The sequence below is a fragment of the Bernardetia sp. genome (genome assembly GCF_020630935.1).
Taxonomy (GTDB): Bacteria; Bacteroidota; Bacteroidia; order Cytophagales; family Bernardetiaceae; genus Bernardetia.
Window position 1 is genome coordinate 1 of sequence record NZ_JAHDIG010000042.1, and the last position, 41,759, is coordinate 41,759.

Here is a 41,759-nt window from a genome sequence, read left to right on the forward strand (position 1 = left end):
CGGAAAAGATTGCTCTTGATTATGAGAAAGATCCATACATGATGTCTTTAAATAAAACCTTCAACAAACATCAAGAAGCAAGGATACAACATGATATCAGCAAGGCTACTAAATCTTATACTAGCGATGAGGAAGCTGCTGAAAGAGAAATGGATGCTATTCTCAAGCAGTTGGGAATTAAAAAGCAACCTATCTAAACAAAACTAACTACCCAAACCCAAAACCCCTATAAAAATGGAAAATCAAACCCCCCATCCGAGTCCAGCTATTCAAGAAACACCTTCAAGAACAGCCGAACTGTTGAAAGAATACTTTCAATCTGCCTCTAGCAGTAAGACAGCCTATAGCTTTCTCAAAGTTCTAGCTATTTTAGCTATTGCTTCATATCTCATTTCTAGTATGGCAGAAAGTGAAATGAGATTTACTTTCCCTATTGTTGCCTTGCTCTACATAGTGTTTGTATTTGGGCAGATTATCATCAAAGAAAATGATAGTAAGCTCAAAAAAGCAAACATTTTGGCAAAGACACTTACTGCTGTAACGGCTCAATATAAAATGCTAGAAGAGAGCTTGGAGTCTTATAAAGAAGCCAATACAAAAGGTATGGCTGTTCTCAAAGAAGTTGAAAAAGACCTTGCTTATTATAAAGCTGAAAATAAAAATCTAACAGAAAACTTCCACGGGTTAGAAAGTCATTACAATATGACTAAGGGACAATTAGAACAAGCTCAAAAGTCTATTGCTAAACATAAGTCTGAAAAAGAAAATTTTGATAAAATCATAAGTAAAAAACAGTATGAAGCATACGTAAAGGGGTGTAATGATGTAGAGGAATTGAATAAGTTGAATCGTTCTATTCCTCAAACAAAAGATGAAGACAAAAAGAGCTTTGACACTAAAGTAAGAGATGAATTAGATAAAAAAATAACTAAAGCCAAAGCTTGGGCTGCTGATAATCAAAAATAACCTTCACAAAAAAATATCAACTAAAGTATGGCAGACTTTTCAGAAGCATATAAAGCCTTTTTAGATGGAAAAAGAATACGCAGCAGGGTAAACCCTATAACTTTGCGCTTATCAGAGAATAGAAAGTCATTTTTTGTCAGAAACTCTGCCTCAAACAGAGAATATCAATTTAATGACTTAAAAGAAAAGTACATCTCATTTGAGATGATGCTTAATGACTGGGATATTTTAAACTAAAAAAATGAATAGCATACAGATGCTAGAATATTAAAAATAATTTTTACAAAAAAATATCAATTATGGTTTTTGAAATATTTAATGTACTTCTACCTTTTGTAAGTGGAGTGATATGTTTTTTCGTTATTCTGTTTGTTATTGAAGACTACCTTTCTACCAAGTATTCAAATAAAAAGCCTGTCGTAATAATGGACGATGAACTGAAAGATATTAATGGGATAGAATTCTTTGTGGATACATTATTACAAAGTATCTCCTCTGAATGGCTAAAAGACTACAGTAAAGGAAAAACCAACTCTGAAAAAGAGTGGGCTAAAAAATACTGGACGTTTGGCAAGATAGAAAGTGTATGTCTTCAGTATGCAAAAGAACATAATGCTTTTTCTATTTCTGTCACAGCTAAAAAGTTAGGCAGCTATACAGGCTACCAAATGATTTGCTTAGACACAATGAATTTTGGGGAGATTGAATTTAGAGTTCACTCATTCGATAAACATCTTTTTTAACCTTCATTTTCAGTTACTTATATGTCTGACCATTATATTTCGGTAGCAGAGTTGAGAAAATTTGCTGATTATAAAATGGCTGTATAAAAATATGAAAAAACTATCAACGCTTTACAAAAAAGACCCTAATGATTTAGGACGAGTTATAAATGAAATTAATCCTCAAAATAAATGGATTTTTATTTCTGGAGTTCCCACACGAAAATTTGATGGAACGTCTTGTGCTATCATTGATGGCGAACTTTATAAGAGGTTTGATTTAAAAAAGGGAAGAAAACTTCCTCCTAATGCCATTCCTTGTCAAGAAGCAGATGAGAAAAGTGGACATCACCCTCACTGGATAAAGTGCCTAAGAGAAGATAAAAGTAATAAGTGGCACTTTATAGCTTTTGATAATTTAGAAAATAAAGAAGATGGTACTTATGAACTGTGTGGAGAAAAAGTGCAAGGAAATCCTGAATGTATTGAAGGACATCATCTAATTAAACACGGCTCTGAAATATTAGACATTACAGATTTCAGTTTTGAGGGGTTAAAATCTTTCTTGGAAATAAATGACATTGAAGGTATTGTGTTTCACGATTCAGAAAGCGATAAAATGTGTAAGATTAGAAAATCCGACTTTGGAATTAAACGAGTTATAAAAAAGCAAAATGAGTAAATGGACGCACGTAAACGCAAGTATTAGATTTGATTCTATCTTGCACAAACACCCTCCTCTTCCTACTGAAAAAGAATTAGGTCTAATTTGTACGATAAACAATGGTTCAGAGTGGGAAAATTCATTTATACCTTGCGGGAGTGAAGGAAGTTTGCGATATAATGTTATCAAAAATCCAAACATTTCTGACTCAGCAGCAATGCTGGTTGTATTTTATGGAGACTTGAGGGATTATGATGATGAAAGAGAAATAATGCACTACTTCAAAGACTTAGTTGAAGGACAATCTATTCGTAGTGCTATCATTGAGATAGATATTGAAGAAGAAGGAAGGTATATCTACTCTTACAATCAAACAGATAAAGTTTTTGATTTAATAAAATGCCCATAGATGAACTTGTTATCAAAAATAAACAATCTCTTTTTTAAGAAAAAAGACAATTGGCATTGGAACAATCCTTTTGAGAAAGGAACAGAGAGTTATGAATTATACGAAAAGGGAGCAAATAATTATTCTAAATACACCTCAGGGTACGAAATGGTATTACCTACGACTTTTTATAAAGTTGAAGTTTGGATAGAAGGTTACAAACTAAAACAAAGTTATAGTAATCGTTTCTATCCAAGATTATATTACGCAGATAAAGAGGAGGCAATTATCATAGCAATACAAACAGCATTATTTAGGAAGTCAGATATTGAAAATTATAGAATCATACTGTCAATACATGGACAAGATAAAATGGAAATACCAATTTACTAATCAATCAATAATAATATGCCATTAATAGTCAAGTCAACAATGGGTTATTGGGTAGCTAAAGAAACTAGAAAAGGTTCTAGGTATATGCCATCGCATAGAGAGTTTTTCTTTAGAGTTTCAATGGAAGAATTAAAACCTATAACTAAAGAAGAACTGCTAGAAGCAGCCAGCAGATTCAAAATTTCCATACCAGAAAACCCTACTGAAAGTGATTTGTACAAAGTAGCTAGCGAAATTCACAATTCTATTTATGGAGCTGAATTTGCAAGTGCTGATGGCTTCCCATATAGAAAAGCTAAAATTTGTTTATCTGAAGAAAGAAAAAAAGAATTACCCTTAGATTTATTTTAAAAGCCTATGCAAATTATATACAAACCTAGAGGAAGTGGAAAAACAACAGATTTGATAAAGGAGGCTGCAAAAACTTTCAGTTATATCGTTTGTCAAAATTATAAGGAAGCTGATAGAATAAGGAATAGGGCAAGAACCTTAGGTTTAGACATCTCTTACCCAATCACATACAGAGAATTTTTAGATGGGAGTTATAACTTAATAGGTTCAAAGAGCCTACTAATAGATAATGTTGAATCATTACTACAAATTATTTCGTCTGTGCCTATCAAAGCCATTACTTTAACAGAAGAATAAAAATTATGAATCCAATCATCCATATTCTTGGCTACCTATTCCACTATGCCAACCGTGATATTCCATTGATAGCAAAACAAGAGTTTTATGAACTCAAACAAAAGCTACTCAAAAAATATGGAACAAAGGTAGGACAGGATATACAACACATCAAAAAAGATTGCTATTCCTGCGATGCAACAGGCTGGTTCAGCAATGAATGGAAAGAAGAACCTTGTTGGAATTGTATGGGAACTGGTGTGTATGAGGAGTTTTGGACAAAGTTAGATAAGTACAAACTAGGTAAGTTTACATTTCATAATCCTGTAGAAAGAATCTACAAACACTCTAAATCTTTTAGTGAAGAAATAAAGCCAAATATTGAAGGCTATATTTCTCACAAAAGACCAAAATACAGAGTAGGAACAGAATGTGCTTGGTGGCTCTTCTTATTTTTTGATAGAAAAACGTTCTTGAAAAGATTTGGCAAAACAGGTTATCCTTCACATAAACGAACACCTCTCGTCTTTTTGGGAAATTTGATTTTCCGTATTCGTTGTTTTAGGTGGAGGGATTTGTTTCCTAAAAAAGTTTCTCAGAATTCCTACTCTGACCTCTATTATACGGACGAGGAACTGCCGTTTTAGTTACGGCATAGGCGTAACCGTCCAATGTCCTGTGGTAATCTGATAATGATTTCTTATAACCCACTGCGTGTTAGCACTCCTTTTAAAAGTGTTTTCATCTTGCTGTGCATATCCTGTTACGCTGCCTATTCTTTCAGAAATAATATTATAATTTGGCTTGGTACTGATAATAAAGCTAAGATTATCCGTTGCATCAAATTCAAACACCTCATCAATTACATTGATTAGTATTTCGTGTCCGATAGGCTTTCCATCTTCAAACTTAAACATAGATACCTTTTCATAGATAGGGATATTGTTTTTTAGTATCTCTACTCTTAGAAGACCATTGTTCGGAATAGCCACATTTGTTTCTCCAAACCACTTTCCCTCGGCATCACCAACTAATACATCACTAGGAGGGAATGGGAAAGCATTTTCAGCGTTGATTGCTGCAAAATCTACAGCTTGTACACACGTCAATTTTAGAGTGTCTAGTAAAACTCTATAACTTCTTGTCTGAGGGGCAACCCAAATACGATTATTTACCCAAAATGTAGCAGGGTTGGGTAGATTGGTATCTGTATTGAACTCTAAAACATTGTGGTCTCTGTCTGTTGGACTTGCAGGGTCATAGACTTCTGCATTAGGTAGGTACTGCGCCTCTAAGATGCGTACCTCCATTTCGCCAGGACCCGAGAGGTTTACACCAATGCCTTGCATCAAATCTCTCCACGCTGTATCATCTTCTCCTGCCCACTTCCATTGGATATTTATGCCGTCAAAACGCATTACAGGCTGATAGAAGTCTCTCCAATCTATCATTTCTTGACTTAGCGTATTGAAGTTAGATTGAAGGGTATTGAAATTATTTTGCAAAATGGCATACTGACTAAGCAGTTCTAAGAAACGAGCAGCCAAATCATTATTGCCGAGTTCTGGAATGGTAGCTTGCTCGTATTCTACATTTGGATTATCTAACTGTGTTGTTCCTGCTGGCAGAGTAAGTTTTCCAATAACGACTTGAAAGTTAGGATTATTCAGCGTTGGTTCTACTGGATTCTCACTTGGCGTTCCCTCAATAATAAAATACTCGGCATCTATTCCACCAGCAATGGCTTGGTATTGATGCTCACAGACTACCAAATCTATGCGTGGATGAGATGAAGTATTAGCAGAAACTTGTAAACTCATCGGTTCATCTTCCATAATGCTAAGTCCCTGATGCGTTCGAATTACTCCAGAGAAAGGTGTAAGCTTTCCATCTGCTTTTGGATATTGAAATCCTGTGGTATCGTGAGTAAGCGAAAGAAATAAATTATCTGTGGGGACAAAGTCAAATCCACGATAACGTCCTTGTGGCAGAATGCCATTCAAAAACGCATTGATTGAAAAACTTAAATCATCCGATAAATACTCTAAAAATCTCTTCTGTGCCATCTTATACTATCTTTTTAAAACCTTATTTCTTACTCTTCTATGTAAATAAATGGTGTTTGTATCAGTCCAAATTCTCTCTGCATCGATTGTTGTATGAGCTGCATACATTGTTTGAGCGTATATTGTCCCATTAATTTGAGCCACATATCCATTTCGCCAATAAAGACTTTATTTCCATCTACATCGTGTTTGGGCGTCTGAGCAGAGGTATATACTTGAATCTTATTCTCATTTGAAATATCTATTGTTTTTACTTCTTTATGCCCTTCTGAATTGAAGGGTGTTTTAGTATCCAATAAAACATCTACTTTGATCGCATTGGACAGAATAGCCATGTAAATATCAACTACACACGCCTCTATCTTTACATCTTCTGTTTCTTTCAAGAGAACAGGAAGAAAAATATCTTTTAAATGATTCATAACTTATTTTTTTTATTAAACGACTCTTCTAAGTTCTCCTGTTGGAGTGCTGTACACTGTATTTACAGGAGCTCCTGCATTAACAGCTTCTGTATCATCGGCATAGATTTCTTTTATGTTCCATATCACACGAGCTTTGCCATCGGTACTGTTGGGATTGAGTTCTTGTATTGTCAAAACATCTACATCGACATTATTTCGCTGTGTATAACCTAGTTTTATCACACCACTCTTAAACGAATCTGTACCTCCTTTTCCTGCATAATAACCCATATCAAAGCCTTTAGAGTTTGCTCCTCCTTGTGAGCTTCGGAATAACATATTAGCTCCAGAAGTAATGCTAGTTACGTTTCTAATTTCAGAGACTAACAGAGGAACAGAAAGTGTTACAGAATCGTGTAGTACGTTCATTCTAACCACGCCATTCACAAAAACAGCAACACTTCCTGCTTGATAAAGAGTATAATTAGAAGCATTAAAACCTACTCTAGCAACCGTTGTACCTCCTAAAATATAGCCATCGTTTGTAATTCTCGCCAAAGTTGTGTTGGAGCTATTTTTAACCTCTAAAGCATTCCCTGTTGAACTTGCATTTGATTTTAGAAAAAAGCTACCATAAACAGAAAATACACCTGCAATAAAACTAAGCAAGTCGCTGCCGAAAAATCGTCCATTGGCATCTTTTAACTGAACACTTCCCTCTTCTCCAGACGGAGTTAGAGAGGGTAGAAACAGTTCAAAATCAGCACTCACATCTGGAGTATCTCCACTGCTTGTGGTATTGTTGAGCTTGATATAGAGTTGGTCACTAAATCTAACCACATCATTTTTTGTGTAATCTGTATTTACATCAAACTCTGATTTCCAGTAAAAACTTTGTCCTTGTATATTTATCCATTCAATGCCATTCCAAATCAATCCTTCTTTTTCGTTTGTCAGCTGATTGATGGTCTTTAGCCACAACATATTTTTGTGTGGTGGCTCGGCATCATTGAGCCATATCGCTCCTACTTGTCCTAAATTTGTTTCTGCCATTATTCTATCAATTTAAAACTATCTTATTCTATCCATCTCTTTATATCGTCCTCAAATAAATATTTCCATTTTCTATTCTAAATCTATGTGCATCGGGTCCTTGTGCGACTAACTCTTTGTTCTCATTCAATACAAAATCCACATCGTAGAGAGATAAATTTTCATAGAGTAAGTCTCCATTGTAAATTCTAAAGCGAATTAGACTAGCAAGTGCGTCTTCTCCATTGTATTTGAGAGCTGTCAATCGTGCATTTATCGGCTCGTTAAACTCTATCACTTCTCCTACAGCTCGCATAATTTCAGCTGTTAGTTCCAAACTTCCTGTCAAATACAATTCATACGGCGAGCAGCTCTGACATCTCCCTCCACTATCTAATCTACGCACAGCATCATCCAGGGTCAAAGGAGAATCAAAAGAAGAGACGACCCAACTCTCTACAATTTCCACACTTTCAAACCCAAGCATTCGAAGGGGAACTTCATAGCCTAATGTTGTTCCTCTAATTTGATACAGCCTAAAAGCAAACTTTAAAACCTTTCGTCTTAAATCTTCGCTATTGGTTAGGCGCATTGTTATTCCGATAGTCTTTTCTAAAAGAGGAACAAAACGACTATACATCGTATCAGCAAGCATCGTATTTTCAATCAGATTATCCAGCAAGGGTTCAATATTATCATCAATGTCTTCTCCTATAATCTCATTGTACCTTTCAAACTCTCCTTTTCCATCTGCATCGACCACGCCTTGCCTATCTATTTCTTTGATAGCATCGCCAAAGTAGTTTATTATATTATCTGCCCAATATCCCATCAAAGTCCTCCTTCCGAATCTATCAGAACATCATCTGTGTAAGCCAGTACAATAGACGGTTCTTGTAACAACAAATTTTTAGAGTACGGATAGGTATAAAATTCCCATTTTTTGCCTACAGCATACTCTGCACTAGGTAAAATCGTAAATTGAATTTCATTTTGTGTAATAGGTGTGCCTACACTTGCCGTACCCAAAGAAACTCTATCTTTTGAAACTCTAAAAGAAGTAGCTGACACGAAGGTAATTACCCATTTTATGGTTTCTGATGAAGCTGGTAAAAGACTTTTATTCCAAAGCAGTTCCGTAGTGTTTTCAAGAAGTGGACGTGCAAATGGTTCTACATAGAAATATATCGTATCCGAACTATCCACACCTTCTGTCGTTTCGACAACCTCTACCAAGTCATTGATTTTGACTTTCCCTCTAATTACTTGCACGTCTGATGAGAGAAAATTCAAAAGATTTGCTCTCACAGCAGCCACTACATCAGCACGAACAAAATTAGAGCGCACTTGAATGACAAACTTGACTTTAGCTTGCAGCACCCCTGCACTCCTAACCGTTAGTTTGGTAGTAATAAGTCTTCGTGGTTCAAGAAAATCAGCGACATTGTCTAAGAGTGTTTGCGTAGCAGTTCCTCCTCCAAGTGGAGAAATATAAATATCTACATATTTTCCACATTCAAAGAAATGTCCTGCACTTCCTACACCAGCAGCTAAAAGAGGAACATCGTTATGGTCTTGCCCTGTTACCATATTATCCTGTGTGCGAATAAAAATTGGAATCTTTCTTTGCAAATCTTCTAAGGTCTCAACATCAGCCCCACCACTCGCACGGTCTGGATTAGTCACTTTTAATATAAATCCACTTGGCATTGCCACAGAAGAAATAATATCGGTAATGGTATTTTCAGATACATTCCCTGCACTTCCTTGTGAAACAGCATAATTTACAGTAATATCTGCTCCCACAAGTGGAATTTCTCCTTTTACACCATCTCCAAAAACAATTTCCATTTTACGACTTTGCCCTACACCATCTACAAAGTCTCTATCTAATTGGAATGATTTTAAAAAAGAATCTTTAGAAGTCCAACCCAGTCCATCTACTAACACGGATACTGAGCCATCAACAATTTCCTCAATGAGTTCAAAGACTTGTGAAGCTGTGCCGTCAGAAGTTCCAACAGAGATATTGCTGAAAGAAATTTGCTGCACGGCATCGATAAAACCTTCTGTTTCTCCTGCTAGAATGATGAGGTTATCTGTAGTGGTATAAATAATTTCATCTGCTGTTTGAACTTCTGTTCCGATGGGAATAAGCACATCTGAAGGCAATGGACTTTCAACAAAAAAACGAAGCTCTACCGAAGCTGGAATCATTCCTTTGATTCGGTAGCCGACCATCTTGGCAAACTTGACAACATTTTTGTAACGAGTAGCTGTAACTAAAAACGCTTCCTCTCCTTGTTTGTCGATGTAGTAATTCAGCATTCCTGCAATAGCACTCCAAACAAAGAGCATTTGTACCAGTGGCTCTGTTGGAGAATGGTCGGTATGACGTGGTAGTTTTGTAGAAAGTTTAGGCAAGACAGAATCCATTATCTGTTCCTGACTTCTATCTGCATATCCTACCCATTCATTTTTGCTGTTCATATCTCTTTAAAATTATTTTTTCCTTCTTCTTTCTGTGCTTCTTCAATCAATCCTTTCAGTTCGTACTCGTTGTTATTGTGTAAAAGCTTTATTAGAACGGCATTCAGTTCTGTATAGCTGATTTTAAAATCTTTCTCCTTACAAAACTTTCCTATTTCATTTTGTAGTCTTTTTTGCAGTTCTAAGATATTCCCCTTCTTTTCAATTTCTTTTTCTAATATTTCCATAACTTTTTTCAGTAGTCTAATTCACGATAAAAAGGATAGGTGTAAGTCCCTTCTTCATTGCTTCCTACAATTTGGTAGCTAATAATGCATTTGATTGTAGTTTCTGTAGAAGTTTCAAATACTACATCTTTTACTCTGATTCTCTTCTCCCATCTTGTGATAGCATCAACGATAAACTCACGCAAAAGCGTTTGCAAAATCGTATCATTGGGTTCGTACCTAAACCGTTCTATCTGCGTTCCAAACTCTGGCATAAACGGTTTTTGATTCGTTGGTTGTGATAGAATAATTCCCAAAGATTGATTGATAAGCTCTTGTCCTGAAACATAGACAGAACGCCCTGCCGAATCTACTTCGAAGGGGAATGCCAGTCCAGTTCCTGTGATTTTTTGGCTCATCTTATTTTAGTAATTGATTTACTTTAAAGCTCCAACTGCTTAATGATGCGATGGTATCTGGTGTCAAGCTATTGCTGAGAGGAGTTCCATTCATTGCTACTTTCAAAGTCAAGAGTATTTCCTTCAATTCATTCAATAATCCTTTTAGATTTTGAGTAGAGTTTTTCAATTCGATTTTTCCTCCTGTTGTGAAAACAGAAATATCAGCTTTGCCTACAATATCAATTTTACCATCCTCAAAGAGTTCAATACTTGCTTCTTTAGATTGAATGAATATTCTATCATGCTTCAAACTAATCCCATCCAAATAACGGTCTTTGAACTCCTTCGGCATTGCTTTGTCTGAAAACCAACCCATTTCCCAAATCGGCATTGAAGCCTCTCCATTGACAAAACTAATCCAAACGCCACTTTTAGTAGAAGGAATAGCCCAAATACCAATAGTGTCTCCACTAAAAATAGACTTTCCATAGATCCATTCCTCTAAAACTTGGTCTCCAAAAATAGAAGGGACTTTTACCCTCAAGCGTCCTCGCTTTTCAGGGTCTTCATTCTCTACGACAATACCGTGATACAATCCATAAAATCTACCAGCTTCTTCTAAGCCTTTTTCTTGAACAACCTTTTTGAATTGTCTATCCATTTTTTACCTCCTTTCCATTGGCATCAAAAACAAGAACTTTGCTTTGGGCTTCATTAACAGCTGTACTTCCTTGTGTTGTGTTCACTTGTTGTCTTTTCGAACTAGCCTTATCTGGCTGTACATTCGTAACTGATTTACTCGTTGCATTTTTCTTGAGCTCACAAGTGGTTTTATAATACGAACCTGCACTTACATCGTGTTTAGCTGACATTACCTTCCAGTTTCCTTCGTGCTTTTTTGCTACACCAGCTATTGTCAGAATATCATTAGCTTTGAGTAATGGATTTCCCTCTACGACTAGCTTTGCCGTAACTCCTGCCAACGACTTATCTTCTTGTAATGTATTGACTAAGCCATCATTTTGACTTTTGTCTGTGCTTCCTTGCACTAGCTTTCCATCTTCTGACTTTTCGGATTCTGCTTTTTTCTTGGGGAACACTTTTTTAGCATTGCCATTAGCATCAACTTTTATATTATATTCTCCTAATTTTTCTTTCTCTTTATTCTCACTTTTAGCTTCGCTTTTCTGAATCTCATTTGTTTGAGGGTTGATAGAATAAGAAGTGATTTTTTGAGAAGAGGTATCTTGTTTAGTGTATTTGACTTTTGGTACAAAAGAAATAATATCTTTTCCCCAAGTATAAGTTTTGACAGCTTCTTTTAGAAGATTTCTCTTCTCTAAAATAAGCGTGTCACCACTTACACGAAAAACTAAATTTTCTCGTTTAGCTAGTTGCATCAAAAAATCAAAATCAGATTTTTGTGCTTGTGGTAAATACGGATACTTCTTTTTGGTTTGGATGACATCCGTTTTATACGAATATGTATCAGCCATTTCCTCTACTAATTCAGAAAGTGTTTTGTCTTTATGAATTTTGTTAGAAAATTCCTCCTTCATAAACTGTCCTACATCAACAGCATCAATTCTAACTTTGATAACTTCTCCGTACGAACTGGAAATATCCGAAATTTTGGCTACTCGTTCTTCCGTTTGAAGCCCACCGATATAACCAAACATAAATCGCAACTTCTCCCCAGCCACAAGCCAGTCTTCATCTAATTCAAATACATTTTTTAGACTTACTGAAATGCGTAGTAGGTCGTCTTTTTCTATCGTATCTTCATACGAAAAGCTGTCCACCAAAGGAGTTATATCCTCTCCAGTAGGAGCTATGATTATCTTATAAAAAGGAGAGCCTACTACACCACTCATTATCAAATCTCAATAAAATAGCTTTAAAATTATGATTTTATCAAAAATAATTGTTTTTATTGAAAATATATCAAAATTATAGAAATATTTTGCTAAGTTTGTATTGCTCGTAAACAATGATTTGTTTCAGTTCTGATTTTTCATTTGTTTGTAAAGGCTTGGTGTGCCTTTGTGGTTTACAAGTAGTTTTGGAAAGCTCTCATGTATTTGAGAGCTTTTTTTATTTCCTCAAAAGCCTTCTGAAATGATACAGCTTTGCTATAAGTTTCTTCTCATCAGTAGGGAGTTCTGGTGAGGGGTGTGTCGAGGCAAGACAAGTTGCGTCATCTATCATTTCCTCTATCTCATCTAATGTGAAAGAACTGAGAAGTTTTGTGCCTAATTCCAAGGCTTGTTTATTTTTTTGATTCACATCGATATTCGACTCTTGTTTTGATAAAAAAGAGAACATTTCTTTATTTGTTTGAATAAGTATCTTAGTAGTTGTAATGTAGGACAGATAGATTTGCTATTATTTTTAGTGATTAACGAATATAAAGATACTAATATTTTTATTTATTGCTAATATTATTAGGTTTATAAACAACTAGATTATCTGTGATAAATAGTAACCAATGCTGTTTCTTGTCGTGTAAATTAGTGTAAATAATTAATAATCAAACGTTTATAATTCACACTATAAAAACTACACAAGAAATTATTGCTAAATTCAAAGAAGATTTTAAAAATGAGCCTTATAACTAATATGGTATTAACTTTTAACTAAGTTTCCACTGATAAATATCTGGGATGATAATTTCTTCTCCAATCAACTCTTCCAAACGCCACGGTTTTTCAATATTATTGGCATCAGCAATGACATGCCAATAGTTCTTAGCCTCTGTAACCAAAGAGCCATAATACTTATATGCTAAAATGGTAAGGTCATCCCCAGCAACTACAATATGGGTTTGAAATGCTTGATTTTTAGCAGGAGTTCTTTCTTTAGCTTCTAAAATTCTCCTACCATCATCAAAAATGGTAAGCGTTCCTCCTGCGTAGAGATTAGATTCGTGTAATCGTATTGGTTTTTCAGTAGCCATAATCAAAATTGTCTAATGTCATTTATACTTCGGTTTGTTTCCATAGATAATTCAAAGGAAATACTTACTTCTGCTCTTCTCGCCTTCCAACCGTTTTGATTATCGAAATCTGTAAACTTGCTACTGACACTCTTTACAATATAGGTTTTATTAGAAAATAAATTACCGAAAATAACCTTCACTTTTCTTGTAGGGGCATTATAGGAATCGTTTGCTATCAGTCCTTCTAGCCAATTTATATCTCGTAGTACCGTATCTTCATTACTCCCATCATAAACGAACTGACACGACATAGAAAAAGTGTCACCACCTCCTGTATAATGGTGCAATGGATTATTACGTCCTGGAACATCAACTGTTGCATAGTTTCCAGTACGTTGTTTCGCAATTTCTTTGGGTACTTCTTGTAATTCTAGTCTTCCAAATGGCTCGGATAATTCTAAGATGTAGATAGAACCATCAATGGCTGATAGTTGGTGCTGCATAATATGTTATTAGATCTTTGAAAACCATTCTGGATTATTCTTAACCTCTTCCTTAGTGAATTTATACATTTTTAAACTTCCCTCAATAGCCTCTTTGTCTGTCATAGAGTGAAAATAATCTCCATTGATATTTTGTTTGAAAACTCTACCTTTAGGACAATTAGGTAAATCTTTATTCAAAATAATTTTTGAGTTCATGATACGTAGCCTTTTAGATTTAAGATGTTTTTTTTCTATTCAAAGATAAAACATTAAAAGGATTCATACTTCACTATATCTTTTTATGTTTTTTAAAAATAACAGCAAAGAGAACTACTAATAACATAGTTATTGGAACTATATAAAAAGTAGTCAATAAAGACTCTAAAAATCCTCTTATACAATATACAGATAGTATTGCGCCTATTAACATATCAAAAGCAAAATCGCTTAATACCCTTTTCTTTTTTATTTTAGAGTAAACTAAAGAACCTAAAACTAATACTGATAACAGTATCTGAATGCTCCAAAAAATATTTATAATCATCTCCATTCAAGCCAAATTTATAATCTCAAAAATCTTCGTATTCAGTGCTTTCTAACGTCTTTCTCTTCTAGTCTAGCGACCGTCTCCTCTGTACCTCCTAGTTCGATAATTTTCCAAATAACGTTTTTGAAATTCTCCCAACCACCTAAGTTTTCAATAAATACGATGAGCTGTACAAGTTTTTCAGCAGTATCTAATATTTTCTTTACTCTCTTACGAGCAAAGAATTTCAACACTTTTACTGTTTTACTCTTGAGTATCTTCTCTAAGTCTTCTTTCCAATTATAAACTTGCTTCTCTTCTACGACTTGTACCTTCCTCAACCTATCTCGCAATCCCTCCTTATATACTTCTGAAAAAGCCATACACAACAAATATTTTGATTAAAAGCGATTTATTTTATCAAATTTACAAAAATATAGCCTATTTATTAAAAATTTTATAAAATAGTGATTCATTATTTTTATATTTGACTTTAGATAATCAACAACCTTTTTAAACCAAATTTACCAACTATGAAAAATTTTAAATTTTTATTCGTTTTAATTGTTGCTTGTATCCCTTGTTTTACTTTGTTGAGTTTAGAGAGCGAGCCATCAGATGACTCGCAAGATAACGTTGTATACTTTGTAGAGAGGGATACTCAAGAAACAAATCAGCTTACTGAAGAACTTGTCAATAACCACAGACTGGTGTACTTCAATTTTGATGAAGAGATGCCACCAAACAATACAGATGCTGTGGATATTAGTAGTCAGCATCATTTAGTTACTCCCTTTAATAAAATATCCGTCAGAGATTTAGCTGCTCATCAAACTCTCTTTCGGTTATTACATTTTCAAAACAAGACGTTTATTGCCAATAACTTGTCATCAGATAGGCAAGGTAAAGCATAGAAACGCTACTACACTTTTAAAGCGAATAGATGGACTTTAAATCCAGCCTATCTTTTTTGAAGTTAGATAACAACAGAATAGGCATAGGGCTTTTAGTTTAATCCAAGATTGCTGAAGCCGAATAAAAAAGAAACAAAACGCATCAACTGGAGAAGGTGGATGCGTTTTTTTATGGTATAAACTTGATCGTATATGAAATGTAAATAAGTCAAAGCTTTCTTTAAAAAGATAAGGTAAGTTGCATACCTACTTTACTACTCATTTCTTGACTACTGAGGTTAGAAACCTGCAAACCCAATAATCGAACACCTTTTCTAAGAGGAAAAATACTTTTGAGCAAGGCAACATAAACCTTTGTAAAATCTTCTTTGGTCTGAATATCCTCAATACTAGTCTGACTGCGAGTAATCTGTTTAAAGTCTGAATATTTTACCTTTAAAGTAACTGTTCTACCTTTTATATTTTTTTCTATGAGTATAGAAGATAGTTTCTGTGTGATTTTTTCAAGAGCTTCTAGCATTTGCTGTTCTTCTAATAGATCTTCTGAAAAAGTACGCTCCGCACCAATAGACTTACGAGTGCGATTTGGATTGACAGGACGAGAATCTTCTCCACGAGCAATGTGATAGTAGAAGCCTCCTACTTTACCAAAATGCTTAAGCAAATCATTTTTTTTCCACTTTTTCAAATCCTCACCTGTATAAATACCCAACTTATGCATCTTCTTTGCTGTTACCTTACCGATACCATGGAATTTTTTGATGGGAAGTTCATCGATAAATTTAGAAGCATCAGCAGGTACAATAGTAAACAGTCCGTTGGGTTTATTGAAGTCAGAGGCTATTTTAGCCAAAAACTTATTGAAAGATATACCAGCAGAAGCAGTGAGGTTTGTTTTAGTTTTTATTTCTTCCTTGATTTGACGAGCAAGCAAAGTAGCAGAGGGGAACTGCTTTTTATTGTGTGTTACATCTAGGTAAGCCTCATCTAAGGAGAGAGGTTCTATTAAATCTGTATATTCTGAGAAAATTTCTCTAATCTGTAAAGAAACCTTTTTGTATTCTTCAAAACGAGGGCGAACAAAGATCAAATGAGGACATTTCTGCAACGCAATTTTGGAAGACATAGCTGAATATACACCGTATTTACGAGCTTCATAGCTGGCTGCTGCAACAACCCCTCGCTTACCATCTCCTCCAACAGCAAGAGGCTTCCCTTTCAGTTCTGGATGATCCCTTTGCTCTACTGAGGCATAAAAAGCATCCATATCGATGTGTATTATTTTGCGAAGTGAAGCTGCCAAATTCTTTTATTTTTTTTAAGACTTTGCAAATCTAAAACAAAAAAATATTAGAAAGGTTTAATTTTTGGAGACTTATAATGTATTAATTAAAATTACACTTCTGCCCCAATCTATCCAACAAATCCTCATACGCATACAAATTTTCTAACATCTGTTTTTTGCCTTCATCTTGTGGATGGTTATTAAGTGTCAGTTTGGAGTACGTTGTAGCTATTTCTCTACTTTTTTCGGCAGCGAGTTTCAACGCTAGTTTGATAAGCTCTTTTTCTTTGTCAGTTACTTGTATAGTTTGCATATTTTTTTTAGTAGATAAAAGTTTTGAGTAATCCGTACTGATTCTGTTGCAAAAAATCTTTACGGGTTGGACAGTCTGGTAGTTCATATTCCTTTATAGCCTCATCATATTTTTTACTCATTTCTTCTGTTTTCATCAGTAAAAAATGTGCTCTGCTAGGATTGGAGATAATAACTTCAAAAATTTCTTCTTTTGTCATTTTTGCAGGATCAAGTCGTTGTAACATAATTTTTACATGATTTTAATTAGTTCGTGTTTAATTTACACTACTCTACACGAGAACGTTTGGGAAGGGTTACGATGTTTTGAGGGAAAGAAAGAGTTATTTTTTATGGTCTAACTTAGGTCTAAAAATCGTCTAAGTTGGTCTAACTTCTAGCATCCTCTAGCTCTTTACGCTCTGTAATATTTCTATGTATTTTCTCTCCGTCCAAATCAACAGTAATGTGATTATGCACGACAGGAGCAGCTTGTGTGCTAGAATTTTGAGGAACAGGATTTTCTAAACTAAACTTAGCAGCTTCTCCAGCATAGTATTGAGCCTGTTTTTCTCTTGCGCTTGCATTATTTATGTTATCTACTTTTTGAGAAAAGGAACTACGGACTTGTTGAGGAGCAATACTTGTATCTGACTGTGCTTGCCCTGCAAATCCTGCTTGAGATAAAGCCATTTGTTTGGCTGCACTTTCTCCAGTATCTCCAATACCAAAAAATCCTGCAATAGCCTCTCCCCCTGGCAGGGCTTTGATAGAACTAACTACAAAAGCTTGGAAAGATTGCCATTGAGCTTTGAAGGCTGTGTACAGATTGGTTACGATAGACGTTCCTATTTTAGTAAACAGCTCTGGCAGCGTAAGCATTCCACCTTTAAACTGGTCGATGTAGCCATTTATTTCTGTAAAGGTATTTACAAAGAAGCTCCCAAAAATAGCTACGTTGTCTATTACGTAAACAATTCCATTTGCTAGTATCTCTAAAGTAGTGGCAACATATCTAATAGAAAGCGTTATAAAATCAAAGGCATAGCCACCTAACTGAGAAAATACACTTACGTCTCCTCCGAGTTTATCTATTGTAAAGCCAAATTTACCCAACAAATCAAAGATAGGATTCAGAGCTGTTCCTACTCTACCAAAAGCATCGAATACAGAACCAAATACATTTTTTAGGTTAGTGAACCGTTCGGCAGCTCCAACAAAAAAGGCTTTTATTCTGACTATCCATGTGCCAATATTTAGAGCAAATTCTCCCAATCCTACCGACTGTAAAGCCTCGTATAACTTTCCACTTAAGGTAAATCCTTCGTTGGTGGCAGATTTCCAAATTTCTATAACAGCGTGGATAGCTCCTCCTACTTTTTGCATAAAACCTAAAAAGCCAGTTGCAGGAGCAGCATTACCTTCTAAAACATTGGTAAAACTTTGATAAGCTTTCACTAAACCATAAATGACACCAGCTACGGCAGCTCCCACAGCAATGTAGGGCAATAGTGGAACGAGTGTAGAAATGAGAGTTCCCTTGAGCATAACCAAAACAGGCTGCACGGCAAGCATAGCAAACTTGACAGCGTGAAAAGCAGAGACAAAACCACCTAAGGCGACTAAGCCTGTACCCAAAGCAGCCACAATTCCAATAATATAATCTCCGATTGGAGAGTGCATTACATTGGTCATCACACCAACAAGCGAGGTAAACCTATCCACTACTTGTTTTATGATAGGTTCTAGCTTGTCCCCTATGCGAATAAGCAAACCATCGGTGGCTGATTGTAATTTTGTAAATGACCCTGCAAGGTTATTGAGCTGCATATCAGCCATACGCTTGGCAGCACCTTCAGAGTTTTCCAATACTTTAGTGTAGGCTTCCATTGCAGCAGCACCTTTGAGAACTGTTCCGTTAGCATCTTTATAGGTAGCATTCATTAGAGAAACACCATTTTTGACTGCCATAGCACCAAAAACAGTAGAGTTTATCATAGTTCGCATCTTTGGTGTCATATTTTCAGAAGCCTTTGTAAGTTGTAATATCATATTTGGCATTCCAACAAACTCACCTTTAGCATCGAACATAGATATACCTAGCTTACCAAATAGTTCTTTCATTTCGGCAGTAGGCTTTGCAAATTTAGCCATAGCCGTAGAGAGAGCCGTCGTAGCCACAGAACCTTGCAAGCCAGCATTACCCATAAGACCAATGGCAGCCGTAGCCTCTTCCATTGGTATTTTGTAGGTAGCAATAGCTCCAGAAAAATATTTGATAGATTCGCCTAACGATTGAACCGTAGTATTAGAGCTTGTAGCAGCAGCAGCCAAAACATCAGCAGCCTTCTGAGCTTCTGAGCCTTTCATTCCAAAAACTGCCATTGCATTAGAGGCAATATCGGCAGCACGAGCAAGGTCTAAATTCCCAGCCGAAGCAAGAGACAACATTCCTCTCATTCCAGCCATCGTATCGGTAACATCAAAGCCAGCCATAGCAAGGAATTTCTGACCTTCAGCAACTTGTTTGGCAGTAAATTCAGTTTCAGAACCTAATTTTATAGCCTGTTCTTTAAGCCTAGTCAAATCTTGAGCAGAGGCATTAGAGACTGCACCTACAGCCGAAATAGCTTTGTTAAACTCCATCGACTTGGAGACAGCCAAACCCAAAGGAGCAAGAAGTGCAGCCCCTGCTCCCATCATCTTAAAGCCAGTACCAATTCCCTTCAATGAAGATTCCATTCTAGCAGCCGTTTCCGACGACACATAGTCTAATTGTTTAAACTTCTGTGTCATCTGTTGGGCTGCATTTGAAACTTCGTCTTTGAGCGTGAAGACTAAACCTATCCCTAAAATATTTGCTGCGTTCATCTATTCTCTACTTATGCTATCCTTTTTATCCTATCAAATTATTCTATCGCTATCCTTATCCTTATGTTTCCGACATCAATGTCGGGAACATACTTTTCTATTCTATCAAAATCACATTACCATCACATAAAAAATGCTTATCTGAACATTGCAAACAAACATTTTATAAATATTTCATTGCCTCAATCACATAAGCATTACATAAAATTTATTTTTCTAACTCTGCCTGTTCCTTCGCTTTCTGATTATTGAGCCAGTCTATCATTCTTATTATTTTCTTGACTGTTTTTTTATAAAATTCTTCTTCTGTAATAGTTATTCCTCCATAATTCACAGAGAGCCAAGTTTCAAACAAATCTACGTCAGCGAAGGGAACAAAAAACCAAGACTATTTACAATATCAACTGTTTGTTTTGGTAGAAAAGCAAGTTCTTTAATGGGATGTGTAAACTCATACGAAGTATTTATCTTGCCTTCTTTTAGATTGACTTGTTTTTGCAGAAAAGATAAATCTCTAGCAATGAGTTTTTTGAGGTCGCATTTGTTTGGTCTTTCGACTTCTTTTCCATCTGTATTTGTATCTATTGTGATGATACGTGGTTTTCTCCATTCCAAAAGTGTATTCAAATGGACATCTTGCAGATTTATAGTTCCACCTAGTTTGTCTAAATCGCCTTGTGTAAGAACTTTCAAACGCACTTTTGCTTTAGAAACAGGAAGCTGAACATCGTATTCATATTCCAAATCATCGTAAGAAGTTATGAGCTTTTCAGGAGCTTGTTTTTCAAAGAAGTCTTCGGTAAGCTCAATTTTATGTTCATGCTTAAACTTGTTTTTTTCTTGGTTTTCCCATTCCAAAACAAAGGCTATTTCTGGGTCGTAACAATCTAAGCGAAGTTGAATCATCAAATCAGTAACATCATTGATAGGCATTTTCTCAATATCAGAAAGTTTGATATTCTTGTTATCGCCTATTCGTTTGACAAGGGCAAGTAACATTTTTGTTTTGTTGTTTTTTGTGCCTTGTTTACTGAAAATTTCTAAATGATTACCTGTGATAAACTCTGATTCTACTTCTACTCCTGATTGGAGGGTATATACTTTTGTTGCGTTCATTTTTTATCTATTCTATTCTTTTTATGAAATTTGATGCAAAGATTTTATAGTGATATTACCTTCATACGGCTTACAGAAAACTCTATGGTTTCATACATTAAGTCAGAAGACATTCGAACGTGGTTATCGACAGAGATTTTAGTTGGGAATATTTCTCCTAAGTCATACGATTTTACAGGTGTTTTTTCATCAGGAGCTAATTGCACCAAAACTGCAAAACGAGCATAAGCTTGGCGAGGTAATTTTAATACGTCTTCGTGCCATTTATCAAGGTAAGCATCTGGACTTCCAATGGGTACGAGCTTTTTTGCAGTCATTCTTCCTAACTTTGCTTTTGTAGGAATTTCTTTATCATATTCATCAGTAGGTCTTCTCATTGTGGCTACCTCAATTTCTCTTTCTGGTATTTGGACTTCTTGAAAAAGCACTTCATCAATACCACTTATTTCTAGCCTAAATTTGGCTGCTGTTAAATAATTTCCTGTATTTGCTGACATACTATTTTTTTTTTATGATTATCATTTTTTTATCAAAAACTTTCAAAAAGCTATTCTACGTTAGAACAGCAGAGGCAGAACTAACACCTTGTGTAAGAACTGTTTCAATTCCAATTTGCTCAAGAGAACCAGTAGGAACTACATAATTTTCAACTTTGTAATTTCCTAGTTGAAATTGAGTCTTATCGTTTAACACGAGTTCATCAAGTGTATTTGCTTCTTGGTCTCCGACCCAAGTATATTCAGTAATTGCTCTGCGTGCTACTAAATCATTTAAGTTTTCCAATGCCTCTCTATGTATTTCACGAATAGTTTGAATATCAGCAGGCTTATCTAAGTATTTATCACCTAATAGCTCTGTCCAACGAAGGTTATAGATTGTCAAATCGCCAATATTTCTTTTGCTAGACAGTTTAGATTTATCTAAGAAAAGCGAATTATTACCATTCAATTTTATTCCTAAACCAGACTTGCGAGAAATAAAGTTGATTCCTGCATCATAAATTTGGTCAAGCTCTGAGTCTGTGAATTTACGAGCATTTAATACATCTCCATCTAACAAACCATAGTCAGCAGCCGAGGCACTCAACCATTGACCGATTGCATCTTTTTTTGTAATGGCAGCCATAATATCAGCCATTGGGTGCAAGTCTATAATTTGAGTAGGGTCTTGAATACTTCTAACTTCAATCTGTCCAATCCAATATTCAGCAAACAATGAATTGATAGGTTGGTGGGTAAATGTCCCTGTTCCTTCTCGTTGTGCAATGGCATTAGCAACCGTAACATGTAAAGGTAAAGGCAAATGAACGGATAGTTTTTTTGCTTCTCCTAGCGCAACAAAGGCAGCATCTACTTCAAAATCTGTATAATAAAGATTGACTAAATGAAAAACTTCGCCAAAATCAAAGTCTTGGTACGCTGCACTTACTGCTGCAACAATATCAGCAGGAAGCAAAGCACTAGAATCTTTTACTCCTGATACAAGTGTTCCTGTGAGAGCATTTGTGAGTGTAAGTGTAGCAGAAATCGACAAGGAAACATTGATTAATTTCTTATTTATATTTATAACTTCTGCATCTGTAAGAGAAACTGGTACATCATAAATATTCTCATCAAACTCAGTTCCTTTTGAGATTTTCAAATCTACAACATTTGCTTTTCGACTTCTTGGAGAGGACGTTTTTACTACAATTCCGTTATAACCTTCACCGACTTCCTTTGCTGTAACTGTCAAGGTTTCTGCTCCAACCGTAATGGCTACACTTGCTTTTGTTCCGACAGTTTCTCCTGCTGTAAATTTATAAAGTGGATTGATGATAAGAATTGCTCCTTTTCGCAATGCACGAACGGCTTCTTCTGCTGTTGGATGTGTAACTTGTCCGAAATACCTAATAAACTCTCTTTCCGTTCGGACTTCTTTTGGCTCATTTGCAACACCTCGTTCGGTTACAACTTGAACGGCAAACTTTGCAGTTCCTAAACTGAATGCTTTTTGAGTATCTTCCCTAAAAGATACGGTAGTTTGTGGTTTTGGCATTTTATTCTATCATTTAAAATTATCAAAATAGTTTATTCGTTGTCCTGCTCGTTTATCGTTTCAATATCTATTTGTTTCAACGTTCCAATGCTATCACTTTCTAATGAGTCAGGAGTTATAAAAACATTTGATACTTGGTATCTAAATATTTTCTCAAAATAATCTCCATCTGAATTATCTTTGAAATCTACTTGCTTATAATCAAAATAGTTTTCTGTTTTTGTAAAGTCTTCTTTTATTCCATTTTTGCAGCCCATTGCGCCAAAAGTGGACAAAATGAGGTTCAAAAGTTTTCTTTCTTCTCTCGTACTATCTGTAACAAACCCTATTTGATAGGTTACATTATAGGTGGCTGGAGGACGTTTGTATTTATTATATGCTGTTTCATTTTTTTGATAACGAACTGTTCCCCAAGCACCAATATCAGCAGGAGAAAGGTCAATCCTATCAATGACAATCTTATTTACATCCACTCTACCCCGTGCTTGTACTGAACCTACACCAAAAATTTCAACCACTTTTTGATTAGTAGTCATTGACATCATTTGAGCTTTATAATCTGATTCTGAAAGTGTAGAAATATCTGGCAAATAGCCATTTTCTACGAGTCTCCTTCGCAGATAGTCGTAAAAAGCTCGGTCTAGTTGTGATAGTTCGAAGTACATTTTTTCGTATTAATTTATTTCACTCCTCTAAGCAAAGCTCCTTTCATTTCTTTAGGTATTTCTGGAGAAGTTAGAATATAGTTTCTCACTTGATTTTTTACGGGTAGCCATACAGGACGAGCTGGAATGTTTCTTTTAGTAGAACCGTACTCGTGAATCGCTGCTATTTTAGCTACGCTCTCTCCGTTATCGTATTTTGCATTCTTAGGAACACCTGCATACGCCACCAAAGAATTACTCACATTGGAAGTTATAGAATTGATATAGGTAGAACTAGAAATCAAAATTTTTTCTGACCTATTTTTAAATCTTCGGTCTCTTTTTCCATCCTTCCTAATTCTTCCCCAACTGCCTCCTAATTTTCTTTTCAGATAAGCAGGACTGAGTCGTTTCCACTCACTCGGTTGCGATTTTATTCTATCCACAGCAAGTTGTTCAGCTTTTGAGGCTATCCTAGCCAAGATGTTTTTTTCAGCTTTAATGAGGTTTTGATTTAAGTTTTCAAAAACCTTATTGACCTTTCCAAAATCTCCAAACTTCCTAACTGGCATAACTCATCATTTTTTGGGTCTGATGTTATCTCTGTAACTTATCCTAACATAAGTCTTCAAATCATTTAGATCAGCCACTTGTGTTACAGCAGTCACTTCATAGCGATTACCTCTCACAGAAATACAATCAGCATTCGGCTGCATTAAAAGCTCTCTGTTTCCATCTACTAAACCATTACTTTCTAGCTGGGCAAAATTGATACTGACATAATGTTCTGACATATCTGTTCTACCCATCTGAGTAAACCTCACTTGTGCATCTTGCTTGGAATCCGAATCTACAATCAGTCCTTTGAGTGGAATATCTGTAAAATTCGTATCGGTATTACTCTCCATAAATGGATCATATATCTGCCCTGCTAAGTGGTAGATAATATCGTTTTTCAAAAAGGTATCTGGAAGATCTTTTTGAAAAGCCTTATCGATTTGACCTAGGTCATTTGGAGAAAGTAAATTAGCCATAACTTCAACTTTTGATTACCATTGATTGACACGAAAAGCAAAAGGTAAACCCTTCTTGCATACTTGACAAATCACTAAAGTAATCCCTAAAAGTGCTGCTGTATCACAAATTTCCTTTTTTAGTGAAGCAAGTAATGTTTCGGTATCCAATTGGATAGAAGAGCCATCACTTGCCTTACTGATATGAAATTCAGCTTCTACTACATCGGCTTTTGCCTTCTTCAAGGTTTTGGCAGAAGCCTCTTCCGAAGTTTCTGTATCTCCTGCTAAAGTTGTAAATGCCTTTCTAAGAACAACCAAATATGCCACATACACACCAATCAAAATAATTTCTTGCTGCGAATAACTCGCCTCCAATTCCACATCTGCATCGTCCTTACCTAAAGGTTTTTGCAGTGTCCATTGGACTTCTGAAATTATTTTATCCAAACGTGCATCTACCGTAGTATCTGAATAATTCAGAAACGGTAAACGGTTTTGGATAATATCTTTGATGGTAAGTGGCATACTTCAGTATTTACTTTTTAGTGGTACTAGAACTTGTTTTGGCAGCAGGTTTTTTATCCTCTGCTTTTGGTTTTTCAACAGGCTTTTGTTCTCTCACAGGTTTTTCTGTGTTGGCAGCTTCTTGTCTATCAAATTCCTCTTTTGACGATTTTGATAACGCCCCACTAGCAATACCTTGCTGAATGACTGCTGTAGATTGAACTTCGAAAATACCTCTACCCACAAGCATTTTTGTTTTCTTATTGCTAGGGTCCCAAAACTGATTGGCGTGAGGGGCAATCGTAACAAATAATGTTTCCATACGTGTAACTTAATTTTATGTAGTAATTGTAAAAAGAAAATAGCACCCATTAGACAGCTTCTAATGGGTGTAAAATTCAGCTAAAAGAGCATCTACATCCATATAAGACGGGAAGCCTGTAGTAGAAAAAGCTGCTGTCTTGTCTAAAATCACCCTTCCATTACGACGAGCAATAGCAAAACCTACATTCATTGAAACAACTCCTACAACCGTCTGATTGACAATGTTTTTATCTTGCTCAATCATAATTCCTGTTTCCTCTAATTTTACCATCGCCTTGTTGGGGTCAAGTAGAAGCACTTGATTTTCAGAAGGCATCGTGAAAATTTCACGAGTAAAATCTTGTGGAACGCCCAGTGGAGGCAAACGAAACTGCTTTGTCTGACCACTAAATCCTTTGAATTCTGGTAGCTCATCAATCTCCATTCCTGCATCTAATCCTGTAATCATACGGCTAGAAGAGTAGGAAAGGCGAGCCATTTGAGCGATGACTCGTTTGATGTCTTTTGAAGAAAATGCTCCTGCCGAATCTACTCCAATCACAGGAGCAGATTCACTCCCATCAGCCATATCTCCACTAATCAAGACTTTCATTGCCATAGCATCGGCTTTCATTGCCATTTGTTCTCCAATATAAGAGAGTGCATCGGCTAAATTAATCAGTGTGGTGCTTCTGAGTACCTCATAGGTCATTTTGATACCTCCCATGAGCTTGGTGGTTTTTGGACGCTTCTGACCTACTTCCACATCTGTGAATTTGGCATCAGCTCCCTCTGCTGTTTCCCCTACAGCACCATTTCCCATAATAATATAAGGGAATGTAGCACGGTCTTGACCATTGGTGCTTTGCGTACGAATAATCCAATTGAGGTGCATTCCTCCTTTTGCATACCCCAAATAAATGGCATCTAAAATAACTTGTGGTAAGAGAAAGGCAAACTCTGGATTGTAATCGCCTCGCTGCGCTCCATACATCGTATGAAAGCTTTGTGCCGTCAGCATATCCATCACTTGAGAAGGATTCAAGGTAAAGCTCTCTTTTCCTGTCAGTTTGCGAGCCATTCCTTCTAGCGTATCTGTTTGAGGATTTACACCAAAGAGTTGTAGAAACTCAAAGGTAGATTCAGCACCATAAAAACTCTTTAAAGCAGCATCTGTTGAGAGATTTACAGGAGCGTGTTTCTCATTTTTTTCATCTGTCCAGCCACTACGCACTTTGTAAACAAAGTCAGTAAACTGTGCAAAACTCTTTCGTGCAGCCTCTGCTGTCTCTTCTACTGCTTTTTGTGAAAGACTCTCTTTATTTTCTCGCTTGGTCGCAAAGAATTGATGGGTTAGCTCGCAGCCAATCGTTTTTTTCTTATCCATATTCAATTAAAATTATTTTAAGCGTTTACATTATTTTTTATCCTATCCTATTTTATCACTATCCAATTCAGATTATCTTATGCGTAAGTAGAAATTCTAGGTGTATATAAAATACCTAAACAAGTATTTGCAGGGTCTGAATTATCCAAAATTACAGCTGCATAATGGTTACCCATATCAGCAATAGCATATACAGGTTTGCCATTCAAGACTGCACCTGTTGATTTGACACCAATGCCATTTGCTCCTAATGATGTTGTACCATCTGCACTTGTAGCATACGTCTCAGCTAGGAAAGCTGTACGAATTCCTACTTTACCATTTTTTGGCAAAGAATCTACAATACCTACATAGTTATCAAGCGTATTGCCTGTGCGAGCAACAACTGTATTAGAAGCACTCAACATTACTTCTTGTCCTTTGATTAAAGTAGAGTCAGTTGCACAATTGAAAGTCATCACAATACCTACACCTGCGTAGGTAGATTTTTGGGTTGATTGAATATCTCCTGTCATCTTATTTTAAAGTTTGGTTTAAGTAAAAATTATCTAAAGCATCTTCTGATGTTGAGTTTTTTGACTCTCGTTCATCAGGCAAATCGGTATGTTCAGAGTTGCGAATTACAAATTCTTGGCTGCCACATTTAGTGCATTTAGGAGTTCCATACGTTCTCATAGCTTCGCCTCCAAATTCTTCTATCAAATCATTAAGGGTATTAAAATCAGACTTGTCAATGATAGCTTCTATGCTTGAAGGAAGTTCCTTGCCTTGCTTGATATAGACTTCTTTGGCATAATTGCGTGTTTTGTCTAAGAGGTTTTTTGAAAAAGTAATCAACTCCTCATTTTCTTTAGCGTGCTTTTGAGCAAGTTCTAACTTGGAGGTGAGGTCTTGGATTTCTACCTTCTTCTTTTCTACTTCTACTTGTAGCTTTGTGATGGTAGTCGTTTTTTCTTTGAGGTCAGATTCAAAAGTTTTTAGTTTTTCTTCTAAATCTGTCATACCTTGCTCTTTTTGGCTTTCTGCTTTTGCAGCAATATGCTCTGCTTCTGATACGATTTTAGCATTGAACTCCCCTTCTTTCCCAAAACCTTTACTATCAGTTCCTGCTTGAGGATTGACCACAAAAGTCATCTTAGCAAAACGACCAATACCTTTAGGCATTTCTTTTTTAAACTCAGCTTTGAAATTTGCTACATTTTCAGTTTTTGCCTTGAGAGCTTTTAGATTCTCTTCATTCAATACCTTATGTGTTTTAAGGTATTTATAAATTATCTCATCATTTTCTTCTCCCAACATCACAGCACAAGGGTCTGCTCCTTCCCAAACTAAAGACTGCTCAAAGACTTCGTCTATTTTAGTAATCTTGAAATGAACAAACTCGCCATTGATGGTCTGTCCAACGTGCCACCAAAAATCCCAATCTTCTTCAAACTCGTGAGAAGGCTCAAACTCAAAGGAAATACCTGCACTCGTGTAGCGAATGCCAGCAGGTTCAGATTCTAATAGCTCTACTTCTTTGCTAAATTCTTTACGAGAAACTTTGAAAAAACCATTCACACCAGCAGGAAGACGAACCCCATCTTGGATGCTCCCCTCATCAAACCATACTTGTACTACTGTACCTACAATTTCTCTAGTAGCCAGTTTATGGTCTAGGCGAAGGACATTTTCTTCCCATAAATGAGCTGCTTTTTGGAGTACCTCTTTAGGACAGTAGGAACAGTTCCATCCACCTGCTCCTATAATAGAGTCAGCAGAGAAAAGCCGAAAGGGAATGTAAGCATAAGCAGCATCAAAGTTTTTGATAGATGGCAGCGTTCCCTTAAGTACCTGCACGTTGAAAGGGCGTTTTGTTTTATTCTTATCCATTTATTTTATCAATTTATTATCTACTCTTTTCAAAAAAAATATGATCATTTATCTTTTTAACATCAGTTTTTACTTCTTTCAATGATTCGGAGATGTACCCTAGACCAGTATTAAGCTCTGTAATACCTTTGCCATAGCCTTCGCTTATTTTGATAAACCTTTCTATATTCAATGAGAAGTTATTTTCTATTTTCTCAATAATAGACTTTAAGTCTTTAATTTCTTTATCAGCAGCCTCTAATTTAGACTTATCTACTTTATCAGCTTCTAACCTAGAAATATCTGATTTAACAGCCTCCAACTTAGATTTATCTACTTTATCAGTTTTAAGTTCAGCAATACTTTTTTCAGTATTTTTTATATCATTTTTTATTGTAATAATATCTTTTTCTATAGCATCTACTTTGCCTTTTACGGTGGGAAACTCTTCTTTAAAAAGGTCTGCTACCTTCATAATCCGATATATCCAAATACCGATTCCAGTATTGGCTAAGAACATAACTCCAATAACGATTGCTCCAACTATTTTTAATTCTGCTTCCATTTCTAATTTATAACAGCTACAATTCTTCCTCTACATTTAGGATGCGCTGCTTGCGCTCCTATACCTGCTGCTTGCCTTTCGGCTGCACTCATACTTTTAAAACTATCAATGTCTATTGTTGTAGCAAAAGGACTTATATCTACAATCTCTTCTGGAGTAGACGATACAAATACTTCTGCTTTTCTGATTTCTGTTGCTACTTCGTAAATATCTCCGTCCATTGCTTGGCAATAAGAACAGGTCAATCTATCTCCTATTTCTACTCGTCTGAACTGCTTGATTTCGGCTTGATGCAAATACTTGATGTGTGCAAAATTTCTTGCATTGGTCATCGTCGTCTCTACAATTCTTCGAATTTGAAACTCTTCTATTTCCATCTGCTCCTGCATCAGCTCAGTAAACTCTCTTAGTGTATCGCTATTTCCAATCTCGCCATCGTTGGCAACATAGAAATCCAAGAGCATTTGTGTAATTCTACGTTTTGCAGCTTCATCAGTAATGAATTTACCCAAGTAGAAACTATCTGATTCTGCCAAATACTCTATCAAACGAATATCTAAAAAATCTTCTACCACTTCTGGAGGAGTAACAAAATGAGCTAAATTTCTTGTATTTTCTGTTTTTTGCTCTTCTTCCTTTGGAAAGATGGATGTGTCTTTACGATATTTTCTATACACCTTCTGTGTATAGTTTTCAATGTCAGTTTGGATATTCTCTGTAAAGAGCGTTTCCCAGTTTTGCTCAAGTGTCAAGAAGAAAATGGTAACTAAATCAGTTTCATTTTGAAGCCTTATAACTTCTATATTTTCCTTGACTAATTTTATCAGCTTCTTACTAGCTGATTTGTATTTTCGCTCTAAGACTTTTGAATAATTACTGGCATTTTTTGTCAAGTAATCATCTCCAAAGTCAGTTCTTCCAAAATCTTTTTTTTTAGATAATGATACATCCACATCCTTATCTGGATTCGTATTATTATCTGGTTCAACCTCTACTTTCGGAGACCGAGTTGGAGATTCTTGCTTTATTCCAGATGCTTTTTCGTAACCGAGTTCTTGCGCTGCCATATCATCATCAATGATTCCAGCAGTTACTTTACTGATAACATTGCTAATGCGTGTGGCTTCGGTTTGCGCTTCTTTTAAGCTATCGCCAATCAAAGGTTTTTCAAAAACTACTTTTACCCAGTCTAACTTGGTAAAACCTTGTAACTTCAAATGAAGTAAGAAAACATCACTTAAAATGGAGGCAACTGTTTTTTGAATACTATCAATATTACCTATCAAAACTTGTAAAAGAACTCTTGCAAAGGTTTCAGAGGTATTGTTATTATGGTTCATAAATACACCGTCTGTATTCAGACCATTATTCAGCAGTCGATTGATGATTTCAAATGCCTTTTCTGCTCCTCCAAAATTGATGTTGGTAGCATTCATTTTGAATTCCGATGCTGGAACATACTTCTTGTCGCCATCCAAAGTTTTAAAACCAACAGCAAAACCATTGTCAAGTCCTTGCTGTATTTCTCTTCCTGCTTGATAAATATGGTCTTCACATCTTTTATAGTACGCTTCATCTGTTTCTCCTTTTTCTTGAGTAGGTGCTGTAATTAAAACCTCCAAAAACCCCATCATTCCTAGTTTTTTGATGATGATTTTGAAGTTCTCTAACATATCCTTTTGCGTGATGATGTCTTCTATGGCTGATAGAAGCATTGGTACAGGATAAGGACTTTCGTCTAGCTGATTGACACACTCATAAAAGAAAGTTTCTTTTCTCAAGATAATTTCAGACTTTCCAGCAATGCTTACATTTATCTGCTTTGGAATAAACTCATCTGTTTTTGGATTGTAATTGAAACGAATATTGGTGATATCCAAAATAGCTAGTCTCTTTACTGCCGAAGCATAAGGATTTCCAACCAGCACGCCCTCCACAGCAATACCTCCTGCATACATTACCGTTCGGATAGCATTTCTTGTAAAAGCATCTATCTTGGCATCTCTTTCAAAAATGCGTAGCGTTTCCATGATGTTTTTTCTATCCCTTTTGGATAGATTATCTGGCAATTCGATTTGATAAGACGTTTGAGCAAGTGAAACACTATTGTTTACAGCTCTACCTACATTCCTATCATAAACAGAAAGATTTTTTAAAATAGGAATCCACTCTAAAGCAAACTCTGGATAAATTTCTCGTTCCTTATCTCCAAATCCAAAACCTTTAGTAGAAACAGAAGAACTACGAAGACCACCACTGATTGGATACTTAAAGCTCTTTATCTCTTTCTCGCTTCCTTCTTGGGCTACCTTCTTACTCTCATCCTCGCCCTGCTTTTTTCTCCAAAAAAATAGTTTTTCTAATCCTTGCAGCATCTTCTGTTTTTACCTTAAAAATTTCGTCAATTTACGCTTGCGCCTCTTTCTTCTTATTTCTGAGCTTTTGAATAGAGGTCTTGAGTTCCCAAACAGCATCCAAAACACTCACAGCATTTTCTGCAACTTCCTCTACACCATCATCGATAAGGTCAAGGTCTTGCTTGAGAAACTCTACCAGCTCTTGACGTTGTTCTTTTTCATTGATAAGATGACGTTGTTCGTATGCTTTTTTAGCATAAAAGAGTTTGGTTGACTTGGGAGCTAGGTTCATTAGCTCTTCAAAAATCTCCTCAGCTTCAATTTCGCCATCTTCGAAGACTCTATCCCCTGACTCTGCTACATCACACACAAAAGAAGCTGTCTGTTTCATTGCGTGAATATCTTTCTCTTGCACTTCTTTCTCTGCCATTTTCTTAAAAAATTAAGTGGTTTATTATAAAATTTTCAATAAAACTATCTATCAGATGTAAATTTGATAAAATTATTTGAATTATTTTTCAAATCTCATAATAAAAAGCAAGTATTTTTTTAATTTTATCAAAAAAAATATTGATTCATTGAAAAATCTTCAAAAAAATAGAAAGCTATGCCTGAAAAAGAACGAAAAATAAGGAGCTATGAAAGGATGGCGAATCTATTCTCTTTACAGTTTTCATTTGCTCAAGTAGTTGATGAGATGATAAAAGATTTGTTTTTAGTGGTAGAGATAGGGACAGGAAAAATACTTATCGTAAACAAGGCTTGGGAAGATAGACTAGGTCTTGACTATGTGATGATGACTGGCGATTGCTTTATTGATTATGTAGCAGAAAGAAGCAAAGAAGAAACATGGGCATTATTTACAGGAGAAAAAAAAGGCGAAGTGTCAGACTTTGAATTTAGTAACTATTATAAAAACGCTGCTGGAGAAGATGTGCTGTTGGAATGGCATAGCGCAGCCGATACAGAAAGAAATATTGTTATTGCAACAGCTAGAATTATAAAAAAATAAAATTATGATTTGGAGAAATATAAAGTCGCTATTGATTTGGTTTGGGTTTTTAACTCAAAAAAAAGAAGAAGTTAAAATTATCTATGTTCCGATTGTTATTTCTGATGAAGAGATAGGAGAAGATACAGAAGATGAGAAAGAGCTTATTGAGGTTTTGATTGAAGAAACTGAAAAAGAACAACCAAAAGAAACTAAAGAACCAAAAATACCTAAAAACGGAGATGTTATCATTTGGCGATTTGGACACAGCTTAAATACAAGTGGAAAAGAAACTCCAAAACAAGATGATGGAACTATCATCAAAGAATACACGCTCAATAAGCAAATAGGAACAAAAGCGATTGCCGAAGGAGATAAACTAGGGTATGAGTCTATCATTGCCAATCCGTATGACTTTGAAGACCCAAATGAAGACAGGGCTTTAGATATTGTAGTAGGGCATATCAATAGAATCAATAACAAAGCTCTAACAGAAAAGAAAAGAGTAATCTGTATTGATTTACATTGTAACGCTCATCAACCCAATAAAAATAAAGTAGAGTTTACTTCTGCTTCTGGAACAGTAACTTTCTATTTTGAGAGAAGAATAAAAAACGCTGAAGGAAAAGAGCTTGTACAGTATAGCAAAAAAGGAAAACAACTTGCTATCTCCATTCACGAACAAATGGTCAAACGAACAGGCTTACCAGATCGTGCGTGGAGTTTTAATAGAGGAAAAGCTGTAGGAGCAAATTTTCAAGCCCTTAGAGAAACGCTTTGTGTAACAGCAACAGTAGAATGTGCTTTTATGACGAATCGTAGCGATTTGGAATACTTAAAAAGTGAAGAAGGACAAGCTACGATTGCTAAGGCTATTATTAAGGGAGTTGACAATTACTTTTCTTTGTAAAAGGAACTTTCTACATTTTGATAGGGTTGATAGAAGCACATAAGATGATAGCTCAGTCGGTAGAGCATCTGTCTGATGCACAGAAAGTCATAGGTTCGAGTCCTATTCATCTTACGATTTGCTCCATTAGTCAAGTGGTTAAGATACTCGGCTTTCTACCGAGTGGCAAGAGTTCGAGTCTCTTATGGAGTACCACAATGGGAATGTTGTAGATATGGCAATCTGCACCAGACTGTAAATCTGGAGCTTCGGCTTTCTAGGTTCGACTCCTAGTATTCCCACAGCATAAAAAATACATATTGCCTTGTGGTGTAATGGGTAACACGTCTGACTTTGGTTCAGAAGAGTTTAGGTTCGAACCCTAACGAGGTAACAAAATAAACGCCTTTAACATAGTGGTAATGTACTGGTCTCCAAAACCAATGACGTGAGTTCGATTCTTACAGGGCGTGCAATAACGAGAGAGTAGCTTAGTGGTAGAGCAATCGGCTGTTAACCGATAGGTCGTAGGTTCGAAACCTACCTTTCTCGCTAGAATATAACAATGAGGTATAGGTCAAATGGTTAAGATATTACACTGTCTCTGTAAACGGAATGGGTTCGAGTCCCTCAATCAGCACAAAAAACACCTTTCAAACTTACATTTTTGAAAGGTGTTTTTTTATACTTGAGCATTTCTATACTCAATAGCTATTTTTAAATCTTCTTCTGTGTGTACACTGCCTCCTGTGTTCATCCCTAAGTACCAATCCACAACTTCCGTTTGAGTTTGTAAATTGTTGATATTCATTTTGAAATATAAATCAGAACCTTTTAGCATTGTATCTGCATCTTCAAACTCGTTGTAGAAATATCCAAAGGTTTTTACTTCATTTCTCAAAAATCCTAAAATGGCACTTAGTCTTTGTTTCCCATCGACTAACTCAAAATTTAGGTCGTTACTTGCCGTATCATACGCTGGGCAGTTCCAGTAAATATCTCTGCCTGATTGTCCTCCTTTTAATACATATTCTACAAACTCTGTTTTTTGTTTGTCGGTCCAAACGTAACCTCTTTGATAAGCAGGGTCTGTATTTACTTCATAATCTTTTCCTTGTCTTTCTAGCCATCTTTCTAATCTTCCAAAAGGAACATGTGTGTGGTAGTTTGTTGTGGGTAATTTTTTAATGCTTGAAAATTTCATTTTGTTATTTTTTGAGGTTCAATTTACATTACTGTACACGACAACGTGTATGAAGGGTTACAGTACTTTAGTTATATATCTGAAAGTATCTATCTGATGCAAATTCTATTTCTTGGTGAGCAGCTCTGAACATCTCACTTTTTCTAAACTCTGATTCTTTCCAAAAATACCCATTGTTTACTATCTCATATTTTTCTGAATTACGCATCAAGAAGATGGCAACATCTGTCAATGTGATAGATCTTTCATACGCTTCAAACTGCTCAGCTAACTTTTCTTCTAGTTCTACAGAAGAACCCAAATGTTTTACTAAAATAGCTTCGTGCTGCAAGTCTTCATGGATGTAGGTGATAATAGTTGTTGTCATTTTTTTATCTGTTATGGTTAGCGTTTTAATTACACTACTCTACACGATAGTTGTTTATATAGGTTGCAATAAAACAGATATATTTTTATATACTTTAATATTACAATTATTATTTATTTTATTACTTTGTTTCGTAACCATTCAGAGGGTGTGTCGTGTAGAGTGTGTAATTCAACTACTTAAAAAACAATACACATGATAGAGCAAATATTAGCCTTACAGACAACCAAAACCGAAAAAATAAAGCAACTTTTAGAACTGGGATTTACAAGGACACAAGTAGCCGAACTTATGGGAGTGGGATATGGATTTGTTCAAAATGTATATGCTAAATACGTTTCAAACCAAACAAGCACTAGAGGCAATACTAAATTTAAACCTATCCATTTCAACAGACAGTTTGGAGTAGAAATAGAAGCCTATAATGTAACGAAGGCAAAATTAAAGAGAGAACTTATCAAATTAGGAATTAGAGTTGAGATTGAAAATTACAATCACACCACCAAAACGCATTGGAAAATTATAACAGATGCCAGTATCAGAGGAGCAAACGGATTTGAAATTGTCAGTCCGATTTTGAAAGGAGAGGACGGACTGGAACAACTTAAAAAAGTCTGTCAAGCTCTTAAAAACTGTAATGCCTATATCAACAAAAGTTGTGGCTTGCACATTCATTTTGATGCGAGTCAGTTCAAACTAAAGCAATTCAAAAATATCCTTTTAAACTATGCCAGTTTAGAAAATGTGATTGATATGTTTTTACCCAATAGCAGAAGGGCAAATAATAATAATTATTGCAAATCCATAATCAACCACAAGTCAGCCATAGAAAATGCTTCTACCATCCATCAACTCACGGCTGCCATACCACAACGCTACAATAAACTCAATACAAAATCATATACAAAATATAAAACCATAGAATTTAGACACCATTCAGGCACAGTAGAATTTGACAAAATTCATAACTGGATAGTATTTTTACATAACTTGGTGGAATATTCAAAAGATAAAAGAGTAAGCCAAGTACATTTTGAAACTCTCAAAACCTTTAATCAACCAAAAGTTTATACGTATTTAAACAATCGCAAGGAAGAACTAGCAGCCTAAAACCTAGCTATGACCTAGCTCAACCTATCCTAACTTAGCTTGCACCTTGCTTATACCTTTCTCAACTAACCTCAATACTACCTCAAAACTATGAAAACCTACATAACTAGCGATGATGACCAAATCATAAAAGCCTCCTCTGCTTTAGACATTGTAAATCAACTTAAAAATGGAGGCAGATTTACAGCCGACCAACCCCCACAAGAATACATAAGAGAATTTGCTGAAAGAATGAAAGAATATGATGGAAGTCAAATTCGCTCTGATTCGGTAGAGCATTTTGTAGAAGATTTACTTTCCATTAAATATCTCAAGGAAATCAGCGACCTCCAAAAATAGGCATTGGCTTGGAGACTGGCTTTCTATTTAGCTCTTCAAACTTTCTATACGCCAAAGCTAATGCACACACGGTATCATCATGTTTTCCAGCAGGAGCAGAGTAGCGAGTGGAAGTCCGTGTATGTTCGTATTGAAAACTATCTAATTCATACCTCAAGATGCCATCAGGGAAACCTAGAGCTTGCTGTTGGATGCCGACAGCCAAGCCCTCCATCAGTTGTTGCTTGCTCTTGCTTGAGAAGTGATAGCCTTCAGCAAAGTCAAACACATCTTGAAGTTGCTCCACGATAGGGTCGCCCACTCCTGTGCTATCTACGAGCATCTCAATATTTTCAAGACCTTGCAATTTCCTAAGTGTCGTTTTCCACGGAGCTTGCCATCTTTCAAAGTAAGCAAGGTGTCCATCTTCATCTAATCCAATGACTACGGTATAGTCTACCGACTTGGCAAGGTCAATTCCGTAGCATACAGGAGGTTTTTTGGAAAGTGAAGGCACAAGGCAAGCAGCAATGTGACTAAGCCCAAATGGATTCCCTCCATCGTCTGGAGGTTCTACCAAATACAAGGCTTTGAACTCCATTTCAGATATATCTTTCTTAGCTTGCTCTACCTCTTCTAGCGCAAGCACTCCTGCTTCCACAGCATCGTAGGCTGTAATCTTGAAGTATTCAAACTCAGGATTTTCTATATCCTTTCCTTCATTTTCTTTGGTGTAAACTTTTGCTTTGGTAATCAGCTCACCGTGCCAGGACTTAAGACCTACACAGTTACCAATAAATTTGATTTTTCCTTTTGTTTTGGTAACGACCGAACGAATGGCTATCCAAGCCGCTTCCTTGGCTCTAGTAAACTCATCGAAGACAATTGCTTGCACATCATCACCATACAAAGAATCTGGATTGTCGGCAGACTTAAACCAGATATGTACGCCATTGGGTAAGGTAAGTTTGAGCTTGGAGATATTGACCTTGAAAAAATTGGGCAAGGTAATTTGAGACTTCATTCGATTAAAAGCAATCTCGGCTTGTGAAAAAACAGGCGCAACCCACCAAAAGTTATCTCCTTTCTTGCCTTGCAAGGCTTGTTCGAAAAGCCATATAATATGAGAGGCTGTTTTTCCTGCTTTAGTAGAGGCTTCCGTAACTGTATAGCGAGCAGGGCTATCAAGAATCGCCTTCTGATAGCTCGTTATCCACGGACGTTTGTAACGGAATGATAATGTTTTGCTCCCCTTCTTGCTGATCACTGGTTTCTCCTAAATCTAATGTTATCTCTATCGTTTCTGTGTGCTCAGTCTTGGCACTAATATGTATTTTCTCTTCGTATAATCCCTCTAAACTCGCTATATCTTTCAAAACACCTAGAGCTAAAGTGTATCGCTCTCTAGCTTTCAATTCCTTGTCTTCCAAAATGCTTTTATACATGCGCATTCGTGTAGCAATATGAAATGACAGTCGTTCTTTAATCGTTTGCTCAATGGATTTTTTAAATAAATCCAACGCCCATTGAACATAAGTATAAGGCTGGCGAGCTTTCAAGCCCCACATAGTGCGAATCTGACTCATAATATCTTCTACACTATTGCCCTGCATCATCCATTCTGCCACCATCCGAACTCTTCTCTGTTTCTCTACTTGATCGACGGTTCTTTTCGCTCTATTCTTTGTTTTTACTGGTTTATCAGTTACTGACTCCTGTTTCGTATCATTTTTTGCCATTTTTTATGCTATAATATTTCTAATCACTGCCTCCACTCGGCTCAACAGCTCACATTCAATATCTACTCGTTCTACTTTCTTTAGATACTCCTCTAATTCATTGCCCTTATAAAAAGGAGGACTAGGGATAGGATGTCCTTCTTGCTTTTCTTTTAGAATATCCAATTCTTCTTTGATGTATTTCTTTAAAGCAACAGGATCATTTTTTTCTGAGAAGGCAGTCTCAATAATCCTTTTGATTCTAAAGAGCAGCTCATACTCTATTTTGTACCTATCTGCCTGTTTCATATAGAAATGAATTTCTACATCGGAGAGCATATTCGGATAAGGTAGAGGATAGCGTTTACTTTTCTGAGTTATTAGTTCTATCTCAGTATGGATGTAATCAAAAATGCGTTGCCCTTGCGATATTTCATTATTCATAACTATATTTTTAATAAATTAGCTGTATAATTACAAATTTAATAAAAATAGTGTATTATTATTATCAATATCATAATTAAAAAGATAGCTATGCAGGAGAAAGAAATAAGAGATAGGATCTTGAAAATGGAAAAAATAAACTGGCAAGAGCTGGAGTTTATACAACAAGAAGATTTTAAAGAGCTTCCTAAAACGGAAAGACAACGTCTCAAAGCCAGTTTTGTAGAGAATAACTTTGCTGATCCCTTCAAGATATGGGAAGACCAAGACGGAAAAAGGTATTGTTTGGATGGCAAACACAGAACGCTACTTTTAAAGGAACTCATTGAAGAAGGAGTAGATGTGCCTTTACTACTTCCTGCGCTCTTTATGGAGTGTGAGGATAAAAAAGATGCTGCTCGTTTAGTTTTGGTGTATTCATCATCGTATGCTAGTATTACCTATGATGGAATGAATGCCTTTGTGCAAAATTATGATTTAGAGCTTAGTGAGCTCAAAGAGTTTATCAACCTTCCCAAACTCTCCTTTGACAAACTAGAGCAAAAGTTTGATTATCATAACCTCAGTGATACAACCAAAGAAGAAGAGGAGGAAGACCCAACAGAAAAAATGGAAGCACTCTCCGATCTAGAATTATGGGTACAAGCAGGAGATATATATGAGTTGGGAGGCAAGCATCGTCTGTATTGTGGTTCATTCAAAGATGAGAAAGAAGTGGCTATACTTATGGATGGAAAGCAAGCCAGAGTCGTATTTACTGATCCTCCTTACAATCTACCTACTAATTTCTTTAGTGGAAAGGGAAAAGTAACCCATACCGATTTTGCAGAGGGAGCAGGAGAGATGTCAGATGATGAGTTTGCCTTGTTTATTCAGCAGATTTATGAAACAGCTGTAAAACATAGTGTGGATGGAGCTATTATTTATTTGTGTATGGATTTTAGACACGCTTGGCACGTTTGTCAAGGAGCTTATCCAGTTTTCAAAACAAGAGAACCCAAGCAGTTATTGGTATGGAATAAATCACAGGCTGGCAATGGCAGTTTTTACAGAGCCAAGCACGAGCTTATTTTTATCTATAAAAAAGGAAAAGCAAAACACACTTCTAAACTAGGACTAGCTGACAGGTTCAGAGCTAATGTAGTAGAATACCCTATTGCCAGTAGTTTCTCCAACCCAGATAGAGAGGTATTGGAAAATCATCCTACGCCAAAGCCTGTACAGATGGTTTCAGATGTGTGTCTTGATGTTTCAGATGAAAAAGAAATTATTATTGATTGGTTTATGGGTTCAGGCACTACTATTATGGGAGCAGAAGCAACAGGTCGTATTGCTTATGGAACGGAAATAGAACCAAAGTATGTCCAATTGATTCTAAATCGTTACCACAAAAAATATCCTGACCAAGAAATCAAGTGTTTAAACAGAGAGAATGTAGAAATGAAGTGGACACTTTAACTTCTAACATTCATTTTTTTTTGAAGTGCTAATTTTTAGCATGATCTATTTTCTGAGGTAAAGAAAAAAAATAGCTTGAGCATACTGTCTCAAGCTATTTTTTGCAGTATATTGTAACTTTTACCAAGAAATAGTATGATACATCCCTTTCAATTTTTCTATGGGAGAAGTATCTTGAATCACAAAACCTTTTTGTTCAAGACTTGAAACAGTATTCTCAGAGAGTGGATAGGAAATGGTTAGCTTTCCCTGCCCTGCTTCATTGGCTTTTAGGATTTGATTTGTCAGCTCTTCAAGATTAACTTCTTTCTGGACTTGCTCCATTTTTTTTGAACCATCCTTACTATCTTTTTCTTCATTATCGTTATTCCACGTTTTCAAAAGTTGGTCGTGTTGGAAAGTATCAACTACTTTTGCATAAATCATAGTTTCTTCAATTCTTCTATGACCAAGAATTTTTTGTAAAACTGCTAATGGCATTCCTCTTTGTAAGCTAAGTGTTGCAAAAGTATGACGAGCTTTATGGAATGTAAGCAATTCATATTTTGGAACAATAACTTTCACAGGTTCTCCTTGTTGGTAAACTATTTTTTCTACTGGAGTGTCAATTTCGGCTATTCTTCCTAAATCCTTGAGATAAGCATTCAGCTTTTGATTGGTTATAACAGGTAAAAAATGCTTGTTTTTTTGGGAGCGCAATACATTGTATTTATACTTATTCATAATCTCAACAGCTTTATTGGATAAAGCTATTGAGATTTTTTTATTTGTTTTTTCTTGTATTAACTCTAATATATAATTACCCTCTACTAATTGAATATGGTCTAAAGTTAATTTTTCTATGTCAGAGTATCTTAACCCTGTATAACAAGAAAATAAAAAGCAGTCTTTTGTTTTTTCTAGATATGATTCAACTTGTATATCTTCTATTTTTTTTAACTCATCTTCATTAAGAAAAATCATCTCTGCATCAACCTTTTTTATTTTTATGGATTTATAATAAGGGTGTACATTTGCTTCATTTCTCTCACAGAAAGCAAAGAAGGCTTTTATAAATCCATTTCTTTTTCCTATCGTGCTAGGAGCATTATCCAAATCATAAATACACCAATTAATAAACTTTGTATGAGTAATCTCATCAAATGTTGATAAATCTATTTTTTCCTTCTTTTCTCTTTGATATTTAGAAAACATACGTTGTAAAGTACGGTATTTATATTTTGTACTTCTTGAGCGTCTCTGTGAAATCAAGTGTCTCTCAAATAAATCGAAATAGTCTGCCATAGAGATTTTCGTTCCATTTATTAATTCTTTTTTCTCTTTTGGTTTTACAGCACTTCTAAGTTCTTGAACAGAAGGTACTTTTCCCTTAGCTATAAATTGTTTGTAATGGGATTCTACACTTTCACAGAGATTGTTTAATATAGAATTTGTTTCAATTTGGAATGGGTGCTTTTTGTTTACCCTTTGTTTTTTTTTATCAAAATGTTCTGGTAAACATCTTTCTCCAGTAGTCATCATTAAACGTTTTCCTTTGTAGGAAAAGAAAAGCATGAGTTTACAAGCCCCTTGTTTATTAGGCTCATTTTCTATAATATAGATATTTGCATTTGCCATACATTCGTGTTGTTTTAAAAGGTAACACTCAATCGTTAATGGTAATAATTTAGGTAACAAAATCTAACAACAAATACGACTTTTTATGTTGTTAAGTTTGAGTAAATATACCTAAAAACACGCTTTAAAGCAAAAGTAAAGGCATATACGGGTGTATATGCCTTTAACTCTGTGGAGCTGGTGGGAGTCGAACC

55 protein-coding genes and 6 tRNA genes are annotated in these 41,759 nt (G+C 35.7%); 22 read left to right on the forward strand and 39 right to left on the reverse strand.

Going from position 1 to position 41,759, the window contains the following annotated elements; genetic code table 11:
- The 10 genes from QZ659_RS12385 to QZ659_RS12430 all read left to right on the forward strand — a co-directional run.
- Positions 1–197 (forward strand): hypothetical protein (locus tag QZ659_RS12385; protein WP_291726140.1); only part of this gene is annotated, 197 nt, incomplete at its 5' end.
- Positions 198–234: 37 nt separating this feature from the next.
- The gene (locus QZ659_RS12390) at positions 235–966 is read left to right on the forward strand and encodes a hypothetical protein (RefSeq protein ID WP_291726141.1); all 732 of its coding nucleotides are present in this window, start codon (positions 235–237) and stop codon (positions 964–966) included.
- Positions 967–993: 27 nt separating this feature from the next.
- Positions 994–1,203, forward strand: a complete 210-nt coding sequence (locus tag QZ659_RS12395; protein WP_291726142.1) for a hypothetical protein — start codon at positions 994–996, stop codon at positions 1,201–1,203.
- 62 nt (positions 1,204–1,265) lie between these two features.
- Positions 1,266–1,709, forward strand: coding sequence for a hypothetical protein (locus QZ659_RS12400; RefSeq protein WP_291726143.1), 444 nt, complete (start codon positions 1,266–1,268; stop codon positions 1,707–1,709).
- Between the two features lie 91 nt (positions 1,710–1,800).
- Complete coding sequence (locus QZ659_RS12405) at positions 1,801–2,370, forward strand: hypothetical protein (RefSeq protein WP_291726144.1); 570 nt, start codon at positions 1,801–1,803, stop codon at positions 2,368–2,370.
- Positions 2,363–2,761, forward strand: coding sequence for a hypothetical protein (locus tag QZ659_RS12410; protein ID WP_291726145.1), 399 nt, complete (start codon positions 2,363–2,365; stop codon positions 2,759–2,761). Before QZ659_RS12405 ends, QZ659_RS12410 begins: the two co-directional genes overlap by 8 nt.
- A complete protein-coding gene (locus tag QZ659_RS12415) occupies positions 2,762–3,133 on the forward strand; it encodes a hypothetical protein (protein ID WP_291726146.1) in 372 nt (123 codons plus the stop codon).
- A gap of 39 nt (positions 3,134–3,172) precedes the next feature.
- Positions 3,173–3,484, forward strand: a complete 312-nt coding sequence (locus QZ659_RS12420) for a hypothetical protein (RefSeq protein WP_291726147.1) — start codon at positions 3,173–3,175, stop codon at positions 3,482–3,484.
- Between the two features lie 6 nt (positions 3,485–3,490).
- On the forward strand, positions 3,491–3,781 hold the full coding sequence (locus QZ659_RS12425) for a hypothetical protein (RefSeq protein WP_291726148.1): 291 nt from the start codon (positions 3,491–3,493) through the stop codon (positions 3,779–3,781).
- A gap of 5 nt (positions 3,782–3,786) precedes the next feature.
- Positions 3,787–4,407: a hypothetical protein gene (locus QZ659_RS12430; protein WP_291726149.1), complete on the forward strand. Its 621-nt coding sequence runs from the start codon at positions 3,787–3,789 to the stop codon at positions 4,405–4,407.
- Here QZ659_RS12430 and QZ659_RS12435 read toward each other — a convergent pair whose 3' ends face one another.
- The 14 genes from QZ659_RS12435 to QZ659_RS12500 all read right to left on the reverse strand — a co-directional run bounded on the left by QZ659_RS12435 (position 4,408) and on the right by QZ659_RS12500 (position 14,691).
- Positions 4,408–5,826, reverse strand: coding sequence for a hypothetical protein (locus tag QZ659_RS12435; protein ID WP_291726150.1), 1,419 nt, complete (start codon positions 5,824–5,826; stop codon positions 4,408–4,410). It abuts the gene before it with no gap.
- Positions 5,827–5,855: 29 nt separating this feature from the next.
- Complete coding sequence (locus tag QZ659_RS12440) at positions 5,856–6,248, reverse strand: hypothetical protein (protein WP_291726151.1); 393 nt, start codon at positions 6,246–6,248, stop codon at positions 5,856–5,858.
- Between the two features lie 15 nt (positions 6,249–6,263).
- On the reverse strand, positions 6,264–7,283 hold the full coding sequence (locus QZ659_RS12445; protein ID WP_291726152.1) for a hypothetical protein: 1,020 nt from the start codon (positions 7,281–7,283) through the stop codon (positions 6,264–6,266).
- Positions 7,284–7,323: 40 nt separating this feature from the next.
- On the reverse strand, positions 7,324–8,094 hold the full coding sequence (locus tag QZ659_RS12450) for a phage tail protein (RefSeq protein ID WP_291726153.1): 771 nt from the start codon (positions 8,092–8,094) through the stop codon (positions 7,324–7,326).
- Positions 8,094–9,752: a baseplate J/gp47 family protein gene (locus QZ659_RS12455; RefSeq protein WP_291726154.1), complete on the reverse strand. Its 1,659-nt coding sequence runs from the start codon at positions 9,750–9,752 to the stop codon at positions 8,094–8,096. The genes QZ659_RS12450 and QZ659_RS12455 overlap by 1 nt, the downstream gene beginning before the upstream one ends.
- Positions 9,749–9,979, reverse strand: coding sequence for a hypothetical protein (locus QZ659_RS12460; RefSeq protein WP_291726155.1), 231 nt, complete (start codon positions 9,977–9,979; stop codon positions 9,749–9,751). Before QZ659_RS12460 ends, QZ659_RS12455 begins: the two co-directional genes overlap by 4 nt.
- 8 nt (positions 9,980–9,987) lie before the next feature.
- Positions 9,988–10,377, reverse strand: coding sequence for a GPW/gp25 family protein (locus tag QZ659_RS12465; RefSeq protein ID WP_291726156.1), 390 nt, complete (start codon positions 10,375–10,377; stop codon positions 9,988–9,990).
- A gap of 1 nt (position 10,378) precedes the next feature.
- Complete coding sequence (locus QZ659_RS12470; protein ID WP_291726157.1) at positions 10,379–11,020, reverse strand: phage baseplate assembly protein V; 642 nt, start codon at positions 11,018–11,020, stop codon at positions 10,379–10,381.
- Complete coding sequence (locus QZ659_RS12475) at positions 11,013–12,233, reverse strand: phage late control D family protein (RefSeq protein ID WP_291726158.1); 1,221 nt, start codon at positions 12,231–12,233, stop codon at positions 11,013–11,015. The genes QZ659_RS12470 and QZ659_RS12475 overlap by 8 nt, the downstream gene beginning before the upstream one ends.
- 220 nt (positions 12,234–12,453) lie before the next feature.
- The gene (locus QZ659_RS12480) at positions 12,454–12,645 is read right to left on the reverse strand and encodes a hypothetical protein (RefSeq protein ID WP_291726159.1); all 192 of its coding nucleotides are present in this window, start codon (positions 12,643–12,645) and stop codon (positions 12,454–12,456) included.
- A gap of 346 nt (positions 12,646–12,991) precedes the next feature.
- Positions 12,992–13,315, reverse strand: coding sequence for a hypothetical protein (locus QZ659_RS12485; protein WP_291726160.1), 324 nt, complete (start codon positions 13,313–13,315; stop codon positions 12,992–12,994).
- 2 nt (positions 13,316–13,317) lie between these two features.
- Entirely contained in the window at positions 13,318–13,800 is a 483-nt protein-coding gene (locus QZ659_RS12490) for a hypothetical protein (RefSeq protein ID WP_291726161.1), read from the reverse strand.
- 9 nt (positions 13,801–13,809) lie between these two features.
- A complete protein-coding gene (locus tag QZ659_RS12495; protein WP_291726162.1) occupies positions 13,810–13,998 on the reverse strand; it encodes a hypothetical protein in 189 nt (62 codons plus the stop codon).
- 369 nt (positions 13,999–14,367) lie between these two features.
- On the reverse strand, positions 14,368–14,691 hold the full coding sequence (locus QZ659_RS12500) for a hypothetical protein (RefSeq protein ID WP_291726163.1): 324 nt from the start codon (positions 14,689–14,691) through the stop codon (positions 14,368–14,370).
- Between the two features lie 150 nt (positions 14,692–14,841).
- On the opposite strand from QZ659_RS12500, the gene QZ659_RS12505 reads away from it, so the two are divergent.
- Positions 14,842–15,222, forward strand: coding sequence for a hypothetical protein (locus QZ659_RS12505; protein WP_291726164.1), 381 nt, complete (start codon positions 14,842–14,844; stop codon positions 15,220–15,222).
- A 220-nt stretch (positions 15,223–15,442) separates the two neighbouring features.
- Here QZ659_RS12505 and dinB read toward each other — a convergent pair whose 3' ends face one another.
- From dinB to QZ659_RS12600, 19 genes are all read right to left on the reverse strand, one after another.
- On the reverse strand, positions 15,443–16,525 hold the full coding sequence (gene dinB, locus QZ659_RS12510) for a DNA polymerase IV (RefSeq protein WP_291726165.1): 1,083 nt from the start codon (positions 16,523–16,525) through the stop codon (positions 15,443–15,445).
- 82 nt (positions 16,526–16,607) lie between these two features.
- On the reverse strand, positions 16,608–16,820 hold the full coding sequence (locus QZ659_RS12515; RefSeq protein ID WP_291726166.1) for a hypothetical protein: 213 nt from the start codon (positions 16,818–16,820) through the stop codon (positions 16,608–16,610).
- Between the two features lie 7 nt (positions 16,821–16,827).
- Positions 16,828–17,046: a hypothetical protein gene (locus tag QZ659_RS12520; protein WP_291726167.1), complete on the reverse strand. Its 219-nt coding sequence runs from the start codon at positions 17,044–17,046 to the stop codon at positions 16,828–16,830.
- Positions 17,047–17,188: 142 nt separating this feature from the next.
- Positions 17,189–19,669: a phage tail tape measure protein gene (locus QZ659_RS12525; RefSeq protein ID WP_291726168.1), complete on the reverse strand. Its 2,481-nt coding sequence runs from the start codon at positions 19,667–19,669 to the stop codon at positions 17,189–17,191.
- Positions 19,670–19,877: 208 nt separating this feature from the next.
- Complete coding sequence (locus tag QZ659_RS12530; protein WP_291726169.1) at positions 19,878–20,024, reverse strand: hypothetical protein; 147 nt, start codon at positions 20,022–20,024, stop codon at positions 19,878–19,880.
- Positions 20,025–20,026: 2 nt separating this feature from the next.
- Positions 20,027–20,785 carry a hypothetical protein gene (locus tag QZ659_RS12535; RefSeq protein ID WP_291726170.1) on the reverse strand — a complete coding sequence of 253 codons (759 nt, stop codon included), beginning with the start codon at positions 20,783–20,785 and terminating at the stop codon, positions 20,027–20,029.
- Between the two features lie 44 nt (positions 20,786–20,829).
- Positions 20,830–21,282, reverse strand: a complete 453-nt coding sequence (locus QZ659_RS12540) for a phage tail protein (RefSeq protein ID WP_291726171.1) — start codon at positions 21,280–21,282, stop codon at positions 20,830–20,832.
- Positions 21,283–21,337: 55 nt separating this feature from the next.
- Entirely contained in the window at positions 21,338–22,822 is a 1,485-nt protein-coding gene (locus tag QZ659_RS12545) for a hypothetical protein (RefSeq protein WP_291726172.1), read from the reverse strand.
- A gap of 32 nt (positions 22,823–22,854) precedes the next feature.
- A complete protein-coding gene (locus tag QZ659_RS12550; RefSeq protein ID WP_291726173.1) occupies positions 22,855–23,487 on the reverse strand; it encodes a hypothetical protein in 633 nt (210 codons plus the stop codon).
- A 14-nt stretch (positions 23,488–23,501) separates the two neighbouring features.
- Positions 23,502–24,038, reverse strand: coding sequence for a hypothetical protein (locus QZ659_RS12555; protein ID WP_291726174.1), 537 nt, complete (start codon positions 24,036–24,038; stop codon positions 23,502–23,504).
- A 6-nt stretch (positions 24,039–24,044) separates the two neighbouring features.
- Entirely contained in the window at positions 24,045–24,500 is a 456-nt protein-coding gene (locus QZ659_RS12560) for a hypothetical protein (protein WP_291726175.1), read from the reverse strand.
- Positions 24,501–24,515: 15 nt separating this feature from the next.
- Complete coding sequence (locus QZ659_RS12565; protein WP_291726176.1) at positions 24,516–25,007, reverse strand: hypothetical protein; 492 nt, start codon at positions 25,005–25,007, stop codon at positions 24,516–24,518.
- 10 nt (positions 25,008–25,017) lie between these two features.
- Positions 25,018–25,308, reverse strand: coding sequence for a hypothetical protein (locus QZ659_RS12570; protein ID WP_291726177.1), 291 nt, complete (start codon positions 25,306–25,308; stop codon positions 25,018–25,020).
- 60 nt (positions 25,309–25,368) lie between these two features.
- The gene (locus QZ659_RS12575; RefSeq protein ID WP_291726178.1) at positions 25,369–26,676 is read right to left on the reverse strand and encodes a hypothetical protein; all 1,308 of its coding nucleotides are present in this window, start codon (positions 26,674–26,676) and stop codon (positions 25,369–25,371) included.
- Positions 26,677–26,753: 77 nt separating this feature from the next.
- A complete protein-coding gene (locus QZ659_RS12580) occupies positions 26,754–27,191 on the reverse strand; it encodes a hypothetical protein (protein WP_291726179.1) in 438 nt (145 codons plus the stop codon).
- A gap of 1 nt (position 27,192) precedes the next feature.
- The gene (locus tag QZ659_RS12585; protein WP_291726180.1) at positions 27,193–28,548 is read right to left on the reverse strand and encodes a coiled-coil domain-containing protein; all 1,356 of its coding nucleotides are present in this window, start codon (positions 28,546–28,548) and stop codon (positions 27,193–27,195) included.
- 16 nt (positions 28,549–28,564) lie between these two features.
- Positions 28,565–29,092, reverse strand: coding sequence for a hypothetical protein (locus QZ659_RS12590; protein ID WP_291726181.1), 528 nt, complete (start codon positions 29,090–29,092; stop codon positions 28,565–28,567).
- A gap of 2 nt (positions 29,093–29,094) precedes the next feature.
- Positions 29,095–31,467: a hypothetical protein gene (locus tag QZ659_RS12595; protein ID WP_291726182.1), complete on the reverse strand. Its 2,373-nt coding sequence runs from the start codon at positions 31,465–31,467 to the stop codon at positions 29,095–29,097.
- A gap of 31 nt (positions 31,468–31,498) precedes the next feature.
- Entirely contained in the window at positions 31,499–31,879 is a 381-nt protein-coding gene (locus tag QZ659_RS12600) for a hypothetical protein (RefSeq protein WP_291726183.1), read from the reverse strand.
- Between the two features lie 177 nt (positions 31,880–32,056).
- On the opposite strand from QZ659_RS12600, the gene QZ659_RS12605 reads away from it, so the two are divergent.
- From QZ659_RS12605 to QZ659_RS12640, 8 genes are all read left to right on the forward strand, one after another.
- Positions 32,057–32,461 carry a hypothetical protein gene (locus QZ659_RS12605; RefSeq protein ID WP_291726184.1) on the forward strand — a complete coding sequence of 135 codons (405 nt, stop codon included), beginning with the start codon at positions 32,057–32,059 and terminating at the stop codon, positions 32,459–32,461.
- A 4-nt stretch (positions 32,462–32,465) separates the two neighbouring features.
- Complete coding sequence (locus QZ659_RS12610) at positions 32,466–33,350, forward strand: N-acetylmuramoyl-L-alanine amidase family protein (RefSeq protein WP_291726185.1); 885 nt, start codon at positions 32,466–32,468, stop codon at positions 33,348–33,350.
- A gap of 41 nt (positions 33,351–33,391) precedes the next feature.
- A tRNA-Ile gene (locus QZ659_RS12615) sits at positions 33,392–33,464 on the forward strand.
- Between the two features lie 6 nt (positions 33,465–33,470).
- Positions 33,471–33,545 (forward strand) — tRNA-Glu (locus QZ659_RS12620).
- Between the two features lie 4 nt (positions 33,546–33,549).
- A tRNA-Tyr gene (locus tag QZ659_RS12625) sits at positions 33,550–33,631 on the forward strand.
- Between the two features lie 19 nt (positions 33,632–33,650).
- Positions 33,651–33,723: transfer RNA gene (locus QZ659_RS12630), tRNA-Gln, on the forward strand.
- A gap of 8 nt (positions 33,724–33,731) precedes the next feature.
- Positions 33,732–33,802 (forward strand) — tRNA-Trp (locus tag QZ659_RS12635).
- A 7-nt stretch (positions 33,803–33,809) separates the two neighbouring features.
- Positions 33,810–33,881 (forward strand) — tRNA-Asn (locus QZ659_RS12640).
- Positions 33,882–34,011: 130 nt separating this feature from the next.
- Here QZ659_RS12640 and QZ659_RS12645 read toward each other — a convergent pair.
- Both QZ659_RS12645 and QZ659_RS12650 read right to left on the reverse strand, forming a co-directional pair.
- Positions 34,012–34,533 (reverse strand): DUF262 domain-containing protein, encoded by a 522-nt coding sequence (locus QZ659_RS12645; RefSeq protein ID WP_291726186.1) that lies wholly within the window; start codon positions 34,531–34,533, stop codon positions 34,012–34,014.
- 67 nt (positions 34,534–34,600) lie between these two features.
- Positions 34,601–34,900: a hypothetical protein gene (locus tag QZ659_RS12650; RefSeq protein WP_291726187.1), complete on the reverse strand. Its 300-nt coding sequence runs from the start codon at positions 34,898–34,900 to the stop codon at positions 34,601–34,603.
- 195 nt (positions 34,901–35,095) lie between these two features.
- Here QZ659_RS12650 and QZ659_RS12655 point away from each other — a divergent pair, with 195 nt between their 5' ends.
- Together QZ659_RS12655 and QZ659_RS12660 are read left to right on the forward strand one after the other, a co-directional pair.
- Positions 35,096–36,010, forward strand: a complete 915-nt coding sequence (locus QZ659_RS12655; RefSeq protein WP_291726188.1) for an amidoligase family protein — start codon at positions 35,096–35,098, stop codon at positions 36,008–36,010.
- Between the two features lie 90 nt (positions 36,011–36,100).
- Complete coding sequence (locus QZ659_RS12660) at positions 36,101–36,349, forward strand: hypothetical protein (RefSeq protein WP_291726189.1); 249 nt, start codon at positions 36,101–36,103, stop codon at positions 36,347–36,349.
- Here QZ659_RS12660 and QZ659_RS12665 read toward each other — a convergent pair.
- Genes QZ659_RS12665 through QZ659_RS12675 form a run of 3 tightly spaced genes read right to left on the reverse strand, consistent with a single transcriptional unit; the run spans position 36,330 to position 38,490 of the window.
- Positions 36,330–37,595, reverse strand: coding sequence for a terminase large subunit domain-containing protein (locus QZ659_RS12665; RefSeq protein ID WP_291726190.1), 1,266 nt, complete (start codon positions 37,593–37,595; stop codon positions 36,330–36,332). The two genes, QZ659_RS12660 and QZ659_RS12665, sit on opposite strands and share 20 nt — an antisense overlap.
- Complete coding sequence (locus QZ659_RS12670) at positions 37,513–38,067, reverse strand: hypothetical protein (RefSeq protein ID WP_291726191.1); 555 nt, start codon at positions 38,065–38,067, stop codon at positions 37,513–37,515. Before QZ659_RS12670 ends, QZ659_RS12665 begins: the two co-directional genes overlap by 83 nt.
- Before the next feature lie 3 nt (positions 38,068–38,070).
- Positions 38,071–38,490, reverse strand: coding sequence for a hypothetical protein (locus QZ659_RS12675; RefSeq protein WP_291726192.1), 420 nt, complete (start codon positions 38,488–38,490; stop codon positions 38,071–38,073).
- Between the two features lie 90 nt (positions 38,491–38,580).
- On the opposite strand from QZ659_RS12675, the gene QZ659_RS12680 reads away from it, so the two are divergent.
- Positions 38,581–39,948 carry a DNA-methyltransferase gene (locus QZ659_RS12680; RefSeq protein WP_291726193.1) on the forward strand — a complete coding sequence of 456 codons (1,368 nt, stop codon included), beginning with the start codon at positions 38,581–38,583 and terminating at the stop codon, positions 39,946–39,948.
- A 120-nt stretch (positions 39,949–40,068) separates the two neighbouring features.
- On the opposite strand, the gene QZ659_RS12685 is transcribed toward QZ659_RS12680, so the two are convergent.
- Positions 40,069–41,565: a site-specific integrase gene (locus tag QZ659_RS12685; RefSeq protein WP_291726194.1), complete on the reverse strand. Its 1,497-nt coding sequence runs from the start codon at positions 41,563–41,565 to the stop codon at positions 40,069–40,071.
- Positions 41,566–41,759 lie beyond the last annotated feature (194 nt).

What these genes read in the sequence shown, in the direction of transcription:
- QZ659_RS12390 (WP_291726141.1), top strand. Translation starts at nt 235, where the DNA reads ATGGAAAATCAAACCCCCCATCCGAGTCCAGCTATTCAAGAAACACCT.
- QZ659_RS12395 (WP_291726142.1), top strand. Translation starts at nt 994, where the DNA reads ATGGCAGACTTTTCAGAAGCATATAAAGCCTTTTTAGATGGAAAAAGA.
- QZ659_RS12400 (WP_291726143.1), top strand. Translation starts at nt 1,266, where the DNA reads ATGGTTTTTGAAATATTTAATGTACTTCTACCTTTTGTAAGTGGAGTG.
- QZ659_RS12405 (WP_291726144.1), top strand. Translation starts at nt 1,801, where the DNA reads ATGAAAAAACTATCAACGCTTTACAAAAAAGACCCTAATGATTTAGGA.
- QZ659_RS12410 (WP_291726145.1), top strand. Translation starts at nt 2,363, where the DNA reads ATGAGTAAATGGACGCACGTAAACGCAAGTATTAGATTTGATTCTATC.
- QZ659_RS12415 (WP_291726146.1), top strand. Translation starts at nt 2,762, where the DNA reads ATGAACTTGTTATCAAAAATAAACAATCTCTTTTTTAAGAAAAAAGAC.
- QZ659_RS12420 (WP_291726147.1), top strand. Translation starts at nt 3,173, where the DNA reads ATGGGTTATTGGGTAGCTAAAGAAACTAGAAAAGGTTCTAGGTATATG.
- QZ659_RS12425 (WP_291726148.1), top strand. Translation starts at nt 3,491, where the DNA reads ATGCAAATTATATACAAACCTAGAGGAAGTGGAAAAACAACAGATTTG.
- QZ659_RS12430 (WP_291726149.1), top strand. Translation starts at nt 3,787, where the DNA reads ATGAATCCAATCATCCATATTCTTGGCTACCTATTCCACTATGCCAAC.
- QZ659_RS12435 (WP_291726150.1), bottom strand. Translation starts at nt 5,826, where the DNA reads ATGGCACAGAAGAGATTTTTAGAGTATTTATCGGATGATTTAAGTTTT.
- QZ659_RS12440 (WP_291726151.1), bottom strand. Translation starts at nt 6,248, where the DNA reads ATGAATCATTTAAAAGATATTTTTCTTCCTGTTCTCTTGAAAGAAACA.
- QZ659_RS12445 (WP_291726152.1), bottom strand. Translation starts at nt 7,283, where the DNA reads ATGGCAGAAACAAATTTAGGACAAGTAGGAGCGATATGGCTCAATGAT.
- QZ659_RS12450 (WP_291726153.1), bottom strand. Translation starts at nt 8,094, where the DNA reads ATGGGATATTGGGCAGATAATATAATAAACTACTTTGGCGATGCTATC.
- QZ659_RS12455 (WP_291726154.1), bottom strand. Translation starts at nt 9,752, where the DNA reads ATGAACAGCAAAAATGAATGGGTAGGATATGCAGATAGAAGTCAGGAA.
- QZ659_RS12460 (WP_291726155.1), bottom strand. Translation starts at nt 9,979, where the DNA reads ATGGAAATATTAGAAAAAGAAATTGAAAAGAAGGGGAATATCTTAGAA.
- QZ659_RS12465 (WP_291726156.1), bottom strand. Translation starts at nt 10,377, where the DNA reads ATGAGCCAAAAAATCACAGGAACTGGACTGGCATTCCCCTTCGAAGTA.
- QZ659_RS12470 (WP_291726157.1), bottom strand. Translation starts at nt 11,020, where the DNA reads ATGGATAGACAATTCAAAAAGGTTGTTCAAGAAAAAGGCTTAGAAGAA.
- QZ659_RS12475 (WP_291726158.1), bottom strand. Translation starts at nt 12,233, where the DNA reads ATGAGTGGTGTAGTAGGCTCTCCTTTTTATAAGATAATCATAGCTCCT.
- QZ659_RS12485 (WP_291726160.1), bottom strand. Translation starts at nt 13,315, where the DNA reads ATGGCTACTGAAAAACCAATACGATTACACGAATCTAATCTCTACGCA.
- QZ659_RS12490 (WP_291726161.1), bottom strand. Translation starts at nt 13,800, where the DNA reads ATGCAGCACCAACTATCAGCCATTGATGGTTCTATCTACATCTTAGAA.
- QZ659_RS12495 (WP_291726162.1), bottom strand. Translation starts at nt 13,998, where the DNA reads ATGAACTCAAAAATTATTTTGAATAAAGATTTACCTAATTGTCCTAAA.
- QZ659_RS12500 (WP_291726163.1), bottom strand. Translation starts at nt 14,691, where the DNA reads ATGGCTTTTTCAGAAGTATATAAGGAGGGATTGCGAGATAGGTTGAGG.
- QZ659_RS12505 (WP_291726164.1), top strand. Translation starts at nt 14,842, where the DNA reads ATGAAAAATTTTAAATTTTTATTCGTTTTAATTGTTGCTTGTATCCCT.
- QZ659_RS12515 (WP_291726166.1), bottom strand. Translation starts at nt 16,820, where the DNA reads ATGCAAACTATACAAGTAACTGACAAAGAAAAAGAGCTTATCAAACTA.
- QZ659_RS12520 (WP_291726167.1), bottom strand. Translation starts at nt 17,046, where the DNA reads ATGTTACAACGACTTGATCCTGCAAAAATGACAAAAGAAGAAATTTTT.
- QZ659_RS12525 (WP_291726168.1), bottom strand. Translation starts at nt 19,669, where the DNA reads ATGAACGCAGCAAATATTTTAGGGATAGGTTTAGTCTTCACGCTCAAA.
- QZ659_RS12535 (WP_291726170.1), bottom strand. Translation starts at nt 20,785, where the DNA reads ATGAACGCAACAAAAGTATATACCCTCCAATCAGGAGTAGAAGTAGAA.
- QZ659_RS12540 (WP_291726171.1), bottom strand. Translation starts at nt 21,282, where the DNA reads ATGTCAGCAAATACAGGAAATTATTTAACAGCAGCCAAATTTAGGCTA.
- QZ659_RS12545 (WP_291726172.1), bottom strand. Translation starts at nt 22,822, where the DNA reads ATGCCAAAACCACAAACTACCGTATCTTTTAGGGAAGATACTCAAAAA.
- QZ659_RS12550 (WP_291726173.1), bottom strand. Translation starts at nt 23,487, where the DNA reads ATGTACTTCGAACTATCACAACTAGACCGAGCTTTTTACGACTATCTG.
- QZ659_RS12555 (WP_291726174.1), bottom strand. Translation starts at nt 24,038, where the DNA reads ATGCCAGTTAGGAAGTTTGGAGATTTTGGAAAGGTCAATAAGGTTTTT.
- QZ659_RS12560 (WP_291726175.1), bottom strand. Translation starts at nt 24,500, where the DNA reads ATGGCTAATTTACTTTCTCCAAATGACCTAGGTCAAATCGATAAGGCT.
- QZ659_RS12565 (WP_291726176.1), bottom strand. Translation starts at nt 25,007, where the DNA reads ATGCCACTTACCATCAAAGATATTATCCAAAACCGTTTACCGTTTCTG.
- QZ659_RS12570 (WP_291726177.1), bottom strand. Translation starts at nt 25,308, where the DNA reads ATGGAAACATTATTTGTTACGATTGCCCCTCACGCCAATCAGTTTTGG.
- QZ659_RS12575 (WP_291726178.1), bottom strand. Translation starts at nt 26,676, where the DNA reads ATGGATAAGAAAAAAACGATTGGCTGCGAGCTAACCCATCAATTCTTT.
- QZ659_RS12580 (WP_291726179.1), bottom strand. Translation starts at nt 27,191, where the DNA reads ATGACAGGAGATATTCAATCAACCCAAAAATCTACCTACGCAGGTGTA.
- QZ659_RS12585 (WP_291726180.1), bottom strand. Translation starts at nt 28,548, where the DNA reads ATGGATAAGAATAAAACAAAACGCCCTTTCAACGTGCAGGTACTTAAG.
- QZ659_RS12590 (WP_291726181.1), bottom strand. Translation starts at nt 29,092, where the DNA reads ATGGAAGCAGAATTAAAAATAGTTGGAGCAATCGTTATTGGAGTTATG.
- QZ659_RS12595 (WP_291726182.1), bottom strand. Translation starts at nt 31,467, where the DNA reads ATGCTGCAAGGATTAGAAAAACTATTTTTTTGGAGAAAAAAGCAGGGC.
- QZ659_RS12600 (WP_291726183.1), bottom strand. Translation starts at nt 31,879, where the DNA reads ATGGCAGAGAAAGAAGTGCAAGAGAAAGATATTCACGCAATGAAACAG.
- QZ659_RS12605 (WP_291726184.1), top strand. Translation starts at nt 32,057, where the DNA reads ATGCCTGAAAAAGAACGAAAAATAAGGAGCTATGAAAGGATGGCGAAT.
- QZ659_RS12610 (WP_291726185.1), top strand. Translation starts at nt 32,466, where the DNA reads ATGATTTGGAGAAATATAAAGTCGCTATTGATTTGGTTTGGGTTTTTA.
- QZ659_RS12645 (WP_291726186.1), bottom strand. Translation starts at nt 34,533, where the DNA reads ATGAAATTTTCAAGCATTAAAAAATTACCCACAACAAACTACCACACA.
- QZ659_RS12650 (WP_291726187.1), bottom strand. Translation starts at nt 34,900, where the DNA reads ATGACAACAACTATTATCACCTACATCCATGAAGACTTGCAGCACGAA.
- QZ659_RS12655 (WP_291726188.1), top strand. Translation starts at nt 35,096, where the DNA reads ATGATAGAGCAAATATTAGCCTTACAGACAACCAAAACCGAAAAAATA.
- QZ659_RS12660 (WP_291726189.1), top strand. Translation starts at nt 36,101, where the DNA reads ATGAAAACCTACATAACTAGCGATGATGACCAAATCATAAAAGCCTCC.
- QZ659_RS12670 (WP_291726191.1), bottom strand. Translation starts at nt 38,067, where the DNA reads ATGGCAAAAAATGATACGAAACAGGAGTCAGTAACTGATAAACCAGTA.
- QZ659_RS12675 (WP_291726192.1), bottom strand. Translation starts at nt 38,490, where the DNA reads ATGAATAATGAAATATCGCAAGGGCAACGCATTTTTGATTACATCCAT.
- QZ659_RS12680 (WP_291726193.1), top strand. Translation starts at nt 38,581, where the DNA reads ATGCAGGAGAAAGAAATAAGAGATAGGATCTTGAAAATGGAAAAAATA.
- QZ659_RS12685 (WP_291726194.1), bottom strand. Translation starts at nt 41,565, where the DNA reads ATGGCAAATGCAAATATCTATATTATAGAAAATGAGCCTAATAAACAA.